We start from the raw sequence: 56810 nt of genomic DNA on the forward strand, positions 1-56810 counted from the left end.
GGAGCAACGCCGCCACCGCCAGCAACAGCGCCGCCTGGCGCGCCCATCCCTGCATGCTCCGTCCGGCCCCTGGCTGCCCGGCGCGAGAGCTTGGGGCGGGGATGGTCGGGTGCAAGGCTGGCGGGGGCGCGATGTCGCAGAGCCGTAACATGTCTTTGACGGTGGTTGGTGGGACCGCCAAAGAGGAGAGCAAGAAAAAACAAGATCGGGGGCGCTGCCCCCGAACCCCCGCCGGGGACCGGACCGGTCCCCGGACCCCGGTCCGAGTTTCAGAGCCGTGGGTTCAACCTGCCGACTCACACCGGGGTCCGGGGAGGAGTATCCTCCCCGGCGGGGGTTTGGGGGTAGCGCCCCCAATCTTCTTCCCGTGACTTTGGCCTCGGGCGGGAAGACACGACGCATCCGGCGGCGCCGCGCCTTCCCGCTTGCACTTCCTTACCGAGCCGACATTTTTCGCATCACCAGCCGCGATAGCCGCGCGGCGGGCCATAGCCGCGCCCGCCTCGGCCATAGCCGGAGGCGTAGTGGTGCCGCGGGCGGTCATTCGCCGCGCCGGCGATGAGGCCGGCGGCCGCGCCGACGCCGGCGCCCAGCAGCAGGGTGTTGCCCCAATTGGTCGAGCCATCGGGGTTCTGGCAGCCCCCCAGCACCAGGCTGAGGGAGAGGGTCAGGGCGGCCAGGATACGGGTCATCGTGAGTCCTCCTCGAGGACGCAGCCTGGCGCAGGGTGAAGGCGGGCCAAGGGCGCTGCCGTGGCGGCGCCGGGCAAAGGTGGTGGCAGGGATGGCGGGATCGTGCCGGAATCGTGGCGAAGCCCCCCGGACCAAGAAAGGCGGGCCGGCGGACTCAGACCGGGGTCCGGGGACCGGTCCGGTCCCCGGCGGGAGTGCAGAGGGCAGCGCCCTCTGCTGGGGTTTGGGGGCAGAGCCCCCAACTCACCCCTGAAATCTCAGGCCCTGCCGGGCGAGAAGGCGTTGAAGGTCTGCAGCGTATAGGTGTCCTTCACCCCCGCCACGGTCTGCAGCCGCTCCACCACGAACAGGCCGATATCCTGCTCCGGCTCCAGGTAGAATTTCCCCATGAGGTCATACTGGCCGGAGATGGAGTGCATTTCCGAGAGTTCCGGGATGGTGTCCGCCATTTCCCGCGCCACGCGGTAGGCCTGGCCCATCTCGCACTTGATCATGACGAAGATCGCCCGCATCGGCTCCTCCTCGGGCCCGGCCGTCGGGCCGTGCCGCTTGCCTGCCATTGGGGGCGGCCAACCGGCCCGGTCAAGCCCGGCATGGCCGCACACCGCCGGGGCTTCCAGCGCGGCCGGCGAGCCCCCGCCTCCCGCTGCTGCCGCGGCAGGCCGTGCGACCCCTCCGGAGCACGGCGCCCTCGGGGTCCCCGTGAAGACGCGCAGCGTCTTCACGGGGACTCTAGAAGTGCAGCAGTTCCGGCGAGAAATAGCCGACGCCGGTCAGCGCCACGCCAACCAGCCCGACGGCGCCGCCAAGCACCGCCAGCACCGGCACGCCGGTGACGATGGAGGAGGAGGCCATGACGATCGCCACCTGGAAGGCGGCGGAGGCGTATTCGTAATTGTGGTAGGCGGCCATGGAATGGTCGCGGTGATGCTCCGCGGCGCGCGCCCGGTCCATCAGCTCGCGCCTGCCCTCGCCGGTCTCCGGATCGCTCTCCCAGCGCTGCGCGGTCTCGCGCCAGGCGCGCTGCTGCTGCTCGATGCTGCCGCGCAGCACCTCATCGGCCGCGGCCAGCCGGGCCAGCTCCGCCTCCTCCGCCGCCGTCCGCACGGTGGTCTGGCGGATGGTGCGGGCCTGGAAGAAGGCCCAGAGATTGGCGGCTTCCACATTGCGCGAAATCGCCTCGGTCTGCGCGCTCTTCGCCCCGGTCTCGGCCAGGGCGAGGAACAGCGCCAGGATGGAAATCAGCAGGGCGATCCGCTTGTCCCCGCTATGGTCGCCATGGTCCGCATGCCCGTGTCCCGCCATGTTCTCCCCCACCCCCAGGCCGCCGGGCGCCGCCTGGGGCGCGCCGGCCGCCGGAATGCCATTGGGGCACGCAAATGAAAAGCGTGCCACCGCCGCCCGGAGCGGCCTCGGGCGGCCGGAACGGGAGCCGTTCCGGCCGGCCGGGACAGGCCGCGCCGAACATTATGCTTGCTGATCATTGCCGCTATGCGAACCGGAATCGGCCGGCGCGGACGCGCGCCGGCCGCCGCCCATGGCCGCCACCCATCGCAGGAAAGTGATAAGCCCGGCCCCCGCGTTCAATCGCTTCCCGGCGAGCGAACGGAACGGTATCGTTGCCGGGTTGAGTCGCAACCTTTCGGTTCGGGTGGGGGGCCCGCGTCAGGCGTGAGAGCGAGAGATCCCGTCGGCGCAGCCCCGTCCGAACCGGCCGCCAGATGCCGTTCCTGATCACGGCGCGTGGCGCGACCCATGTCGGCACCGTCCGCAAGCGGAACGAGGATGCCTTCATCGACCGCTCGGATATCGGCATCTGGGCCGTGGCCGATGGCGCCGGCGGGCATGGGGCGGGGGATGTCGCCTCCGCCACCGTGGTCGCGGCGCTGGCCGCCCTGCCGGTGGATCTCGCCCCGGGAGAGAAGCTGGCGGAGATCCGCCGCCGCCTCGCCGAGGTGCATGCCGGGCTGCAGCGCCAGGCCGCCGGGACGGAAAGCGGCGTCATCGCCACCACCATCGTCGTCATGCTGGCGCATGGCGACCATTTCGCCTGCCTCTGGGCCGGGGATTCCCGCGCCTACCTGCTGCGCCACGGCGTGCTGACCCGCATCACCCGCGACCATTCCCTGGTGCAGGAGCTGGTGGACCAGGGAACGCTGGCCGCCGAGGATGCCGAGCGCCACCCCCAGGCCAATGTCATCACCCGGGCGATCGGCGGGGCGGGGGAGCTGGAGCTCGACAAGGTCTCCGGCCGCTTCGAGGATGACGATCTGGTGCTGCTCTGCACGGACGGGTTGTTCAAGGCGCTGCCGGAGGAGCAGATCGGCATCCTGCTGATGGCCGGCGCCTCGCCCGAGCAATTGCTGGCGGCAGCCAACGAGGCGCGGGCACGGGACAATGTGACCGCGGTGATGGTGCGGGCGCGGGAGAAGGTGGCGGCCTGAGCGGCGGCGTTCAGGCCAGCGGCTCCACGGGTCCGAGGCCGGCCCCGGCATCGAGCATCCGGGCGAATTCCCAGCCATCCGGCAGGCCCGGCAGCACCAGCACGCCGGCCGGCACCAGGGGCGATCCCTCGGTCCACCACACCGTCTCGCCGCGGCTGACGGCGGCGCATTCCAGCGGCGTCGCCGGCACCACCGCGGGCGCCGGCCCGGCCAGCTGCGCGGCCAGCTCGGCCGGGCCGAATTCCGCCTCCAGCGCCGCCAGCCCGGCGGCCTCCGCCAGGGCCAGCCAGCCGGCCTGCTGCGCCGCGAAGCCGGCCGGCGCCCCCTCCGCCGGCCGGGCGAAGGTCAGCGGGAAGAGCCGCCCGGCGCGGTCGACGCTCGGCATCCAGAGGCCGAGCATGGCGGCAGGGCCGCAGGCGCCGGCCGGCAGCAGGAAGCGCCAGATCGGCGCCTCCATCCAGGCCGCCTCCCAGCGCGCGCCGAGGGCGTTGCGGCTGCCGGCGATCGCCTGCTGCCACCACGCATCCCAGGGGCGAGTGAAGCTGGCGGCCAGGCCCTGGCCGACGAAATCGCCGCGGCCGGGCAGCTTGCCGTAGAAGCCGCCGGCCAAGCGCGCCGGTGTGACTCCGGACACTGCTCATCTCCTCATGGTTGATAGCGGGCTGGACATTGTCGCATTCTTCCGACACGATCCAGGACCGGGAACAGATCACTTCAACAACGGATCTTCCGGCGGGAGCGCGGCGCGGCCCATGAGTGCGATGACGCAGCTACAAGGGGCGGCGACTCGTGTCCTGCGCGCCTTCCGGCACCGGGAGGCGGCGGATGGCGGAGTTTGACGCCTTCCTGGAGACTGCCGAGACCGGGCCGGATCTGGAGTTCGATCCGGATTTCCTGGCGCTGACGGCGGCCGCGGCGGGCAAGCCGGAACAGCAATTCGGCAGCACCATCATCCCGGCCGAGGACCCGGATTGGCGCGAGGTGGAGCAGCTCGCCGCCGCGCTGCTGGAGCGCTCGCGCGACATCCGCATCATCGCCCACCTGGCCGTGGCGCGGCTGCATACCGGCGGCATCGTCGCCTATACGGCGGCGGTCGGGCTGATCGCCAGGCTGCTCGACACGCATTGGGACGCGGTGCATCCGACGCTCGACCCGGATGACGACAACGACCCGACCATGCGCGCCAATGCGGTGCTCGGCATCGCCCATGTCGGGCGGGTGATCCGGGTGCTGCGCGAAGTGCCGCTGACGCGCTCGCAGCGCGCCGGCAGCCTCGGCTGGTCCCAGATCGCGCTCGGCCTCGGCCTGATAGAGGCCGACCCGGAGGCGACGCCGCCGACCGAGCAGGCGATCAGCGCCGCCTTCAACGACACCGATCCGGGCTGGAGCCAGGCGGTGCGGGAGGCGGTCGCAAGGCTGGCAGGCGACCTGAAGACCATCGTCGCCGCCTTCGAGGACAAGGCCGGGGCCGGGACAAGCCCCGATCTCAGCCGGCTGGAGAAGCAGGTCTTCGACATCCGCAAGGTGCTGGACCGGTTCCCGCCCGTCATGGCGGCGGAGGAGCTGCCGGCGGAAGAAGAAGCCCCGGCGGCGGAGGCTGTCATGGTAGCGGCGCCGCGGCGCGGCGGCGCCGGCTTCGCCTCCGTGCTCGCGCTGCGCGAGGTGCAGACGCGCCAGGAAGCGGTGCATCTGATGGATGTGGTGGTCCGCTACTTCGAGACGCATGAGCCCTCGAGCCCGCTGCCCCTGCTGATCCGGCGCGCCCTGCGGCTGTCCGACAAGAACTTCCTCGACGTGCTGCGGGACCTGGCGCCGGACGGCGTTAACCAGGCGCAACTCATTGTCGGGGTAAGTGACTAGCGTTCTGCCCGCAACTTTGGCCGGCCCCGGCGAAGGGCGCGGAGAGGCAGGCCACGAAGGATGAAGGCGGCTGCCCTGATGCCGAAACCCGCCGGGCTTCGGCATCAGGGCAGCAGGAAGCGGACCCGTCGGAGGCCTCGGCTGCCGACCCTTGCGACAACCCTAGAAGACCAGAGCGAGGACAACAGTGGCCAAACCGAGCAGCCAGAAATTCATCGCCCGGAACCGCGCCCCGCGGGTCCAGATCGAATACGACGTCGAGACCTACGGCGCCTCGAAGCGGGTGCAGCTCCCCTTCGTCGCGGGCGTGATGGCCGATCTCACGGGCAACCCGTCGGACCCGCTGCCGCCGGTCGCGGACCGCAAGATGCTGGAGATCGATGTCGACAACTTCGACAGCCGGCTGAAGGCGATGAAGCCGCGCGTCGCCTTCATGGTGCCGAACACCCTGACGGGCGAGGGCAGCATGGCGGTCGATATCACCTTCGAGAGCATGGAGGATTTCTCCCCCGCCGCGGTCGCGCGGAAGGTGGATGCGCTGAACCAGCTCCTCACCGCGCGCACCGAGCTCTCCAACCTACTGACCTACATGGACGGCAAGAGCGGCGCCGAGGAGCTGATCAGCAAGGTGCTGCAGGACCCCACGCTGCTGCAGGCGCTCGCCTCCGCGCCCAAGGCGGATGGCGGCAACGAATCGTCGGAGGGCTGATCGATGTCCGAGCAACTCCAGTCCTCCTCCGCCTTCGCGGGGGTCACTTTCCAGGAGAACGACTTCGCCTCCCTGCTCAGTAAGGAGTTCCGGCCGAAATCCGACGCGGCGAGGGATGCGGTGGCGGGGGCGGTGCAGACCCTGGCGCAGCAGGCGCTGGCGAACACCACGCTGATCGGCGCCGAGGCGCTGAAGACGATCGAGGGCATCATCGCCGCGATCGACGCCAAGCTGACCGAGCAGGTGAACCAGATCATCCACCATGAGGATTTCCAGCAGCTCGAGTCCGCCTGGCGCGGCCTGCACTACCTGGTCAACAACACCGAGACGGATGAGTTCCTGAAGATCAAGGTGCTCAACATCTCGAAGAAGGAGCTGACCCGGACGCTGAAGAAATTCCGCGGCACCGCCTGGGACCAGAGCCCGCTGTTCAAGAAGCTGTACGAGGAGGAATTCGGCCAGTTCGGCGGCGAACCCTTCGGCTGCCTGGTGGGCGATTACTACTTCGACCACAGCCCGCAGGACGTGGCGCTGCTGGGCGACATCGCGGCCATCGCCTCGGCCATGCATGCCCCCTTCATTTCTGCGGCGGCGCCGACCGTGATGCAGATGGATGGCTGGAACGAGCTGGCCAATCCGCGCGACTTGACGAAGATCTTCCAGACGCCGGAATACGCCGCCTGGCGCAGCCTGCGGGAGAGCGAGGACGCCCGCTATATCGGCCTGACCATGCCGCGCTTCCTGGCGCGCCTGCCCTATGGCGCGAAGACCGAGCCGGTGGAGGAATTCGCCTTCGAGGAAGAGGTCGAGGGCGCCGACAGCAGCAAGTATACATGGGCCAATTCGGCCTATGCGATGGCAACGAACATTACCCGCGCCTTCAAGATGTATGGCTGGTGCACGCGGATTCGCGGCATTGAAAGTGGCGGCGCAGTCGAAGGCCTGCCCTCGCACACTTTCCCGACCGATGATGGCGGCGTCGATCAGAAATGTCCGACCGAAATCGCGATCAGCGACCGGCGCGAGGCGGAGCTGGCGAAGAATGGCTTCATGCCGCTGATCCACAAGAAGAATTCGGATTTCGCGGCCTTCATCGGCGCCCAGTCGCTGCAGAAGCCGCAGGAATATGACGACCCCGCGGCGACCGCCAATGCCAATCTCTCCGCGCGGTTGCCTTACCTTTTCGCGAGTTGTCGTTTCGCCCACTACCTGAAATGCATGGTTCGGGACAAGATCGGTTCTACCATGACGCAACAGCAGCTCACCGAGTGGCTGGAGCGCTGGCTCGGCCAGTATGTGGATGGCTCGCCGGATTCCTCGACGGAGGAATACAAGGCGACGCACCCGCTGGCCGAAGGCAAGGTGGTGGTGGAGGCCAATCCGGAAAATCCCGGCTACTACAGCGCCAAATTCTTTCTCAAGCCGCACTATCAGCTTGAGGGGCTGACGGTCTCGCTGCGCCTCGTCTCCCGCCTACCGGCGTGAGCGGGGCAAGGCGCGCCGATACGCAAGAAGAGACGAACCAGAACGCGGATCGAGACTAGGAGAGAAACATGGCTTTCGATGCTTTCATGCTGTTCACCCCGGCGGATACGGGCACCCCGCTGCAGGGCGAGACCCAGACCGACTTCACCGTCGGCGGCGACCCCTTCATCGCCGATTTCAAGAGCACGACGCCCTTCGAAATCGACGATTTCTCCTTCGACATCGAGAACGTGCTGAACATCGGCTCGTCCTCCTCGGGCGTCGGCGCCGGCAAGCCCACCTTCAACCCCTTCCAGTTCAGCCGGAAGATCGACATCGCCTCCCCGGACTTCTTCCGCATGTGCTGCGCCGGCAAGCACTTCAAGGATGTCTGCCTGGCGCTGCGCAAATCCACCGGCGGCCAGACCTCGGGCGAGGTCTTCCTGCGCTTCAACTTCAAGCTGGTCGGCATCAAGACGGTTTCCTGGTCCGGCGCCGATGGCGATGAGGCGGTGAAGGAGGAAGTGACCTTCGAATACGGCTCGGTACAGATCCAGTACAAGAAGCAGAAGCCGGATGGCGCCCTCGAATCCACCTCGAAGGATGCCGGCTGGGATCGTATTCGTAACGTCCAGATCTGATCCGACCGGCGGCCGCCGCGAACCCTCGCGGCGGCCGTCTGTTACTTATAAGTCGTATTGACGGATCGTGGTCACCGCGGCGCCGAACGTTCCGACGGCCTGTCTGCTTCAGGGCTCGGGATTGCAGGCGGGTTGGTTGCGGGCGGTACGGCCAAGGGCGGCACGGTCGTGGGCGGTCCCGTCGCGCCGGTCGGCCGGAACGGCCAGGCGGGGGAAGGGGGAGAGGGGTAGGGGCATGGCCTCGGAGATGGCGACACTCGATGCCCGTGGCGTGCTTCGCAGCGGCGATCCTCGCGCCGCGCTCGAGAAGCTGAAGCAGGACGTCCGCAAGGCGCCGCGCGACCCGAAGCTGCGCACCTTCCTCTTCCAGCTCTTCTGCATCACCGGCGAATGGGACAGGGCGATCAACCAGCTCTCGGTCATCAGCGAGATCGACAAGCTCGCCATGCCCATGGTCGCCACCTACCGCGCCGCCATACGCTGCGAGATCCTGCGCGAGCGGGTCTTCGCCGGCACCCGCCAGCCGGATTTCTTCGGCGAGCCGGAGCCCTGGATGTCCCTACTGGTGGAGGCCAATCGCCGCCTCGCCGCCGGCGCCTTCGGCCACGCGGCCGAGCTGCGCGACCAGGCCTTCGAGGCGGCGCCGAGCAGCAGCGGCACGGCGGACGGGACGGCGTTCGAGTGGATCGCCGATGCCGATCCGCGGCTCGGCCCGGTGCTGGAGGCGGTGATCGACGGCAAGTATTACTGGCTGCCGGTGCACCGGCTGGCGAAGCTGGAGATCGACCCGCCGGAGGATCTGCGCGACCAGGTCTGGCTGCCGGCGCAGCTCACCTTCGCCAATGGCGGCGGCTCGGTGGCGCTGCTGCCGGCCCGCTACCCGGGCACCCAGGACGCGGCGGACCCCGCTCTGCTGCTCGGCCGGCGCACCGAATGGGTGGAGCAGGGGGAGGGCTGGTTCCTCGGCCTCGGCCAGCGCATGCTGACCATCGGCGCGGAGGAAGACCTGCCGCTGCTTGACCTCCGCCGCCTCGAGATCGCCGCGCCGCCGGCCGCTGAGGCCGAGGCTCGCCCGGCAGCCGGCTGAACCCATGGTGGAGTTCAGCAGCCGCGAGCATCTGCAGCCCTCCCTGCTGGACCGGCTGACCGACAACGCGCCGGACACTCTGCGCGATCCGCCGGACCAGTCCATGCTGACCCTCGCACAGCTTCGCAACAGCGTGCTGCGGGATCTGGCCTGGCTGTTCGCGACCATCAGGCTCGAGGTGCTGGAGGAGCTCGACGGGCTGAACGAGGTGCGGCGCTCCGTGCTGAATTACGGGTTGCCCGCCTTCACCGGCCTGACCAGCGGCGGCAACCGCATCGCCCAGTTGGAGAACGCCATCGCCGAGGCGATCCGCTTCTTCGAGCCGCGCATCCTGCGCGACACGCTGAAGGTGAAATTGCGCGGGCTGCAGAATGCCAGCGCCGATGGCGCCCTGGTCTTCGAGATCCAGGGCGAGCTCTGGGCCCAGCCCGTGCCGCTGCGCATCCTGCTGGAGACCGCCATCGAGCCGGAGAGCAACACCGTCTCCGTCGTCGAAGCCCGGGCGCGCGGCTGATGGACCCGCGCCTGCTGCGGCACTACGAATCGGAACTGCGCTTCGTGCGGGAGATGGGCGCGGAATTCGCCCGGGAATACCCGAAGATCGCCGGCCGCCTGGCGCTGGCCAATACCGAGGTGGCGGACCCCTATGTGGAGCGGCTGCTGGAAGGCTTCGCCTTCCTCACCGCCCGCATCCAGCTCAAGCTGGAAGCGGAATTCCCCACCTTCACGCAATCCCTGCTGCAGATGGTCTATCCCCACTACCTGGCCCCGACCCCGGCCATGGCGGTGGTGCAATTCAACCCCGACCAGGCGGTCCGTGGCATGTCCGCCGGCATGGAGCTGCCGCGCGGCACGGTGCTGCGCAGCATCCTCGGCGCGGATGACGACACCAATTGCGAGTTCCGCACCGCCCAGCCGGTGCAGCTCCTGCCCATCGAGATCGCGGAGGCGGAATACCTGCCCGCCGCCGCCGCCGTCTCCGCGCTGAACTTGCCGGAGGCGGTGCGCAGCCGCGGCGCCAAGGCGGCCATCCGGCTGCGGCTGAAGGCGATGGGCAGCGCGCCCTTCGCGGAAATCGCGCTCTCCCGCCTGCCGCTCTTCCTCGCCGGCGCGGAAAGCACGCGCTTCCGCCTGCATGAGCAGCTTGTCGCCGACCTGCAGGGGATCGTGGTGCGCCCCACTCAGCGGCCGCTGCCCTGGCAGGAGGTGCTGCCGAAATCCGCCCTCGAGGCCCAGGGCTTCGAGGACGATGAATCCCTGCTGCCGCCGACGCCGCTGACCTTCCAGGGCTACCGGCTGCTGCAGGAATATTTCGCGATGCCGGAGCGCTTCCTCTCCGTCCGGCTGAACGGCCTCGACAGCGCCGTCTCCCGCTGCGCCGGGCAGGAGCTGGACATCATCTTCCTGCTCTCGCGCAGCGACATGCTGCTGGCCAATGGCTTCGGCGCCGACCAATTCCGCCTGTTCTGCACGCCGGCCATCAACCTCTTCCCCAAGCGCGGCGACCGGCTGAACCTCAGCGAGCGGGAGGTGGAGCACCAGATCGTGCCGGACCGCATGCGGCCGGTGGATTTCGAGGTGTTCAGCGTGCAGGGGGTGGAGGGCTTCGCCGCGGATGGCGGGGAGCCGCAGGATTTCCTGCCCTTCTATGCCGCCAATGACCTGACCAGCTACCCGGAGATGCGGCGCTACTACAGCCTCCGCCGGCGGCCGCGGCAGCTTTCCGCCCGCTCCCGCCAGCGCGGCCCGCGCAGCTCCTATATCGGGCATGAGGTCTATATCTCCCTGGTCGATGCCGAGCAGGCGCCCTTCAAGGGCGAGATGCGGCAGCTCGGCTTCGACCTGCTCTGCACCAACCGCGACCTGCCGCTTTTCATGCCGGTGGGGAAGGGGCGGACGGATTTTACCCTGGAGGCCAGCGCGCCGGTCGCCTCCATCCGCTGCCTGGTGGGGCCGACGGCGCCGCGCCCCTGCCGCTCGGATGGCGAATATGCCTGGCGCTTCATCAGCCATCTCGGGCTGAACTACCTCAGCCTGGTGGACAGCGATTCGCTGCATGGCGCGGTGGCGCTGCGCGAGCTGCTCGGCCTCTACGTGCCCTCCGCCAGCTCCCACCAGGCGCGGCAGCTCGAAGGGCTGCTTTCCACCTCGACGCGCCCGGTGGTGCGGCGCATCCCGGGGGCGGGGCCGCTGACGGCGGGTCGGGGGCTGGAGATCACGCTGAAGATGGATGAGGTCGCCTTCGGCGGCGCCGGGGCAGTGGTGCTGGCCGCGGTGCTGGACCGCTTCTTCGCCAAATACGTCTCCATCAACGCCTTTACCGAAACCGTGCTGACCACCGCGGAACGCGGCGAGGTGGCGAGATGGCCGATCCGGATCGGGCGGCAGCCGGCGCTCTAGCCGAGATGCCGGAGGGCGAGGCGCCGGCGGCGCTGCCCGAGCACCCGGCGTCGGAGGCGGCGCCGGCCCCGCCGCCGCTGCATGCGGCGCTGGCGGCGGGGCCCTGGCGCTTCGGCTTCTACCAGGCGATGCGGCGGCTGGAATCGGTGCACCGGGACCGCCCGCGCTTTGGCCGCTCCAACCGGCCGATGCAGGATGCGGTGCGGTTGGGCCAGGACCCGTCCGTCACCTTCGCCCCCTCCACCCTGGCGGCGTTCGAGCTGGGGGACGAGGACCACGCGGCGCGGCTCATCGTGCATTTCCTCGGCCTGTTCGGGCCGAACGGCCCGCTGCCGCTGCACCTGACCGAATATGCCCGCGACCGGCAGCGCAATGCGAAGGACGAGACCTTCCGCCGCTTCGCCGACATCTTCCACCACCGCGCCCTTTCGCTGTTCTACCGCGCCTGGGCGGAGGCGCAGCCGACCGTCAGCTTCGACCGGCCGGAGGATGACCATTACGGCCGCTTCGTTGCCTCCCTCATCGGCATCGGCATGCCCGGGCTGCGCCAGCGGGACGCCATGCCGGACCTGGCGAAGCAGCATTATGCCGGCCACCTCGTCGCCCGCACCCGGCATGCCGAGGGGCTGGCCGCCATCCTCTCCGATTTCTTCAGGATGCCGGCGCGGATCGACACCTTCGTCGGCGACTGGCTGGTGCTGCCGGAGGATGGGCTGACGCGGCTGGGCGGCGGCGCCACCGTGGCGGCGCTGGGCCAGTCCGCGGCCATCGGCCGCAGGGTTTGGACCCGGCAGCACAAATTCCGCATCGTCTTCGGGCCGCTGAGCCTGCAGGACTACACCCGCATGCTGCCGGGCGGTGCCAGCTTCCGCCGCCTGGTGCCGATCGTCCGCAACTATGTCGGCGACACGCTGGCCTTCGACGTCAACCTCATCCTCCGACGCGCCGAGGTGCCGCGCATCCAGCTCGGCCGCCAGGGCCAGCTCGGCTGGACCACCTGGCTGACGCCGCGCCGCGGCCTGACCGATGCCGGCGACCTCTTCCTGCAGGCCGGCGCCGATGGCTCCGCGCGGGAGGCGGATTCGCGCATGACGGCGCGCGAGGATTCGGCATAGAAACAACAATCCCCAGTGGAAACAGCCGCATGTCTGAAATCAGCCGTTCCGCCCTTTTCGGCAAGCTCAACCCGGTGGGATACCGGGCCGTGGAAGCCGCCACCGTCTTCTGCAAGCTGCGCGGCAACCCTTATGTGGAGCTGGTCCACTGGATCCATCAGCTCCTGCAGCTCCAGGACAGCGACCTGCACCGCGTCATCCGGCATTACGGGCTGGACCCGGCGCGGCTGGCGGCGGACATCACCTTCACGCTGGACAAGCTGCCGCGCGGCGCGACGGCGATCTCCGACTTCTCCCCGCTGATCGAGGAGGCGGTGGAGCGCGGCTGGGTCTATGGCACGCTGCTCTTCGGCGAGAACCAGGTACGGACCGGGCACCTCGTCGTCGGCATGCTGAAGACCAAGGCGCTGACCAATGCGCTGCACGGCATCAGCCGGGAATTCGCCAGGCTGCGGGCGGACTCCCTGGCGGACGACTTCCGCAAGCTGCTGGACGGTTCCCCGGAGGCGGCGCTGGCGGCGGCGGATGGTTCCAAGGTTGGCTCCCCGGGGGAGGCCAGCGGCGCCGTGGCGCCGGCGCAGATGGGCAAGCAGGAAGCCCTGGCGCAGTTCAGCGTCGACCTGACGGAGAAGGCGCGGAAGGGCGAGATCGACCCGATCGTCGGCCGCGACCAGGAAATCCGCCAGGTGGTGGACGTGCTGATGCGCCGCCGGCAGAACAACCCGATCCTCATCGGCGAGGCCGGCGTCGGCAAGACCGCGGTGGTGGAAGGCTTCGCGCTGCGCATCGTCGCCGGCGACGTGCCGCCGCAACTCAAAGATGTCTCGCTGCGGACGCTGGATGTGGGGCTGCTGCAGGCCGGCGCCAGCATGAAGGGCGAGTTCGAGCAGCGGCTGCGCCAGGTGATCGAGGAGGTGCAGGCCTCGCCCAAGCCGATCATCCTGTTCATCGATGAGGCGCATACGCTGGTCGGCGCCGGCGGCGCGGCGGGTACGGGCGATGCCGCCAACCTGCTGAAGCCGGCTTTGGCGCGCGGCACGCTGCGCACGGTGGGCGCCACCACCTTCGCCGAGTACAAGAAGTACTTCGAGAAGGACCCGGCGCTGACCCGCCGCTTCCAGCCGGTGCAGGTGGATGAGCCTTCGGAGGAGAAGGCCATCCTGATGATGCGCGGCATCACCTCCTCGCTGGAGAAGCACCACCGGGTGCAGATCCTGGACGAGGCGATCGACGCCGCCGTGCGCCTCTCCCACCGCTACATCCCGGCGCGGCAATTGCCGGACAAGTCGGTCTCGCTGCTCGATACCGCCTCGGCCCGCGTCGCCGTCTCCCAGCATGCGGTGCCGGCGGAGGTGGATGATTGCCGCCGCCGCATCCAGGCGCTGGAGACGGAGCTGGAGATCATCGGCCGCGAGGCGGCGGTGGGCATCGAGACGGCGGACCGCCAGGCCTCCGCCGCCGCGGCGCTGGCGGTGGAGCAGGGCAAGCTGGTCGGGCTGGAGGCCCGCTGGCAGCAGGAAAAGACGCTGGTGGACCAGGTGCTGGCGCTGCGCGCCACCTTGCGCGAGGGCGCGGCAGCGGTGGACGGCCCGGCGGCGGCGGATTCGCCGGAACGCGCGGCCATGGTGGAGGAGCTGCGGAAGCTCCAGGCGGAGCTGGCCGAGCACCAGGGCGAATCCCCGCTCATCATGCCGGCGGTGGATGCCCAGGCGGTGGCGAGCGTGATCGGCGACTGGACCGGCATTCCGGTGGGGCGGATGGTGAAGAACGAGGTGCAGGCGGTGCTGCAGCTCGCCACCACCCTCTCCCAGCGGGTGATCGGCCAGGACCACGCCATGGAGATGATCGCCAAGCGGGTGCAGACCAGCCGCGCCAAGCTGGACAATCCGAACAAGCCGATCGGCGTCTTCATGCTCTGCGGCCCCTCCGGCGTCGGCAAGACGGAGACGGCGCTGGCCCTGGCCGAGGCGCTGTATGGCGGCGAGCAGAACCTCATCACCATCAACATGAGCGAGTTCCAGGAGGCGCATACCGTCTCCACCCTGAAGGGCGCGCCCCCGGGCTATGTCGGCTATGGCGAGGGCGGCATCCTGACGGAAGCCGTGCGCCGCAAGCCCTACTCCGTCGTCCTGCTGGACGAGGTGGAGAAGGCCCATACCGACGTGCACGAGATCTTCTTCCAGGTCTTCGACAAGGGGATCATGGAAGACGGCGAGGGAAGGCTGATCGACTTCAAGAACACGCTGATCCTGCTGACCTCCAACGCCGGCACGGACCTCATCATGTCCATGTGCGCCGACCCGGAACTCATCCCCGAATCCGAGGAGATTGCGAAGGCGCTGAAGGAGCCACTCCTGAAAATCTTCCCGCCGGCGCTGCTGGGGCGGCTCATCACCATCCCCTACTACCCGCTGAGCGAGACGATGCTGGGCAGGATCATCCAGCTGCAGCTCGGCCGCATCACCAGGCGGCTGCGGGAACAGCACAAGGTGCCCTTCACCTATACGGATGAGGTGGTCTCGCTGATCACCGGCCGCTGCAACGAGCCGGAAAGCGGCGGGCGCATGATCGACGCCATCCTGACCAACACCATGCTGCCTTCCATCTCCGCAGCCTTCCTGAACCGGATGCTGGAAGGGCAGCCGGTGCAGTCGGTGCATGTGGCGGTGGAGAACGGGGACTTCGCCTATACGATCATCTGAAGTGTCGAGAGGGGCTCTGCCCCTCTCGAGCTCACCCCGCCAAAGGCCGAAGGGCCTTTGGAAACCATGAGTCTTGGACCCTTCGGCCGAAGCGCAAAACTCAAGGGTTCAAATGGGGTTGGACGCACTGCGTCCAACGGCCCTTTGCGGGTGGGGGTTTGGGGGGGCTGCGGCACTGCCGCGCAACCAGCGCCCTCCCTCAACCCTCAAGCCGCCACCAGCACCACCCGCCCGGTGATCTGCCCGTTCTTCAACCGGTTCAGCACCGCATCGGCATTCTTCTGCGGCGTCGTCTCCACCGGAATCGCCGGGATCTTGCCCTGCTTGGCGATGTCGATCAGCGAGCGCAGCTCCTTCACATTGCCCACATAGCTGCCCTGGATGGTCAGCGCCCGGATCGGCATCAGCGGCAGCGGGATGTTCATCTCCCCGCCGAACAGCCCCACCTGCACCAGCTTGCCGCCCTTGCGCAGCGCCTCGAAGGCGAAGCGGCTGGTCTGGGTGCCGTTCACCAGATCCACCACGCCGGCCACCGGGCCGCCGCAGGCCTCGAGGATGCGCTGCGTCGTGCCCTCGGCGCTCGCCAGCACGGTGTCCGTGGCACCCTGGGCCTTCGCCGCTTCCAGCTTCTTCGCATCCACATCCACGGCGCAGATGCGCTTGTGGCCAAGGGCCTTCAGGATGGCGATGGCGTTCAGCCCCAGCCCGCCGGCACCGACGAGGACGATCGGCTCGTCAGGGTCCAGCGGCAGCAGCTTGTTCACCGCGGAATAGACGGTGACGCCGGAGCAGGCATAGGTCGCGGCCAGCGCCGGATCGACGCCCTCGATATCGATCAGGTGCTTCACATGGCTGGCCAGCACATGCGTCGCGTAGCCGCCATTCTGGTAGACGCCGAGGGAGCGCGGCGAGAGGCACATATTCTCCTCGTCGCGGGCGCAGATGGCGCATTTGCCGCAGCCGACCCAGGGATAGACAACGCGCAGATCGCCCACCTTGGTGCCCTGGCCCGCGGCCTCCGGCCCCAATTTCACCACCCGGCCGACGATCTCATGCCCCATGGCCAGCGGCAGCACCACGCCGCGATCGGTCAGCCGCATCTTGCCGCGGGAGCCGAGATCGTACTCGCCCTCCCAGATATGCAGGTCCGAATGGCAGACGCCGGCATGGGTCACTTCCAGCAGCACCTGGGCGCCGGTCGGCTCCGGCGTCGGCAATTCGATTTCCTGCAGCGGCTTGCCGGTTTCGACGACGGCCCAGGCGCGCATGGTTTCCTCCTTCGGAAAACGTGGGCAGGCATGGGACCGCGCCCGGCGGCGCGGGTCAAGGCGCGGCCGCGCCCTGCCGCTCAGTCCAGCGTGATATGGCGGTCGCGGACCACCTTGCTCCATTCCGCCGCCTGCGCCGTCAGGAAGCTGCCCAGCTCGGCGGGGGAGGAGGCGACGATGTCCACCCCCTGGCCCTCCACCAGGCGCTGGCGGACGGCCGGCTCGGCCAGCGCTTTGGCCAGGGCGGCATGGAACCGCTCCAGGACCGGCGCCGGGATGCCGGCCGGCCCCAGCATGGCCCAGAAGGCCAGGGCGGCGACGCCGGGGAAGCCCGATTCGACGAAGGTGGGCAGGGCGGACAGGGCCGGGGAACGCGCCGGGCCGCTCTGCGCCAGCGGCCGCAGCTTCTGCCCCACCTGGCCGCCCAGCCCGCCGCGGGAGGCGATGGCGAGGTCGATCTCCCCCGCCACCGCGCCGGCCACCATGGGCCCGCCGCCGCGATAGGGCACATGGGTCAGGCGGAAGCCGCCCTGTTGCTGCCACAGCTCCATCAGCAGATGCGCCAGGCTGCCGGCGCCGACCGTGCCGTAGGAGATGGTCTCCGGCCTCGCCCTGGCGGCGGCGGCGAGCGCCGCCAGGTCCGGCCAGTCCCGCCCCGGCGAAGCGGTCAGCAGCATGGGGGAGGTGGCCATCAGCATCACCGGGGTGAAGTCGCGCTGCACGTCGAAGCCGGCATTCGGGTTCAGCGCGTTCATCGTCGCGTGGCTGTCGAAGACGATCGCCCAGCTCTGGCCGTCCGGCGCGGCGCGGGCCAGTTCCCGCGTGCCGATGGCGCCGGCGGCGCCGCTGCGGTTCTCGATCACCACCGGCACGCCGAGGCTGGCCTGCAGCGAGGGCTGCACCAGCCGCGCCGTGGTGTCCACGCTGCCGCCCGGGGCGAAGGGGACGATGAGGCGGATGGGCCCGTTCGGCCAGGATTGGGCCCGGGCCAGGGCGGGCGCGGCGAGGCCGGCAAGCAAGGCGAGGCGGCGGGAAAGCTGGGGCAAGGCGGCCTCCTGGTCTCTGGGCGGCGCAAGGTGCGCCGGTCGGCGACGCTTCTCAATCCGGGGGTGGTTGCCGGGATGGGCCGCTCCGCTTCTGGCCTCCCCTGCCAGCGGGACCTCGCCTCCCTCTCGCGCTGGCAGGGGAGGGCTGGGGGGCCGGTCGCCGCACCATGGCCGTTGCATGCAAGGCCTCGAACGAGGCGCGGAGGCAGGGCTCCTGGCGGCGGCATGCGGACGCGGCCCCATTCTGCGCCATGATGATCCCTTCGCAGAGACGGAGCCGGACCCATGCCGGAAACCCCCGCCCCCGCAGCCCCGCCGGCCGTAATCCGCATCCTGGGGCCGGAGGATGCCGCCGCCTTCCGCGCCCTGCGCATCGAGGCGCTGCGGCGCCATCCGGAGGCTTTCGGCGCCTCGGCCGAGGATGCCGAGACGCTGGATGCGGCCGCCTTCGCCCGGATGCTGCCACGGCAGCCGCCGGATGCGATCTTCGGCGGCTTCCTCGGCGGGGCGCTGGCGGGGATGGCGGGGTTCTTCATCCACCGGCCACCCAAGGTGCGGCACAAGGGCGCCATCTGGGGCGTCTATGTGCGGGCGGAGGCGCGCGGCCAGGGCATGGCGCTGCGGCTGATGCAGGCCGCCATCGCCCAGGCCCGCGCCGCCGGGGTGCAACGGCTGCTGCTGACGGTCGGCCATGCCAATGCCCCGGCGCGGCGGCTGTATGACCGGCTGGGCTTCCTGCCCTATGGCGTGGAGCGGGACGCGCTGCGCTTGCCCGATGGGAGGTCGCTGGATGAGGAGCTGCGCGCGCTCGATCTTGCCGGCTGAGGCGTGGCGGCGGCGCGGGGCAGTGCCTCGCCCGGGCAGGGCATGGCGATGGCGCCGGGGGGGCAGCGAACCCGGGTGCCGAGGAACCGTGCCTGGGGCCGCGGCTTCGCCCATGCCGGGACCGGCCGGCGCATTATCGCGCCCCGGAGGCCGTCATGCTCCCGTGGTGGCACAGAGGGCCGGCCGAACATCCATGCAGCGCAGCACCAACCGGGCGCCCAAGGTCATGCTCCCGTGGTGGCACGCAGGGCCGGCCGAACACCCTCCCGCGACCGCCCCCCGCCCGAAGCCGCCCGGCGCCTTGCCCGCGCCCCCGCAGGCCGCATGCCGCCGCGGTCGTGCCGAGGACTGGCAGGCCGCCCCGCGGCGCCCCCCTATCCGCGCACCAGCGGGCAGCCGCCCTCGGAGAGCGGCCGGAAGGCCTCCTCAGCGCCCACCGTGCTGACCGGCTTGTAGTAATCCCACGGCCCGCGGCTCTCGGCCGGCGACTTCACCTGGAAGAGGTAGGCGGCATGGATCTTCCGCCCGTCCTCCCGCACCCGCCCGGCGCCGAGGCAGTCATCATCGGTCGGCATCGCCTTCATCCGGTTCACCACGGCGAGCCCGCTGGCCTTCGCCGCCGGCACGCCGAGATCGGCCACCGCCTTCAGGTAGTGCAGCACCGCCGAATAGGTGCCGGCATGTTCCTGGTTGGGCCAATTCGTCCCCACCTTCGGCTTCACCCGGTTGAGGAAGGCCCGCGTGCGGTCGTTCAGGTCCCAGTAGAACACCTCGCACAGCGTCAGCCCCTGTGCTGCCTCCAGCCCGATGGCGTGGATGTCGGTGATGAACATGTTGAGGCAGGCCAGCTTCTGGCCCCGCCGCATGATGCCGAATTCATGCGCCTGCTTGATGCAATTCACCTGCTTGATGCAATTCACCGTATCCGCCGCCGCCGAGGCGAGGCCGATGATCTTCGCCCGGCTCGCCTGGGCCTGCAGCAGGTAGGAGGAGAAATCCGTGGTGCCGGGGAAGGGGTAGCGCGCCTGACCCAGCACGCGGCCGCCGGCCTGCTGGATGAAGCGCGTCGTGTCGCGCTCCACCTGGTGGCCGAAGGCGTAGTCGGCGCTGATGAAGAACCAGGAATCGCCGCCATTGCGCACCGTCGCCTGGCCGACGACATTCGCGAACATCCAGGTGTCGTAGCTCCAATGGATGGTGTGGCTGCTGCACTGCTCGCCGGTGATGACGGAGGAGCCGGCGCCGGAGGTGAGCTGCACCTTGTCCTTCTCCCGCGCCAGCCCGGCGACGGCCAGCGCGATGGCGGAATTGTTCACCTCGCAGACCATGTCCACGCCGTCCTGGTCGAACCAGCGGCGGGCGAGGGCGAGGGCGGCGTCGGGGCGGTTCTGGTGGTCGGCCTGGATCACTTCCACGTTGATCCCGCGGGCGGCGAGGCCGAGATCCTCCACCGCCTGCTGTGCGCAGGCGGTGGAGGTGGGGCCGGAGGTGTCGCGATAGGGGCCGGAGAAATCCGCCAGCACGCCGATCCGGATGGTGGTCCGCGCCGCGTTGCCCTGCGCGCGGGAGGGCGCGGGCGACGCGGCCAGCCCCGTGCCGGCCAGCCCCGCGAGAAGGGGGCGGCGTCCGATCATCTGCATGCCTGAACTCTCCTCCATGGCCAGGATCATGGCCTTGAGGGCGAGGCTGCGGCGGGCGCGGGGAGGGCGCAAGGCCCGGCGCCATGCCGGAACGGCAGGGCAGGGGCCAGGGCGGTGGCAAGCCAGCCGGCCCGGCCGGTACCTGGCCTGCGCTGCGTCCCTGACGCGCGAAAGGCGCCGGCGTGCCCGTTCCCGCCTCACCCTTTCGTCAGGCGGTGCGGGGCCTGCGCCGGTCGGCACCGCCCGAGGCGTCCCCGCGCGGGCCGGGCCTCAGCGCGGCGCGGTGCCGGCGCCCGGTCACATCGCCGCGGCCACCGCCCGCACCAGGTCATGCGGGTTGTCGTGCAGCGCCGCGACGCCTACCTCGGCCAGCCGCGCCCGCGCTTCCTCCAGGGAATAGCCGCGCAGCGCCGCATGCCCCGCGGCGATCCCGCAGAAGAAGGGCTTGGTCGGTGGAGTCGCCGCCAGCGCCGCGGCCAGCGCCTCGACGCGCGCCTTCAGCCCGCGGGAGGCGAGGGTGGTGAAGAACATCACCGCCTTCACCTCCGGCCGCTGCGCGATCTCGAAGGCCAGGGCCAGGCGGTCCGGCATGGTCTCGGCCGGGCCGCCATTGGCATTGTCCATGAAGCAGGCGGAGGGGCAGCCGGCATCCGCCAGCAGATCCAGCATCAGCATGCCGAGCCCCGCCCCAGCGGTGATCTGCGCCACCGTGCCGCCCGGCAGCTCGACGAGCTGGAAGCCGAGATCGCGGGCGCGGCGCTCGAGCGGCGTCAGCGCGGCGTCCTCCAGCGCCGCGGAGAGCGCCGGCGCGGCATGGCGGAAATAGGCTGCGTCGTCGCGCACCGCCTTGGCGTCGCAGGCCACCAGCGCGCCCTCCGGCGTCACCGCCAGCGGGTTGATCTCCAGCAGGTCGAGATCCTCGGCGCGCATGATGCGGGCGAGGCGCAGCGCGAAGCGGGCCAGCCGCGCCGCGAGGTCCGGCGGGAAGCCAGGGCGCAATATGGCGAAGGCATCCTCCAGCACGCCCGGCGCCTCGGGCTCGACCGGGCCGCGCAGCAGCGCGCCGGCTTCCTCCACCTCTACCCCGCCTTCCGGCGCGCAGAGCAGCTCGATGCTCTGCGCTGTGCCGTCGATGCGCAGCGCGAGGTAGATTTCCCGCGCCATCGCGACGCTCTCTTCCAGCAGCAACGGCGCCGCCGGGTCGCCGAGCGCGGCGCGGATCTCCGCCGCATCCCGCGCCGCGTCCTTTGTGCGGCGCACAAGCCCGCGCTTGCCGCGGCCGCCTTCCAGGATCTGCGCCTTCAGCACGCCTTCGCCGCTCAGCGCGCCGTGCTGCGGCGCACCCAGTCCGCCCGGGTGCGGCGCACCCGATCCGCCCAGTTGCGCCGCGTCTGATCCGCCCGGCTGCAACGCACCTGATTCGCCGGTGTGCAGTGCACCCAATCCGCCAGTGTGCAGTGCACCACGCGGCACCGCCACGCCATGGGCGCGCAGCAGCGTCTTGCCATCATGCTCCGCCAGTCGCACGCTCGCCTCCCGATGACCGCACCCTTCCTTGCCAGCTTCCCCCGTCGCGTCGTGGTGTTCAACCCGACAGGCCGCTATGCCCAGGCGCAGGTCGCCGCCATGCGGGAGGCGGGGACCAATCTGGTTGCCGGCATCGCGCTGGGGCGGGGCGGCGGCACGCTGGACGGGCTGCCCCTCTACGACGATATCCGCGAACTGCCGGAGCCGGCCGATGCCGCGGTGATCTACACCCCGCCGGAGGGCGTGCTGGATGCGGTGCGCGCCGCCGCCGGCATTCCCTCCCTCGTCGTCGCGGCGGAATACGTTCCGGTGCATGACAGCCTGCGCGCGGCCCGGGCGGCGCGGGAGGCCGGCTCCTGGCTGGTGGGGCCGAATACCCTCGGCCTCTGCATCCCGGGGGAGGGGCTGCTGGGCTCCATCGCGCCCTCCTTCTGCATCCCCGGCCGCGTCGCCGTGCTGTGCCGCAGCGGCACGCTCACCCTCACCATGGCGCGGCTGCTGACGGCCGCCGGCATCGGCCAGCGCGCGGTGATGCATATCGGCGGCGACGCCATCGCGGGCCGCAACCCGCATGAATATGTCGAGGCCCTTGTCCAGGATCCGCGCACCGCGGCCGTCCTCTATTGCGGCGAGATCGGCGGCGACAAGGAATACGCGCTGGCCGAGGCGATCCCGGCCTGCCCCAAACCCGTTATCGCCATGCTGGTCGGCCGCCACGCCCCGGCGGAGAAGCGCATGGGCCATGCCGGCGCGCTGGTGGGCGGCGCGCGGGAATCCGCCGCGGCGAAGCTGGCCGCGCTTTCCGCCGCCGGCGCCCGCACGGCGCGGGACCCGGAACAGGCGATCGCCCTGCTGAAGGAGGTGCTGGCATGAGCGACGTCCCGACCGAGGAGGAAATGGCCGAGATCGCCGGCACCGCCGGGGAGGGCGCGCCGCGGATCATCCTCTGCGAATGCTTCGCCCGGGACGGGTTGCAGCATGAGGAGCGGACCGTCCCGGCCGAGGCGAAGATCGCGATGATCGAGCGCATCGCCACCTGCGGCTTCCGCCGGATCGAGATCACCAGCTTCTCCCACCCCACCCATGTGCCGCAATTCGCCGATGCGGAGCAGGTGCTGCGCGGCGTGCGGCGCCGGCCCGGCGTGCTGTTCAAGGCCACCTGCCCCAACCCGCAGGCGGTGAAGCGGGCGCTGGCGGCGCGGGAAGGCGGCTGGGGGCCGGAGGAGATCTCGCTTCTTGTCTCCGCCAGCGAAGGCCATACGCGGCAGAACCTGCGTCGCTCCCGTGCCGAGCAATGGGCCAATGTGGCGGAGATGGCGGCGCTGGCGCGCGATGCCTTCGTCATGGTTGGCACCATTTCCGTCGCCTTCGACTGCCCCTTCGATGGCCCCACCGCGCCGGAGCGGGTGCTGGAGGATGCGCAGCGCTTCGCCGAGCTCGGCGTGACGCGGATCGCGATCGGCGACACCATCGGCAGCGCCACGCCGCCGCGGGTGCGCGACCTGATCGGCTGGCTGCACGGGGCGCTGCCGACCGCGACCTTCATCGCGCATTTCCACGACAGCCGCGGCACCGGCCTGGCCAATACCCTGGCCGCCATCGAGGCCGGGCTGACCCATGCCGATACCTCGCTCGGCGGCACTGGCGGGCATCCGGCGAAGATCGCCTATGGCGAGGGTTTTACGGGCAATACCTGCACCGAGGACCTGGCCATGGCCCTGGCCGCCATGGGCTACGAGACCGGGCTGGACCTGGCCGCGCTGCGGGAGGCCGGGCTGGCGGCGGAAAAGCTGCTGGGCCGGTCCCTCGGCAGCCGGACGCTGCGGATGGCGGCGGGGTAGGGGGCTCCGCCCTCGGGCCCCGGCAGGAGGCGCTGCCCCCGCCGGGGAGGGGACCTCTCCGGGACGCCGGTGCGAGTCGGCAGGTGCCCTACGGGCCCAAAACACCTACCGGGGGCCGCCAGGGAGCCCCGCTTCAGGCCTCCGCGCGGCGGCGGGGCGGGGCCTGTCCCGGCTGCGCCCGCAGCAGGGTCAGCGCGGCATCCCCGTCCGCCACCAGCCGCGGCAGCAGCCTGGACAGGCGGCGGAAGGCAGGGCCGGTCAGCCCGGCGAAGAAGGTATCGTTCACCAGAAGCTGCACCGGCACCTGCTCGGCCAGCGCGGCGCGGCCCCGCGCGCTGAGCGACAGCACCACCCGCCTGCCATCCCCCGGATGTCTGCCCTTTTCCACCAGACCCAGCCGGTGCAGCCGGTCCACCTCCATGGTGGCGAAGGCGGGGGAGACGTGCAGATGGGCGGCCAGGGCGGAAATGCCGGGGGCGACGTCCTCCGCCTCCAGATGGGCGATGGCGATCAGCACCGTATAGGCCGCGCCGGGCAGGCCGAGCCGGGCGGCGAAGCCGCTGCGGATGGCCTCCAGCCGGGCGGCGAAGGCCAGCAGCGCGTGGATGAAGACGCGGAATTCGCGGTCCGACCCGCCCGGGCGGAGGGCGGGGCGGCTGATATGGGTGGGCATGGACCGTTCCGTGGGCAGTCGTTCAGGAGCTTAAATATTTACGGTCGCGGATGGCAAGGGGCCAGGCCCGCCTCTGCCCCGGCGGAGCACGGCACGCGGATTGCTTTCCCCGATCAGCTTCAGGGGATCGGGCGATGGTCCGGCATCGGCGGAATATGATGAAGGCCCTGGCGGGCATCGCCCCGCCCGCCGCCCGGGCTATGGCCCCCGGCCCGGCCAGCTGCGGCCCGGCCGGGCCGCACGCAGGGCGGGAGCCGCAGCCGATGCGCCCCGGGGCGATGCCTGCACCGAGCCCATGGGCATCGCGGCCGCGCCTGGGGGGCTTTACCCGGGCGCAAAGCTGGTCCCAGGATCAGGCCCCCGTCCATTTCGGGTAATCACGATTTGTCATCTTTTCCCTACCCGGTCCGGCTGCTGCTCGGCACCGGCATCGGCGCCCTGGGCGGCGCCCTTTTCGCCTGGCTGCACCTGCCGCTGCCCTGGCTGGTCGGCGCGCTGGTGGCGGTAGCGGTGGCGCGGATGGCGGGGCTGCCGGCCGAGGCCTCCCGCCTCGCCCGGAATTACGCCATGGGCGTGGTCGGGCTGGCCCTCGGGCTGTACTTCACCCCGGCGACGGCGGCGGTGATGCTGGCCAACCTGCCGCTGCTGGTGGTGGCGGCGCTGGCTACGCTGATGGTGGGCGGGGCGCTGGCCCTGGTGCTGGCGCGACTCGGGCGGGTGGACATGGCCACCGCCTGGTTCGCCTCCATCCCCGGCGGTGCCGCGGATATGGCGATGCTGGCGGAGGGCTATGGCGGGCGGCCGGTGCCGGTCGCCGTGGCGCAGCTCTTCCGGGTCTGCGGCGTCGTCATCCTGATGCCGAACATCATGGCGGCGCTCGGCCTGCATGGCGACCATCCGGCCATCGCCGCCAGCCTGCCCTTCAGCCTGCCGGGCTTTATCCTCTTCTACGCCGCCGGCGCGCTGGCTGGGCTGGGGCTGACGCGGCTGGGGCTGAAGGCGGGGTGGCTGCTGGGGCCGCTGGCCTTCGGCGCCCTGCTCACCGCCTCCGGCCATGTGCTCTCCGGCGTTCCCACCTGGCTGTCCGCCGGGGCGCAGGTCTTCCTCGGCGCCCAGCTCGGCAGCGCCTTCACCCGCGGGGTGTTCGGCCGGGTGCGGCATTTCCTGCCGGCGGCGCTGCTGCATGTGGTGCTGCTGATGGCAGGCTGCGCGCTGGTGGCGCTGCTGCTGGCGGCGATGCTGGGCAAGCCGCCGGGGGCGCTGCTGCTGGGCACCGCGCCGGGCGGCGTGGCGGAGATGAGCCTGACGGCCAAGACGCTGGGGCTGGATGTGGCGCTGGTGGTCAGCCTGCATGTGGTGCGGATTTTCCTGGTGGCGCTGCTGACGCCGCCGGTCTTCCGCCTGCTGCATCACCGCCCTGGGGATGCGGCGGCGCCCGGGGAGTGACTCTCTCCCCATGACGTTGCTGCGCAACGCCATGGGGGCGCCGGATTCGCTGGGGGCCTGAGGTGTCGCACAGCCTGCCGCGGCAGGGCAGCGGAAGGCGTGGGTCGGCGCGGGAGGCTGCAGGCCCGGCGATGGGCGCGGTGACGGCCGTACGGATGCTGGTTCCGCCCGCCGGCCCGCGCGTCCCGCAGGGCCTTCGCCCTTCCGCGGGGCGGCGGACAGGCCGCACCCGGCAAGGCCCGCCCATGGCACGACCCGCGAAGGATTGACCGCAGCGCAGCGCCCCCGCATGCCAGAGCTGGCGCCGCCGCGGCCAGGCCGCGCGTCGCCGATGGAGTCGAGGAACCCGCCACCCGGGCCTGGGTGCGCGGCTGAGGAGCGATCGTGGATGGAACCTTGGCAACTCACCGCCTCGGCGGCGCGCGCGAAGCTGCGGGAGGGCAGCCTGACGGCGGAGGCCCTGCTGCGCTCCTGCCTGGAGCGCATCGCCGCGCGCGAGCCCGTGGTGAAGGCCTGGACCTTCCTGGACCCGGTCGCCGCGGTCGCGAAGGCGCGGGAGGCGGACAAGGCGGATCTCCGCGGCGTGCTGCACGGGCTGCCGATCGGCGTGAAGGACATGATCGAGACCGCCGACATGCCCACCACCTACAACTCGCCGATCTACCAGGGGCTGCGGCAGGGGCGGGACGCCGCCTGCGTCGGCATCGCGCGCGGCGAGGGGGCGGTGATCCTCGGCAAGACCGATACGGTGGAATTCGCCGCCGCCGGCCGCCGGGCGATGACGCGCAACCCGCATGATCCGGCGCGGACGCCGGGCGGCTCCTCCTCCGGCTCCGCCGCCGCCGTGGCGGATGGCATGGTGCCGCTGGCCTTCGGCACCCAGACCGGCGGCAGCACCATCCGCCCCGGCAGCTTCTGCGGCGTCTATGCGATGAAGCCGACCCACGGCGTGGTGAACACGGAAGGCGCCAAGCGCTATTCCCACACGCTGGACACCATCGGCTGGTATGGCCGCTGCCCGGCCGATCTGCGGCTGCTGGCCGAGGCCTTCCGGCTGTTCGACCTGGACCGGAATCTGGGCAAGGGGGTGAAGCAGCTCCGCATCGCCCTCTGCCGCGGCCCGAATTGGCATCTGGCGGCGCCGGAATCCCAGGCGGCGCTGCTGCTGGCCGGGCAGCGGCTGGAGCAGGCGGGGGCGGCGGTGGAGGAGCTGCAATTGCCGCAGCCCTTCGAGGGGGTGACGGAAGCCCAGCGCGTGGTGCTGCTGGGCGAGGGGCGCGGCGCCTTCCTGCAGGAATATCTGGCGGATCACGCCCGGCTGCATGCGGATTTCCGCGACCGCGTCGAGAATTTCGCCGGCATCACCGCGGCGCGCCAGGCCGCCGCCTATGACCTGGCGGCGGAATGCCGGAAGCTGTTCGACGCGCTCTTCCCCGGCTTCGATGCGGTGCTGACGCCGGCGGCGGTGGGCGAGGCGCCGCTCGGCCGGCAGGATACCGGGAACCCGGTGTTCAACAGCATGTGGACGCTGCTGCATGTGCCTTGCGTGGGCATCCCCTGCACCACCGGGCCGAACGGGCTGCCGGTGGGGGTGCAGATCGTCGGCCCGCGCTTCGGCGACGCGGCGCTGCTGGATGTGGCGGCGCTGGCGGCGCCGGTGATCGATCCGGACTTCGCCGGCTAGTGTCCTGCCCGCGAAGTTCGGGCCGCTAGAAGCGGGTGGCGTTGGTGCCGAGAGGGGGCGCCGCCCCCTCTCGGGCTCTCCCCCGCCAAAGGCCGAAGGGCCTTTGGAAACCATGAGTTTTGCGCTTCGACCGACGGGTCCGGACTCAAGGGTTCAAAGGGCCCTTCGGCCCTTTGCGGGTGGGAGCTCGAGGGAGGGCAGCGCCCTCCCTCGACACCCTCTCAACTCTCGTGCAGCGTTCCGCACATGCAAGCAGGCGAACCTTCGCTGGTGACGCTCTCCGGCGTCGCCAAGCGCTACCTCACCGGCACGCTGGCCCTGCGCGACGTCTCCCTCGCCATCGGCGCGGGGGAGTTCCTGGCCCTGCTCGGCCCTTCCGGCTGCGGCAAATCCACCCTGCTGCGCATGATCGCCGGCCTCACCGTCCCCAGCCAGGGCCGCATCGCCTGGCCCGGCGGCCCGCCCGGCGCCCGCGACATCGGCTTCGTCTTCCAGGAGCCCACGCTGATGCCCTGGGCCACCGCCCTGGCCAATGTCGCCCTGCCCCTGGAACTCGCCGGCATTCCGCGCCGCGAGGCCGAGGCCCGCGCCGCCGAGATGCTCGCCCGCGTCGAGCTGAAGAGCTTCGAGCGCGCCTATCCCCGCGCCCTTTCAGGCGGCATGCGCATGCGCGTCTCCATCGCCCGCGCCCTGGTGACGAAGCCACGCCTGCTGCTGATGGACGAACCCTTCGCCGCCCTCGATGAGATCACCCGCTTCCGCCTGAACAACGACCTGCTGGACCTCTGGCAGGCGGCGCGCTTCACCGTGGTCTTCGTCACCCATTCGGTGTTCGAGAGCGTCTACCTGGCCCGCCGCATCGCGGTGATGGCGGCGCGTCCCGGCCGCATCACCGCCGATCTCGCCATCGAGGAACCCTACCCCCGCGGCGAGGTCTTCCGCACCTCCGCCGCCTATGCCGCGCATTGCCGGGAGGTGTCCCTGGCGCTGGAAGCCGCGATGGCGGCGCGCGCGGCATGACGGAGGAAGGGCCGCCGCGCCTCGGCCTGACGGCGGAGGGCTGGACCCGGCTGCTGGCGCCGCTCGCCATCGGGCTGGCGGTGCTCGGCCTGTGGGAGGGCATCACCCGCTGGAAGGGCATCCCGCCCTATGTCCTGCCCGGCCCGGTGCTGATCGCCGAGACGCTGGTGCGGGACTGGGCGCCGCTCAGCGCCTCGCTCCTCGTCACGCTGAAGATCACCGCCCTCGCCTTGCTGGTCGCCGCCGCGCTGGGCCTGATGCTGGCGGTGCTCTTCGCCCAGTCGCGGGTGGTGGAGCTGTCGCTGTTTCCCTATGCCGTCATCCTGCAGGTGACGCCGATCGTCGCCATCGCGCCGCTCATCATCATCTGGGTGGACGACATCACGCTCTCCCTGCTGATCTGCGCCTGGATCGTCGCCTTCTTCCCCATCCTCTCCAACACCACGGTCGGGCTGAACAGCACGGACCACAACCTGCTGGATCTGTTCCGGCTGTATCGCGCCAGCCGCTGGCAGGTGTTGTGGCGGCTCAGGCTGCCGACGGCGATGCCTTTTTTCCTCGCCGGGCTGCGCATCTCCGGCGGGCTGGCGCTGATCGGCGCCATCGTCGCGGAATTCGTGGCGGGGACGGGGGGGAATGCCTCGGGCCTCGCCTACCGCATCCTGGAGGCGGGATTTCAATTGCAGATCCCCCGCATGTTCGCGGCGCTGGTGCTGGTCTCGGCGACGGGCATCGCGATCTTCCTGATGCTCAGCCTGATCTCCCATCTGCTGTTGCGGCGCTGGCATGAAAGCGCGCTGGGCAGGGGGGAAAGGCGATAGGCGCCTGCGCGGGTGCCGGCGCGGGCGGGGAGCGGCCAGCGGCAACGGGATGCGGGGTTGCGCCGGGGCCACACCTGTCAGGCCGTTGGCGCCAGGCGGGACGGGGCTTGCCCCGGCGGGGCGCCGCGGCGCAGGCTGGCCCGCATGGATGCCGCCGCCCTGCGCCGAAGCGCCGAAACCGATGCCGCGCCGCCCCCGGGCCTTACCCCGGCCCTGCGGGCGCTGTGGTGGGACGCCAGGGGCGACTGGCACGCGGCGCATGAAGCCGCGCAAGCCGGCGAGGATGCCGACAGCGCCTGGGTCCATGCGCTGCTGCACCGGCGGGAGGGCGATCTGGCGAATGCCGATTACTGGTACCGCCGCGCCGGGCGCCGCCGCCCGGCCGGGCCGCTGGAGGCGGAATGGGCCGCCATCGCCAGCGCCCTGCTGGGCGGTTAGAGCGTGATCGGTTGAGGTCGAATCGACCGAAACCGTGAATCACGCGACCCAACAATGGAGCCCGAGCGGGATGGGTGAGCGCAGCTCAACCAATCCCGCTCCAGGGAGCCGCGGCCGGACGACGGATATCGGCGGCTGCATCTGGCGCCGCCGGAACCGCGGCGCGCCGATACGCCCACGCCAGATGAACGCCCGGCACGGCACTGCCGCCGGCCGGCCGCCGGCTGGCGGCCACCGGCCGTCGCCCGGCCCGACGCCACTACCCCCGCCCGCAGCCCCCCGGCAGCCGCTTTCCACCCCGTTCCGGCGAACCCGCGGCGTCCTGCGGCGCTGCTCTTTCCGGTCCCGCCGGCCGGCGGCGGGGCGCGGCCTGGCGCCGGCCTTTCCGGCCGAGGGCCATGCCCTTCTCCCGGCGCAATGGCGGAAGGAACCCCCGAGGCATGACGGAGACGGCAGCGGCGACCGGGCAGCGACAGCAGGATCTCGCACCGCCACGCCCGGCCCGGCCGCTGCCCCTGGCAGTGGATCTGGACGGCACGCTGCTGGCGACCGATACGCTGCATGAGGGGTTGGTGGCGGCGCTGTTCCGCCAGTTCTGGGCCCTGCCGGGCGTGCTGGCCGCCCTGCCGCGCGGCCGCGCCGTCTTCAAGCGGGAGGTGAGCCGCATCTCCCCCTGCCAGCCCGGCGCGCTGCCCTTGCGCTGGGGGTTCGTCGAATGGCTGCGGGCGCAGCGGGCGGCGGGGCGGGAGCTGCATCTCGTCACCGCCGCTGATCAAAGCGTGGCGGATGCCGTGGCGCGGCAGCTCGGCCTGTTCGAAAGCGCAACGGGAAGCGATGGCGGGCGCAATCTCGGCGGCCGGAACAAGGCGGATTTCCTCTGCCGGCGCTTTCCCGAGGGCTTCGCCTATGCCGGGGACAGCCGGCTCGACATGCCGGTCTTCGCCGCGGCGCAGGAGATCGTGCTGGTGGCGGCGCCTGCGGATGTCGCCGATGCGGCGCGGCGCCTGCACCCGTCCCCCCTGGCGGAATTCCCGGCCGAGCCGACCCGCCTCGCGGATTGGCTGCGGGCGATGCGGCTGCATCAGTGGACGAAGAACGCGCTGCTGCTGGTGCCGCTGCTGCTGGCGCACCGCTTCGACGACATAGCCGCGCTGCTGGCCTGCCTCGGCGGCATCATGGCGCTCGGGCTGATCGCCTCCGGCACCTATCTGCTGAACGATTTGGCGGATCTGCCCTCGGACCGGGCGCACCGGGCGAAGCGGGCGCGGCCGATCGCCGCCGGGCGCATCCGGCCGCTGCATGCCCTGGCCGGGGCGGGGCTGCTGCTGCTGCTCGGCCTGGGCGGGGCAGCGCTGCTGGGCCTGCCGATGCTGCTGGGGGGGCTGGCCTATATCGCCGTCTCGCTGGCCTATTCGGCGCGGCTGAAGCGGGTGCCGCTGCTGGACACGCTGGTCATCGCCGGGCTGTTCACCCTGCGCCTGGCCCTCGGGGTGGAGCTGGCGGAGGTGCCCTATTCGCCCTGGCTGATGGGGTTTGCCGGCTTCTTCTTTCTCTCCCTGGCCCTGGCCAAGCGCCATGGCGAGCTGATGGAGGCGCGGGACGGGCCGCCCGGCGCCCTCAGCCGGCGCGGCTGGGAGGCGGATGACTGGCCGCTGAGCCTGGCCTTCGGCGCCGCCTCGGCCATGGCCGCCTTGCAGATCATGCTGCTCTATGTGGCGGATGAGGTGCAGCCTTCGCGGCTTTATGGGCGGCCGGGGTTGCTCTATGTGGCGCCGCCGCTGCTGGCGGTGTGGCTGGCGCGCATCTGGCTGCTGGCGCATCGGAAGAAGCTGCGGGAGGACCCGGTGGTGTTCGCGCTGCGCGACCGCTGGAGCTGGCTGCTGGGGGCGGGCATCGCGGCGGCGCTGCTGCTGGCGCTGTAGCTCCTCGCCGGGGCGGCCACCGGTCGGGCGGGGCTTCGCGCGACAGCATCCCCCCTCCATCGAGGGGCCGGCGGGGAATGCTGCAGGTCTTTGTTTGGGCGTGTAAATTGCTCCGGTCAGGTGATTCCACCTGATCGGCGTTTGCTCTAGCTTCGGCACCGTCACATGGCCGGGGCTGCCGCTGATGAACCCGTTCTGGAGCCGCCTCGCGCGCGGGCTCTCGCCCTATGTGCCCGGCGAGCAGCCGCGCCGCGGCGAGCTGGTGAAGCTCAACACCAACGAAAGCCCGTTCGGCCCGTCGCCGCTCGCCCTGGACGCGATGTGTGCCGCCGCGGCCGACAGCCTGCGGCTCTACCCCGATCCGGAGGCGACGGAGCTGCGCGAGGCGCTCGCCGCCCATCATGGCGTGAGGCCGGAACAGGTATTCGTCGGCAACGGGTCGGACGAGGTGCTCGCCCACGCCTTCGCCGCACTCCTGCAGCAGCCGGCGCCATTGCTGTTCCCGGACGTCACCTATGGCTTCTACCCCGTATGGGCGGGCATGTTCGGCCTCGCCTGGGAAACCGTGCCGCTGGACGGTGCGATGCGCATCAGGATCGAGGACTATCGCCGCCCGGCGGGATCGATCGTGATCGCCAACCCCAACGCACCCACCGGAATCGCGCTGCCGCGGCAGGAGATCGCCCGGCTGCTCGCGGAGCATCCCGGCATCCCGGTGCTGATCGACGAGGCCTATGTCGATTTCGGCGGCGAGAGCGCGGTTCCGCTGATCGCCGACCATCCGAACCTGCTGGTCGTGCAGACGATGTCGAAGTCGCGCGCCCTGGCCGGCCTGCGCGTCGGCTATGCGCTCGGCGATGCCGGGCTGATCGAAGCGCTGCGCCGCGTCAAGGACAGCTTCAATTCCTACCCGCTCGGCCGCATCGCCCAGGCAGGCGCGACGGCGTCGGTGCGCGACGAGGCCTATTTCCGCGCAAGCTGCGCCAAGGTCGTCGCGGGCCGGGAGGCAATGACGCAAGCGCTGGTCGGGCTCGGCTTCGCCGTGCTGCCATCGAGCGCGAATTTCATCTTCGCCCGGCATCCGGCGCTTGGCGGGCCGGAATTCGCGGCGGCGCTGCGGGATCGCGCGGTCCTGGTCCGGCATTTCGGTGCGCAGCGCGCGGCACCCTATCTTCGTATTACCGTCGGCACGGCAGACGAGGTCCGGCGGCTGGTCGCGGCGGCGGCGGATATCCTGCGGATCCGGAGCGGGGGCGGTTGAGCGTCGTGCACCCGGTCCCGCTCCTTGTCCGGTTGCACGATCACGGTTCCGGTCGATCCGACCTCAGCCGATCACCCTCGAGCAGCAGGCGCGGCATGCCGGTCGCGCAAGGCTCCGGGCCAGGGGCGAGCCCGCGCGACCCCGCCGGCAAGGCACCGTTCCCGCCCGGCTGGCCGAAAGCGCCTTCGCCTTTCGTTCGCTCGGCACCGCCGGGCGCATGATTTGCGCGCCGGGACGGAACGTCTTTCGCCGGTCGGCGTCTTTGGCGCTGGAAATGGGTGGGGGTTGTGCATGCCGGGGGATGAGACGCGCCGGGACCGACCGATGGGGCGGGACGCGGCTTGAGCGTGGCCGTCGAACCGCCGAAACCCGGCCCGGCCCCCCGGCCGGAGCTGTGGAAGCCGCTCGCCCTGCAAAGCTGGGGGCGGATGGCGGCGGCACCCTGCCTCGCCGCCCGCCCGGAAAGGCTGCGCGAATTGCAGGCCGCCCTGGCCGCGCCGGGCGGCCGCGCCCTGCTGCCGCGCGGCGCCGGCCGTTCCTATGGCGATGCCTGCCTCAACCCCGGCGGTGCGGTGGTGCTGACGGAGCGGCTGAACCGGCTGCTGGCCTTCGACCCCGCCAGCGGGTTGCTGCTGGCCGAGCCCGGCGTCACCTTCGCCGATCTGCTGCGCATCTTCCTGCCGCGCGGCTTCCTGGCGCCGGCCTCGCCCGGCACCGCCTTCGTCACCCTGGGCGGCGCCGTGGCGCATGACGTGCACGGCAAGAACCAGCATCTCGCTGGCAGCATCGGCGAGCACATCGCCTGGTTCGACCTGCTGCTGGCGGATGGCAGCACCAGCCGGGTCACGCCGGAGAGCGACCCCGCCTTGTTCCGCGCCACCATCGGCGGGCTCGGCCTCACCGGCATCCTGACCGCCATCTGCCTGCGGCTGGAGCCGGTGCCCTCCAACGCCCTGCTGGTGCGGCGCCAGCGCGTGCCCGACCTCGACGCCTTCCTGGCCGGCTTCGAGGCGAATGCCGCCGCCCCCTATGCGGTGGGCTGGATCGACGCCCTGGCCCAGGGCGCCGAGCTCGGCCGCGGCGTGCTGGAAGTGGCCGGGCCGAGCCCGGAGGGCCTGCCGGACCGCCCGGCGAAACCCCGCCGCCTGCCCTTCGACCTGCCGGGCTTCGCGCTGAACCGCCTCAGCATCGCCGCCTTCAACGAGCTGTACTGGCGCCGCGCCCCCGCCCTGGCCGGGGAGGAGCGCGTCGCCTATGAGCGCTTCCTCTACCCGCTGGATGCCATCCTGGACTGGAACCGGCTCTACGGCCGCGGCGGCTTCCACCAATTCCAATGCGTGCTGCCCTTCAGGGAGGGCGAGCCGGCGCTGCGCCGCCTGCTGGAGACCATCGCGGCAGGGGGCAATGCCTCCTTCCTCGCCGTGCTGAAGGCGATGGGGCGGGAGGGGGTGGGCATGCTTTCCTTCGCCCGGCCGGGCTATTCCCTGGCGCTCGACATCCCCGCCCGCCCCGGCAGCGCCGCGCTTTTCGCCGCGCTGGAGCGCATCACGGTGGAGGCGGGGGGGCGGGTCTATCTGGCGAAGGATGCCTGGCTCTCGCCCCAGGGTTTCGCCGCCATGTACCCTGAGGCGCCGGAATTCCAGGCGGTGCGCGCGCGGGTGGACCCGGATGGCGCCTTCTCCTCCGGCCTGTCGCGCCGGCTCGGCCTCGGGTGAGCGGCATGGCGGCAGAGACCTGGCTGATCCTCGGCGCCTCCTCGGCCATTGCCCGCGCCTTCGCGCAGGAGGCTGCATCCCATGGCGCCGCGCTGCTGCTGGCGGGGCGGGACATGCCGGATCTGGAAGCCCTGGCCGCCGATCTGCGGCTGCGCCACGGCGTGGCGGCGACGCCCCTGGCCTGGGATGCGGCGGAGCTGGCCGCCCAGCCCGGCTTCGCCGCCGCCTGCGCCGAGCGGGCGCCGGGGGTGCTGAACCTCTTCCTCGCTGCCGGCGCCATGCCGGACCAGGCGGCGGCGGAGGCCGACCCCCGCCTGGCCGCCGCGATGTGGGCGGTGAACGTGACCGGGCCGGCGGCGCTGCTCGGCGCCTTCGCGCCCATCCTGGCGGCGCGGAAGGCGGGGCGGGTGGTGGCGCTGGGCTCGGTCGCCGGCGACCGGGGGCGGAAGCGCAACCATCTCTACGGCGCCAGCAAGGCGGCGCTGGCCACCTTCCTGCAGGGCTATGCGGCGCGGCTGGCGGGGGAGGGGGTGGAGGTGCTGTGCGTGAAGGCCGGTCCGGCGGATACCGCCATGACCTGGGCCCTGCCGAAGCTGCCCTTCATGGCCCAGCCCGCCGCCATGGCGCGGGCCATCTGGCGCCGGGCGGCAAAGGGGGGCGGGGAGGCCTATGTGCCGCCGATCTGGTGGCCGGTGATGACCATCATCCGCCTGCTGCCGCGCCGCATCTTCAACCGGCTGGATTTTTGATTCTTTCCCCACGGCGCCGTGGGCCCCCGGAGAGTCGCCCGTGACGCCTGGCCTCGCACAGGCTGCCACGGCAAAGCCGCGGCAGCGCAACGGCGGCGCCGGCTTCGGCATGGCGCCTGACGGCGGCAGGTGCGAGGCTCGGCCGGCACAGCGAGGAGAGACCCGCATGGCCCGTGTCCGCGACATTCCGCCCGAGGAGCTGCCGCCCGATCTCGCCGCCATCTATCGCCGCTTCGCCGGCGAATACGGACCTTTCGCCAACCAGGTGGCGGTCATCGCCCATGTGCCCGCGGCGCTGCACCATCTGATGCCCATGCTGATGGAGCTGCGCGAGGCGAAGACCCTGCCCAAGCGCTACCTGGAATTGGCGATCGTCACCGTCTCCCTGCTCAATGCCTGCCATTACTGCGTGGCCCATCACGCCCCCTTCCTGGAAGTGGAGGGGGTCAGCCGCGAGGGCGCCGAGCGGCTGCTGGACTACGCCGCCCACCCGGAGCTGGATGCGGTGGACAGGCTGGTGGTGGAATACGCCATCGCCGCCTGGGAACATTCCAACCGCATCCCGGAGGCGCTCTTCGCCCGGCTGCGGGCGCAATTCTCCGAGGCGCAGATCGTCGAGCTGACGCTGCGCATCACCCTGTGCGGCTTCTTCAACCGCTTCAACGACGCGCTGCGGATCGAGGAGGAGGCGCTCGCCACCGGCTGAGCGCGGCCGGCGCCGCCCTGCGCTGCATCAAGGAAGCGGGGCGGCGGGTGGGGTAGGGGTGTCGCCAGGCCGGTTCAGGCGCCGGGGAACTTCTGCGTATCCCCAGGCCCTTATCCGGCGGCAGCCTGAAGGAGGTTCCATGTCGTCCACCGGCTATTCCCCGTTCCCCGAGCATCTGGAGGAGGCGCTGGCGCATCGCTGGTGGGCGGTGGCGCTGCGCGGCGTCTGCGCCATTCTCTTCGGCATCCTGGCGCTGCTGGCGCCGGGGGCGGTGCTGCTGTCCCTGGCCCTGCTGTTCGGCGCCTGGCTGGTGGTGGATGGCGTGCTGGGGCTGGTGGCCGCGGCGCGCAGCCCGGGCCGGCGCGGGCTGCTGATGGCGGAGGGCGTGCTGACCATCGCCATGGGTGTGCTGGCCCTGGCCTTCCCGGTGGGCGCCGTGCTGGGTTTCGTGCTGGTGACGGCGGCCTGGGCGCTGGCGACCGGCGGGCTGATGGTCGCCGCCGCCTGGAGGATGCGGCAACGGCCCGGGCGGGGCTGGCTGGCGCTGGGCGGCGTGGTGTCCGTGGTCTGGGGCGTGCTGCTGGCCCTGGCGCCGGTGATGGGTGCGGTGGTGCTGACCTGGTGGGCCGCCGGCTATGCCATCGCCTTCGGCGCCCTGCTGCTGGTCGCCGCCTTCCGCCTGCGCGGGGCGAAGGGCTAGAGCAGATCGCCGGAGGGCGGCATCGCCCGGAGGCGTGACTCTGCTCTACAATCCATAAGCCAGAGCGGTTTCGCCCTGCACAGTCAGCGTGAAACCGCTCTAGCTGGTTGCGTCGTCGGTTCTGAAACTCAGACCGGGGTCCGGGGCCAGGTCCTGGCCCCGGCGGAGTGCAGAGGGCGGCGCCCTCTGATGGGGGCATGGGGGCAAAGCCCCCATTATTCAGCCCGGAACCGCGCCTTGGTCAGCGGGTCCAGTGCCAGCGCCGCGCGCACCGCGGCTTGCGCGGCTTCGTCGGGCGCCCAGGCCACCACATGGTCGAACCAGCCCACCCGGCCGCGCACCCGGGCCTGGAACAGCCGGTCCAGCGCCACCGCGGCGGGGGAGCGCCCCTGGCAACAGGCGCAGCCGGGGCTATGAGGCTCGGCCGCCGCGAAGCCCTCCACCGCCACGGCCGCGCTGCCGGGGCAGGGGGTGGCGGCCAGCAGCGCGGCCCGGCCGCCCGCCAGCGCCTCTGCCAGCGCCGCCGGCGCCGCCACGGTGACGACCGGGATGCGCGCATCCAGGGCCCAGGCCATGCATTTACCCCTCGGGAAGGACTTCATCCTAGACATAAGGATGTCTTTATGTGATAGCCAGCCCCATGGATGAATTGCTGGCGCAACTCCGCGCCGCCGCCGAACCGACCCGGTTGCGCCTGCTGGCCCTCTGCGCCCGCGGCGCCTTCTGCGTGTCCGATCTCTGTACGGTGCTGGGGCAGTCCCAGCCCCGCCTCTCCCGCCACCTGAAGCTGCTGGTGGAGGCGGGGTTGCTGGAGCGCGTGCCGGAAGGTGCCAATGCCTATTTCCAGCTTCCCCCCGGCCCAGGGGCGGAGCTGGTGCGGCTGGTCCTCGCCCGGCTGCCGGAGGATGATCCGCTGCTGGCCGCCGATCGCCGCGCCGCGGTGCGGCTGGCCGCCGAGCGCGCCCGTGTCGCTTCGGAGGCCTTCCGCCGCGACGGCGCCGATTGGGATGAGATCCGCGCCCTCGGCCTGCCGGCCGAGGCGATCGAGCAGGCTTTCCTGGCGCTGCTGCCGGCCGCCATTCCGCGCTTCCTCGATATCGGCACCGGCACCGGCCGGCTGCTGGAGCTGGTGGCGGACCGGGCACGGCAGGCGGTGGGCGTCGATGCCAGCCGGGACATGCTGGCCCTGGCCCGGGCGCGGCTGGCGGAGCGGGGCCTGGCCGGCCATTGCACGGTGCGCCAGGCCGATATGTACCGGCTGCCCCTGCCGGATGGCGGCTTCGACGTGGTGGCCCTGCAGATGGTGCTGCATTACGCCGAGGACCCGGCCGCGGCGCTGGCCGAGGCGGCGCGGGTGCTGCGGCCGGAGGGGCTGCTGATCGTCACCGACCTCGCCGCCCATGAGCGGGCGGAGCTGCTGACCGCCCAGGCGCATCGCTGGCCGGGCTTCGACGATGCGGCGCTGGCCGGCTGGTTCGGCGGCGCCGGCTGCGCCGCGCTGGCGCCCGTCACGCTTGCTGGCCCGCTCGCCGTCCGGCTCTGGCCGGCGCGGCGGCTGCCCGGGCTGGTCGCCGCGCCCGCGGCGCTGACCTTCTGATGCGCGCCCGCGGCGCTGACCTTCTGATGCCGCGCCCGCGGCGTTCACCCTGTTGATTCGGAAGATTCTGCCAGATGCCCCGTCCCCCTTTGCTGGATGCCCTGCGTGACCGCGTGCTGCTCTGCGATGGCGGCATGGGCAGCCGGGTGCAGGCGCTGACCCTCGACATCGACAAGGACTATTGGGGCAAGGAGAATTGCACCGAGGTGCTGAACCTCTCCCGCCCCGACCTCGTGCGGGAAATCCATCGCGGCTATTACGCGGCCGGCGCCGATATGGTGCTGACCAACAGCTTTGGCGGTTCCCCGGTCACGCTGGGCGAGTTCGAGCTGGAAAGCCGCGCCTTCGAGATCAACAAGCTGGCGGGGGAGCTGGCGCGGGAGGCGGCGGAGAGTTTCGCCGATGGCCGCGACCGCTGGGTGATCGGCGATATCGGGCCGGGGACGAAGCTGCCGAGCCTCGGGCACATCGCCTATGACGCGCTGCAGGCGGCGCTCGAAGAACAATGCCGCGGGCTGATCGCCGGCGGCGTGGATGCGCTGCTGACCGAGACCAACCAGGACACGCTGTTCATCAAGGCGGCCGTGAATGCCGCCAAGGCGGCGCTGCGGCAGACCGGCAAGCAATTGCCGATCCTGGTGCAGGTGACGGTGGAGACCACCGGCACGCTGCTGGTCGGGCCGGACATTGCCGCGGCCGCCACGGTGACGCATGCGCTGGACGTGCCGCTGATGGGGCTGAATTGCGCCACCGGCCCGCAGGAGATGGCAGAGCATGTGCGCTGGCTGAGCCAGAACTGGCCGGGCTTCATCAGCGTGCAGCCCAATGCCGGCCTGCCGGAGCTGGTGGATGGCAGGACGCATTACCCGCTCCGCCCGGAGGAGATGGCGAGCTGGATGGAACGCTTCGTCCGCGAGGATGGGGTGAACCTGATCGGCGGCTGCTGCGGCACCTCCACGCCCCACATCGCGGCGCTGGACGCCATGTTGCGGAAATTCGATCCCTGGCGGCCGGCGCCGGTGGCGCGGAAATATCATTGGGTGCCCTCGGTCGCCTCGCTCTACGGCGCCGTGTCGCTGCGGCAGGAGAATGCCTATTTCTCCATCGGCGAGCGCTGCAACGCCAATGGCAGCAAGGCCTGGCGGGAGCGCCAGGCGGCGCATGACTGGGATGGCTGCGTCGCCATGGGCCGCGAGCAGGTGGGGGAGGGGTCGAACAGCCTCGACATCTGCACCGCCTTCGTCGGCCGCGACGAGATGGCCGAAATGAACGAGGTGGTGAAGCGCTTCACCAGCAGCGTCAACGCGCCGCTGGTGATCGACAGCACCGAGACGCCGGTGATCGAGGCCGCGCTGAAGCTGCATGGCGGCAAGCCGATCATCAACTCGATCAATTTCGAGGATGGCGAGGGCCATGCGACGGACCGCATGGTGCTGGCGAAGAAATTCGGCGCCGCCGTCATCGCCCTGACCATCGACGAGGTCGGCATGGCGAAGACCGCGGAGGACAAGCTCCGCATCGCGAAGCGGCTGGTGGAATTCGCCTGCGACAAGCACGGCCTGCCGCAGAGCGATCTGATGATTGACCCGCTGACCTTCACCATCGCCACCGGCAATGAGGACGACCGGAAGCTCGGCCTCTGGACGCTGGAGGGCATCCGCATGATCCGGGAGGCATTCCCGGACATCCAGATCATCCTTGGCCTCTCCAACATCTCCTTCGGATTGAACCCCGCCGCGCGGCACGTGCTGAACAGCGTCTTCCTCGATCACGCCGTGAAGGCCGGCATGACCGGCGCCATCGTGCATGTCTCCAAGATCAAGCCGCTGCACCTGATCCCGGAGGAGGAGGTGAAAGTCGCCGAAGACCTGATCTTCGACCGCCGCGCCGAGGGCTACGACCCGCTCCAGCGCATGCTGGAGCTCTTCGCCGGCCGCAAGGCCGCCGATGCCGCCGCCAAGCAGAAGGCCGAGACGGTGGAGGAGCGCCTGCGCGACCGCATCGTCGATGGCGACCGCAAGGGGCTGAACGAGGAATTGCAGGCGGCCCTCGACAAGGGCATCACACCGCTCTCGATCATCAACGACATCCTGCTGGATGGAATGAAGGTGGTGGGCGAACTGTTCGGCGCCGGCAAGATGCAGCTTCCCTTCGTGCTGCAATCCGCCGAGACGATGAAATCCGCCGTCGCCTATCTGGAACCCTTCATGGAGAAGGTGGAGGGGCAGGAGAAGGGCACCATCGTCCTCGCCACGGTGAAGGGCGATGTGCATGACATCGGCAAGAACCTGGTCGATATCATCCTGACGAACAACGGCTATCGCGTGGTCAATCTCGGCATCAAGGTGCCGGTGGCCGAGATGATCGCGGCGGCGAAGGAGCACCGGGCGCATGCCATCGGCATGAGCGGATTGCTGGTGAAATCCACCGTGGTCATGCGCGAGAATCTGGAGGAGATGAGCCGCATCGGCCTGGAAGTGCCGGTGCTGCTGGGCGGCGCGGCGCTGACGCGCAACTACGTGGAAGATGATTGCGTCCGCGCCTATGCCAGCGGACGGGTCGCCTATGCGCGGGACGCCTTCGACGGGCTGCACCTGATGGACAAGGTGACCGGCAACGGCTTCGACGACTACCTCGCCGCCGTGCAGTCGAAGCGCCAGGGCAAGTCCCGCAACGAAGGCCGCACCCTGGGCCAGGCCGATCCGCGCGGCTTCGCGCCGGTGGAGCTGGGCTATGCCGCGGAGCGCCGCCGGCGCCTGACCGCCGCCGAGCCGATCCCTGACCCGCCCTTCTGGGGGCCGCGCGTCATCGAGGCAGCGCCGAAGGCCATCATCCCCTTCATCAACGAGCGCAGCCTCTACCAATTCCAATGGGGCTTCCGGAAGCAGGGCCGCTCGCTGGAGGATTTCCTCGGCTGGGCGAAGCAGGAGCTGCGGCCGGTGCTGAAGCGCATGCTGGCGCTGACGGAGGCGCAGGACATCCTCAAGCCGCAGGCGATCTACGGCTACTGGAAGTGCGCCGGCCAGGGGAACGACCTGATCCTGTTCGAGGCAGACGGCGAGACCGAGGCCTGCCGCTTCACCCTGCCGCGCCAGCCGAAGCAGGATGGCGAGTGCATCGCCGATTTCGTCCGCGACATCGGCGACGGCCCGCAGGCGCGCGACGTGATCGGGCTGCAGGTCGTCACCGTCGGCCAGAAGGCCAGCGACGTGGCGCGGGAATGGTTCGAGGGCAATCGCTACCAGGATTACCTCTACCTCCACGGCCTTTCCGTGGAGATGGCCGAGGCCATGGCGGAATATGTGCACAAGCGCATCCGTGCCGAGTGGGGCTTCGCCGCGGAGGATGACCGCGACATGGACCGCATGTTGCAGCAGGGCTATCGCGGCGGCCGCTACTCCTTCGGCTATCCCGCCTGCCCGCGGCTGGAGGATCAGGTGCCCTTGCTGAAGCTGCTCGGCGCCGAACGGATCGGCGTTTCCATCAGCGACGAATGGCAGCTCCACCCGGAGCAATCCACCAGCGCCATCGTGTTGCACCACCCGCGCGCGAAATACTTCTCCGTCTAGCGGGCGGCCGTCGGACGGCAGCCAAACTCAGGTTCCAAAGGCCCTTCGGCCTTACGGGGACCCATTGACGATGCTTTGCATCGTCAATGGGAGCCCTTCTTGGGGGGAGTGCGAGGGCGGGCAAAGCCCCCCTTGCCCCCACCCCGTGCCCCGGGGCATGAACCCCCAGCCGTCGCCCGGAGCCGCAGCCCTGCCGCCCGCCTCCCTGTCCCGCACCATGCGCATCGCCACCGGCAGCCTCGGAATTGCCCTGGCCGTGCTGGGGCTGAAGCTGGGCGCCTGGTGGCTCACCGGCAGCGTCGCCCTCTTCGCCGATGCGCTGGAGAGCGTGGTGAACGTCGCCGCTGCCCTCGCCGCGCTGCTGGCGGTGCGGCTGGCCGCAGTGCCGCCCGATGCCAACCATCCCTATGGCCACACCAAGGCCGAGTACATCTCCGCCGTGCTGGAGGGGGCGCTGATCGTCGTCGCCGCTCTGGTCATCCTGCACGAGGCCTGGATGGTCTTCCTCGCGCCGCGCGCGCCGGAGCATGCGCCGCTGGGCCTGGCCGTCTCCGCCGTGGCCACGCTGTGCAATTTCCTCTGGGCCAGGCTGTTGTTCCGCGAGGGACGGCAGGCGCGCTCCCCCGCCCTGCTGGCGGATGGCAAGCATCTGATGGCGGATGTCGTCACCTCGCTCGGCGTGCTGCTGGGCGTCGCCGGGGTGGCGCTCACCGGGCTGCTCTGGCTGGACCCGCTGCTGGCGGCGCTGACAGCGCTGAACATCCTGTGGTCCGGCGGGCGGCTGGTGCGGGAATCCGTCAGCGGGCTGATGGATGAGGCGGTGGACGCGGAATTGCTCGGCCGCATCCGCGCCGCCGTCTCCGCGCATGCGGCGGGCGCGCTGGAGGCGCATGATCTGCGCACCCGCCATGCCGGGCGGCTGGTCTTCATCCAATTCCACCTGGTGGTGCCGGGCGGCATGACGGTGGATGCCGCGCATGACATCTGCGACCGGATCGAGGCCGCGCTGAAGGCGGAGATCGAGGGCGCGATCATCACCATCCATGTGGAGCCGGAGGGCAAGGCCAAGCATCACGGGGTGCCGGTGCTGTGAGCGGGCTGGCGGCGCCCGGCCCGCGCCCCGCGCCGCCCCGGCGGCGCCGCTTCGTTCCCTGGGCGCCGGCGCTCTCCGCCAGCCTGCATGCCGGGGCGCTGGCGGCGGTGCTGCTCTGGCTGGACCGGGCGGCGCCGCCAGCGCCGGCGGAGACGCAGGCGCTCGCCATGGTGTTCGAGCCGGCGGCGGAGGAGTCCCTGGCGGCGCCGGAGGAGGCGATGGCGCCGGAGACCCCGCCGCCCCCCGCGGAGGTCGCCGCCCCGCCCGCCCCGCCGGAGGCCGCGCCGCCGCCGCCACCGCCCCGCCAGGCCGCGCTGCCGCCGCCCCAGCTTCCGCCGCCGCCCAGCCCGGCCGTGCCGCCGCCCCGGATGGCGGAGCTGCCGCCGCCGCTCGCCTCGCCCCCGCCCTCGCCGGAGGTGCCGCCACCCCGCCTCGCCGCCCGGCCGCCGCCCGCGCCGCTGCCGCCCGCCACCGCGCCGGACCAGGCGAGCCTGCCGCCACCCCCGCCCGAAGCGCGCGCCGAGACGCCGCCACCGGAGGCCGCACCGCCGCCGCCGCCGGCCGAGGCCTCGCCGCCTGACGCCGCGCCCGAGCCGCCGCCCCTGATGGCCGAAGCGCCGCCCGCCGAACCACCGCCCCCGCAACAGGCGGAGGCGGCCGAGGATCCGCTGCCCCCGCCGCCACCCCCGCCGCCGCGCCCTGCGCCGCCGCGCCAGCAAGTGGCCAGGGCGACCCCGCCCCCCGCCACCCGGCCCCCCGCCCCGCCGCTCGGCACGCTGCAGACCCTGCCCGGCAGCCCCCTGATCCTCGGCGCCACCACCGGCGCCACGCCGCTCTCCCGCCCGCCGGAGCCGCGCTATCCGGAAGGCGCGCGCAGCCGCAACGAGACCGGCACCACCCGGGTGCGGGTGCATGTCGATGCGCAGGGCGGGGTGACGGAGGTGGAGCTGCTCACCAGCTCCGGCTCGGCGGAGCTGGACCGCGCGGCGCGGGAGTATTTCCGGCAATGGCGCTGGGCCCCGGCCCGGCGCAATGGCGTGCCGGTGGCCAGCAACGTCACCACCGCCGTCACCTTCCGCCTCAGCCGATAGGATCGCACGCATGGTGAAGCTGGATGTCATCACGACCCGTGGCGGGGATGACGGGGAGACCTCGCTCGGCGACGGCACCAGGGTACGAAAGGATGCGCTGCGCATCGCCGCCATCGGCGCGGTGGATGAGGCGAATGCGGCGCTCGGCCTGCTGCGGGTGCAGATGGCGGGGCTGCCGGAGGATGCCATGCTGGCCCGGCTGCAGAACGACCTGTTCGATCTCGGCGCCGATCTCTGCCGGCCGGGGGAGGGGGGGCTGCGCATCACCACCGCCCATTGCGCCCGGCTGGAGCAGGAGCTGGCGGCGATGAACGCCGAGCTGCCGCCGCTCCGCAGCTTCGTCCTGCCCGGTGGCACTCCGGCGGCCGCGGCGGCGCACCTGGCCCGTACCCTGGCGCGACGGGCGGAGCGCGAGGTGGTGGCGCTGGCGGCGGCGGAGTCCGTGACGCCGGAAGCGGTGCGCTATCTGAACCGGCTTTCGGATCATTTGTTCGTCATGTCGCGGTGGTTGAACGGCAAGGGGGCGGGTGACGTGGTCTGGGTGCCAGGCGCCGGCGGCTGACTCCCTGCCGCCGGATGGCGGCGCCGTAACCGATCCGCGTAAAAAATGTTGCGCCCAGGTGGCAGTTCGCGAGAAATCCCTCCGCCATCGAGGGGGGAGGGGCGAGACATGCCCGCAAACACCACGCAGACGGAATGGGTTCGACGCGTGCTGGGCATAGGCCCGGCCGGCGGGGCGTCGGCGCAGCCCAACGCCCCGACGGGGCCCGCCAGCCCCGCCCTGCCGGTGTGGCGGGAGGCGAAGGAGGCGGTGGATGCCCAGATCGACGCCCTGGCGAAGGCGCTGCGCGGCTACGGCCATCCCGATCTCGACCGCATCGCCGATCTCGGCCTCTACGGCATCGGCGCGCGGGAAGGCGTCGGCATCATGCGGGCGCTGCTGCAATTCGACGCCGCCTCGGCGGAGGGCAGGGCCCAGGCCGCCAAGGCGGTGCGCAGCGCCACCGCCGCCTGGCGGGCGCTGCTCGCCGGCAACAAGGTCGTCGCGCTGATCGACCGCAACCCGGAAGTGCCGGTGACCATGCAGGCGACGCTCGGCCGCGCCCTCGACGACATCGACAGCATCCTCGACCGCGCCGCCTGAGCCGCGCCGGAGCCCGCCGATCATGAGCCAGACCGTCAACGCCCCGCCCCGTCCGCAGCGGCCCACGCCCAACCTGAACCGCCGCCAGATGCTGCAGCAGAACCATCGCCAGCGCCTGCTGCCGGCGCAGCTCGACGCCTGGCGGGTGGAGATGTTCCGCGAGCTCGGCTGGTCCTCCAAGCAGGAGGCGCAGACCGGGATGTTCGAGGAGATGCAGGGCTATTGCGAGGGCGTCGAGGCGACCGTCCTGCCCAACGACCCGGCGAACAACCCCTATGTGTCGGCCAACCTCGACGAGAAGAAGCTGAAGGCGGGCAAGGAGTTCAAGGCCTATATCGCCGCGCTGAAGGCGTTCGAGGATGCCGGGATCCCGCGCGACATGGCGCTGGTGCAGGCGCTGCGGGAGGCGGCGCAGGGCTATCTCGACCACTTCGCCAAGCATTCCAGGCTGCAGCAGCGTGACAAGATCAACCGCCACAAGCGCGACGTCTGCCTGAACACCCTGGCGGAGCTGAAGAAATACGAGGTGCGGGAGCAGCTCGACGCGCTCGGCCCGCCGCCCTGGCAGAGCGCCAAGGCGATGGAGGCGGCCTCGCTGAAGGCGACGCTCGACCTGGAAAGCCTGCCGCGCGACAAGAAGGCGCAGAATCTCAGCGGCACCCACGCCTTTCCTGCCTTCTGGATCACCCAGGACGTCGAGGGTCAGGACGAGCCGGTCAAGACCTTCCTGTTCAAGCCGGCGACGACGGAGAAGGCCTCCGGCATCCCCTCCGGCGGCACGGCGCCGCGCGAGGCGGCGGCCAACCGCGCCGCGGATCTGTTCGGCGCGATGACCGGCCTTTCCTTCGACATGCCGGAGACGAACATCATCGCGATGAGCAAGGCCCGGCTGCCGGAAGGCGGGCTGGAGGGCGTCATCGGCGGCGATGACGAATCCCGGCCCGATGTCGTCGGCTCGCTGCAGAAGGTGGCGGAGAACCAGGGCGGGCTGCGCGGCCAGAGCCTTTCGGCGCGGGAGGAGATTCCGCCCGAGGAGGTGCAGAAGGTCATCCTGCTCGACATGGCGGTGCTGAACCTCGACCGCCATGCCGACAACATGCTGGCGCAGCGGCAGCAGGACGGCAGCACCAGGCTGATCCCGATCGACCACGGGCTGAGCCTGCCGGGCTTTGCCGCGGCGAAGGACGGCACCATCGCCGACAAGCTGGGCAATCCCAACTTCACCGCCACCCTGTCCCTGCCCGGCGCCCATCAACCCTTCTCGCAGGAGATGCTGGCCGCGATCGCCAAGCTGCAGCCGGATACCTTCGCCAAGGCGATGAAGGCGGAGATCGGCGCCATCGGCGACGCCCACCCTTCCACCAGGGGGCAGATCAGCGACGAGGCGGTGGAGATGAGCCGCCGCTCGCTGATGTTCCTGAAGCTCGGCGCGCCCCAGCTCACCGCCGCGGCGCTGCAGACCGCCTTCGGCCAGAACGCCGCGCTGCTGCTGGATCCCGCGATCGACGACCGGGAATTCGCCAGGCGGGCGCTGCAGGTCATCAACCAGGCCGCGGCGCAGCAGGACGGGCTGCGGGAGCTGATGCAGATGTCGCCCGAGGAGCGGGCGAAGGTCGGCGACGCGCTGAAGGCGAATGGCTGGGATTTCTACAAGGACGAATTCGTCCTGAAGCAGCCGAAGACGGCGCTGGCCTATTACCACGGCAATGTCCTCAACCCGGCGAAGCTCGCCGCCTGCGAGCAGGCGCTGGGCAAGGCCGAGGTGACGGCGTGGCTGAAGGCGATCTCCCTGCAGTCGCTCTTCGCCGACCGCAACGCCATCGCCGCCGGCAGCAAGGCGCGAATGGACCAGGCCGGCCAGTCGGATTACCAGCTCGTGCTGGCGGATTTCCCCAATTTCAAGCCGGTCCCGGGCAAGGAGGGCGACGGGCTCGCCGCCTGGCGGGCGCTGCAGCCGCTGGGCGGGCTGAATGCGATGGAGGCGGCGATCCAGACGCTGCAGCTTTCCGATCGCGATGCCGGCTATACCCGCGACGCGCCGACCCTGGCGCTGGAGCGGGTGAGGCTGGCGGCGGGCTTCACCGGCCTCGGCGACCAGGAGAAGCAGGAGCTGGCCCTGGCCAAGCAGGCCTTCCCGCAGCCCCCGCTGCGCGACGGGGATGTGCTGGGCGCGGCGGAGGAGCTGCCGAGATGGCGCCGCTTCCTCCAGCTCGGTGGCGAGCAGGCCTACCAGACGGCGATGGACGGGCTGAAGCGCCCGCGCGCCACCGGCCTCACCGACGCGATCGACACCATCGAATCCTTCGCCCGGCTGCCGCAGCCGAGCCAGCAGGATCTGGCGGACATCGACGCCATGCGCCAGGCCTTCCCGAATGAGAAGACCTTCGACCAGGCGCCGCTGACCGCCCTGGCCTCGCTCGCCGCCTGGCGGGAGCTGGAGCAGCTTGGCGGCCTGCAGAAGCTGGACCAGGTGCTGGCGGCCGTCATCGGCGGCGCGCCGCGGCCGGACTCGGTGCGGAAGGCGCTGGAGATCGTGCAGGGCGCCAAGGCGCATGAGGATGCGACGGCGGGGCTGGGCCAGATGGATCTGCACCTGCCGGCGCTGCAGGCGGAGCTGGCCTATGTGAAGTCGCTGCTGCCTCGGCTGGCGAATGGCAGCCAGATGCCGGGGAAGGTGACGCTATTCGAGCAGGCGATCCCGCAGGACCGCGCCGCGGCCAGGAAGGCGCTGCACGCGCTGAAGCTCGAGGTGATGGACGAGCTGCTGCTGGCCTTCAAGGCGCTGATCAAGGCGATCGAGGACCGGCTCGACCGCTACAAGATCATCGCCATGGGCACGGATGACCCGGAGGTCGGCTATATCGAGGAGGATTTCGCCGAGCCGCGCGCCAATATCCTGGCCGGCGTCTTCACCAATGCCGAGGCGCTGCTGCGGCAGTTCGAGGACCGGCTGGACAATTGGGCCGCCCAGCAGGACCCCAATCCGGGGTAAGGCGACGGGCGGGGCGGCGGCGCCGCCGCCCCGGCCTGTTCCGCTACAGCGCGAAGCGGGTGCCGACCAGCAGGCTGCGCCCGGGCGTGACGAAGCCGTTCACCGGCTCCCACCGGCTGTTCGTCAGGTTGCGGCCTTCGAGGAAGAGCGCGATTTCCGGCCGCCACTGCCAGGTGGCGGTCAGGTGGAAGACCGCGCCGGCCTTGTTGCTGCGCGGCGAGGTGAAGGCCATGCCGGTATTGTCGTAGCTGGCGAAGGGGCCTTCCGGGCTGCGGCCGGTGAACAGGATGGTGGGCGCCAGCACCACATCCGGCAGCGGCCGCACCATGCCGGTCAGCGTCACCGCATGTTCCGGGCGGCGCGGCAGGCGACGGTCGGTGGCGGCGTCGAAGGCCTCGGTGATGGTCCAGGCGGCGCTGGCTTCCAGCCAGGCGGCGGGGCGCAAGGTCAGGGAGAGTTCCGCGCCATGGATGCGGGCGCGGTCGATGTTGACATAGGTGCTGCTGCTGCCGTCGAAGACATTGACGATCTGGTCCCGCACCCGGCTCTGGAAGAAGGTCCAGCTTGCCGTGGCGAAGCGGGGCTGGCCGAACAGGGTGAGGTCGGTGTCGCTGCCGATTTCCCAGCCCAGGCTGCGTTCCGGCTTCAGGTTCGGGTTGCCGGTGGAGGTGACGAAGCCGTCGAAGCGGCCGATGCCGAAGCGTTCAAACAGCGAGGCGGCGCGGAAGCCGCTGCCGCCGGCGATGCGCAGCCGGGTGGCGAGTTCCGGCAGCGCATAGGCGGCGCCAAGGCGCCAGGTGGTCTCGCTGGTGGCGCCCGTCACCGCGTCGTGGCGGAAGCCGGCGGTGAGGTCGAGCCGCTCGCCGAGGCGGTATTGCAGCGTGGCATAGCCGGCGGTGGTGTGCTGGCTGCCGCGCAGCGTGCTGGTGAAATCCCCGAAGCCGCTGGGGAAATCCTGGCGGGAGCGGGCTTCCTCCAGCGTGTGCAGCACGCCGAAGCCGAGGGCGCCGTCGCGGAAGGCGCCGGCATCCGGCAGGCGCAGGGTGTTGGTCCATTCGAGGCCGGTGCGGGTGCTGCGGTAGCGGCTGTCCTCCCGCGTCGCATCCAGGCTGTCCGGGAAGTTGGAATAGCGGCGATGCTGCTCGCTGCTGAAGATGCGCAGCCCGGTGGTCCAGGGGCCCTGAAAGGGGCGCGTCTCGGCGTGGACCTGGCCGTACCAGCGGCGGTCGAGGCCGCTGTAATTCGGGTCATCATTGGGGATGTTGTCGAGGCCGAAGCGGGTCTCCCGCCAGCGCAGCAGCCCTTCGATGCGGGTGCCGGCTTCCGGGGTCCAGCCCAGCCGTGCCGTGGTGTAACCGCCGCGGAAGCCGTCGCGTTCGCCCATGGAGGAGTTGAAGCGCGGCGCCACGGCGTTGCTGCCGCGGGTGGAGAGGGTCTGGCCGGAGAGCAGGTAGTCGAAGGCGCCGACCGTGCCGCCGGCCCCCAGCCCCGCGCGCAGCGTGTTGTTGCTGCCCGCCGCCAGCTCGCCATAGGGGGCGAAGGCGCGGTCCGGCGGGGCGCGGCGGGTGATGAGGTTGATGACGCCCTGGCCGGCCGCACTGCCATACATCACGGACATCGGACCGCGGATCACCTCGATCCGCTCGACATCCATCAGCAATTCCTGGCCGAAATCGAAGGCGCCGGAGGGGGCGGCGGCGTCGTTGATCGGCACGCCATCCTGCAGCACCAGCAGCCCGGCGGAGCCGGCGCCGCGCAGGAAGCCGGAGGTGAGCTGGCCGAGCCCGCCGGACGGCGCCAGGTGCAGGCCGGGCACGGTCGCCAGCGCCTCGGCCAGGCTCTGCGCGCCGCGTTGCTCGATCTCCTGCCGGGTGATGATGGTGAGGGCGGCTGGGATGCGCTCCTGCGGCGTCGGCGGGCGGGTGGTGGTGACGATGGTCTCGGGCAGGGTCTGCTGCGCCTGGGCCGGCGGGGCCAGGGCCAAGGGAAGGGGCAGCAGGCCGGCGGCCAGCAGGCCGGCCAATGGTAGGCGTCGCATCGGGTCCTCCGTCGCGGCGTGGACGAACGAGTCCCGGCCCGGAAGGGGCCGGAACGGTGTACGTCGTTCCCGCAGACGGAGGCGGCCGCGGGCCGCCCGTGATCCGGTGCGCCGGTGCACCCCGCCCGGCACGCGCGAGACAACTCTGCGCCGGCCGGTCTCCTGGCTCGCGGTGCGGACCCGATGGGGCCCGGGCCCTGCCGCCTTCTCGCCCGCTGGGGCAATGGCGTCTGGCAGGGCGACACCGCCTACAGTTGCGGGGGCAGCGACGGACTGGCGGGGGTGGCCCCCGCGCCGCGTCTTCCCGTTTCAGCCCTTGCGGGCCACCGGCGCATGAGGGGGGTTTAGACGGGTTCGGCAATGGACGTCGAGGGGGACGTCGCGCGGCGAGGCGCGCCTTACGGCGCGCCCGCCTTCGGGCTTCCGCTGCAAAGGCCGGAGGGCCTTTCGGCAACCATCAGTTTTCCGCTTCGACCGGCGGGTCCGGACTCAAGGGTTCAAAGGCCCTTCGGCCCTCTGCGGGTGGAGTTTGACGGAGGGCAGCCCCCTTCCTCAATCACGGCTCCACGTTCAGGAACCTCGCCGCCTCCGGCGCTTCCTCCCCGCGGTGCAGCCCGGCCGCCCGCGCCAGCGCCTCCCGGTCCGCATCCGTCAGCCGGGCTTCCTCCCGCAGATGCTCTGTCCAGCTTCCCACCATCCACAGCTCCACCCAGCGCTCCGGATGCGCCACATCCTCGTAGAGCCGCCACTCCCCGCCGCCGGCGCGCAGCCGGACCCGCCGCACCTCCTGCATCGCCGCCAGGAACAGCGCCCGCTCCGCCGGGTCGATCCGGTATCGCACCACCTCCAGCACCCGGCCGGAGCGTTCGCCGAGCATGCCGCGCAGCTCCTCCGCCGGGGCTTCCGGCACCGGCATGGCCGGGCCCTCGGCCGGGCTGGCGGCGGCGGCGGTGGCGACGGAATCGATCCGCCAGCGCCGCACCGCGAAGGCCGCCACCGCGCCGCCCGCCGCCGCCGCCCCCAGCGCCAGCGGCACGCCGAAGCTGCCGCCGATCCAGCCTGCCAGCGCCGAGCCCAGCGCCATCACCCCGAAGAAGCTGAGCTGGTAGATCGCGATGGCCCGCGCTCGCACCCAGCCCGGCGCCGCGAGCTGCGCCGCCGCCCCCAGCGTGCTGCCCGCGGCGATCCAGGAGGCGCCGTAGAGCAGCATGCCGAGCGAGGCCAGCGCCCAATGGTGCGAGACCGCCAGCAGCGCCATGGAGAGCGCCCCGAGCAGCGAGGCCCAGAACACCGTGGCGCTGCGGTCCAGCCGGGTGCGGAGCGAGGGCAGGGCGAAGCCCGCCGCGACGGCGGCGCCGCCCATGCAGCCCAGCATCATGCCGAAGGCCTCCGGCCCCAGGCCGAGCTGCTGCCGCACCAGCAGCGGCAGCAAGCCCCAGACCGCGGCGGAGAACAGGAAGAAGGTGCAGGCCCGGATGATGGCCGCCCGCATGGCCGGGCTGGCGGAGACGAAGCGCAGCCCCGCCCGCATGGCGGAAACCAGATGCTCCTTCGGCCCGCGCCGCGGCGCCTCCCGCGGCTTCCAGGCCAGCAGGGCAAGGATGAGGATGAGGAAGGCGACGGCGTTCAGGGCGAAGGCCGCCTCCGGCCCCGCCCAGGCGATGGCGAAGCCGCCCAGCGCGGGGCCCAAGGCGCGGGCCAGGTTGAAGCCGATGCCGTTCAGCGCGATGGCGCCGACCAGATCCTCCCGCGGGACCAATTCATTGGTGGTGGCGGCCCAGGCGGGGAAGTTCATCGCGCCGCCGGCGCCGATCGCGAAGGTCAGCGCCAGCAGCCCCCAGGGGCCGATGGCGTCGGAGAAGGTCAGCGCCGCCAGGATCAGCGCCATCACCAGGATCCAGGCCTGGGCCAGCAGCAGGAAGAGGCGGCGGTCGATGATGTCGGCCAGCGCCCCGGCCGGCAGGGCCAGCAGGAAGACCGGCAGCATGGTGGCGGCCTGCACCAGGCTGACCAGCATGGGGCTGGGGTCCAGGCTGGTCATGAGCCAGCCGGCGCCGGTGTTCTGCATCCAGCCGCCGATATTGCTGGCCAGGGTCGCCAGCCAGAGGGTGCGGAAGACGGAATGGCGCAGCGGCAGGAAGGCGCGGGGCATGGGGAGGGAAAGGGCCATGGCGCGCCTTCTGCCCGGCCCGGCGCGGCGCGCCAAGCGAAAGCCGCGCGACATTGCCATGCCCGGGCCGCGCCCCTGGCGCCACCTTTCCGGGGCCGGCGTCCTGCGGCGCCGGGCGCGTTTTCCACTGCCCGGTGAATGCGGCTCATGCCACGGTTCCGGTTGCGCCGGATTTCTCTCCTGGCGCGGGGCAGTGCCGGCCGCACGGCCCTTGTTCCCTGTGCCATCAGCAAGGGTGCGAGCGGGAGGGGGCGGCCCATGCCTGCGGCCGCCCGGCAGTTGGCCCTGCCTGGATGGCGGCCTGTCATCGCGATGCGGGGAAGCCGCCCCGGCTTGCGGGCCATCGGCCCGTCAGACGCTCGCTCCGGCCGGCGGGTTTTCCCGTCGCGGATTTCGGTTCCGCGCTGTCGGCCTGCGTCGCCGGCAGCCGCCTGTGCAGCCCCTTCGCCGGCAATCCGCGGACGGCGCGGGCAGGACGTCAGCGCAGCAGGGGCAAGGCGAGCAGCAGGACCGCAAAGCCGCCGATGGCCGCCGCCCCCAGCCGCGGCACCGCCCCGCCCCAGCCCCGCCGGCCCGCGGCGCTGCCGAGCACGGTGCCCACGATGATCCAGGCCATTGCCACCGTGGCCAGCAGCGGCAGGAAGCCGAGCATGTAGAGCGGCCAGACGGCGGGTCCCGCGCCGAAGGGCAGGATCCCGAGCGCGAAGACGATCGCCTTCGGGTTCAGCAGCGTCGTCACGAAGACCTGGCGCGGCATCACCACCGCCCCGGTCGCCAGCACGGCGCCGCCATGGCGCCAGAGGCGCAGGGCAAGGAGCAGCAGGTAAAGCCCCACCGCCACCCGCAGCGCCGCGGCCAGCAGGGGCGCCGCCGCCATCGCCGGGCCGAGCAGCAGCCCGAGGGTGAGGATGGAGATGGTATAGCCGGCCGCCTCGCCCAGCATCAGGGGCAGGGAGCGCCGCAGGCCCACCGTGGCCCCGGAGGTCGCCAGCAGCGTGTTGGTGGGGCCCGGCGTGCCGAGGACGGTCAGTACGGCCAGGGTGAAGAGGATGGGATCTTCCATGCGCTCGGAACACCTTTCAGCGGAACGGCCAGCCCATCCTGCGCGCCGGGCGACGGCCAGACGCCGTTCCGCTGCCGGCCAGGGCGATATGCCTGCGGCGGGCGCATCGGCCAGGGCGCCGGCCTAGTGTCCTGCTTGCGAAATTCGCTGGATCTCCCGCCGACGCAGCGGACAAGCAGGCCACTGGAAACAAAAGCTGGTAGCCCGGGAACGAAGCCGCAGGACTGCGGAATCGGGACACTAGAATTCGGCATCGAGGTCGAGCTCGGCAATGGCCGGCTCCGGCTCGCGGCGGGCGGCCTCGATCCATTCCTGCACCGGCGCCCAGGCGAGGATGGTCTGCGCATAAGCCTCGCACACCGGGTCCAGCGCCACGTCATAGGTGCGGAAGCGGCACACCACGGGGGCGAACATCGCATCGGCGACACTTGGCGCCGTGCCGAACAGCCAGGGCCCGCCCCATTCGCCCAGGGCATCCCGCCACAGCTTCAAGATGCGCTCGATATCCGCCCGCGCGGCGGACCAGATGGTGAAGCCCGGCACATGCGCCCGCAGATTCAGCGGCAGGGTGGAGCGCAGGGCGGCGAAGCCGGCATGCATCTCGCCGCTGATGGCGCGGCAGCGGGCGCGGGCCAGCCGCTCCGCCGGCAGCATCTGCTTCTCCGGGTAGCGCTCGTTCAGGTATTCGGCGATGGCGAGCGTATCCCACAGCTCCGCGCCCTCGTCGCTGAGGCAGGGCAGCAGGATGGAGGAGGATTGCAGCAGCAGCTCCGCCCGCGCCCCGGGATCCTCCGGATCCACCGTGTGGACGGTGAAGCCGATGCCGGCCATGCGGCACAGCAGGAAGCCGCGCATGGACCAGGAGGAGTAATTGCGGCTGCTGATATGCAGCACGGCAGGGGCTGAAGGCACGGCCTCCGCCGGGGCCCGGGCTGGCGCGGGAGCCGCCGAGGCTGCGGTCCTGCGACGCTTCGGCTCGGCCACCATGCCCTCTCTCCCCCGGAATCGGCCCCCCCGGAATCGGCATGGGCGGCAGGCTAGAGCGGTTTCACGCTGACTGTGCAGCGCGAAACCGCTCTGGCTTATAGATTATAGAGCAGATTCACGCCTTCGGGCGATGCCGCCCTCCGGCGATCTGCTCTAGCAGCGCCTTCGCTGTTGCGAAATGGTGCATCGCTGGCACCATTGCGGGGCAGCGCCGTGCCGGGCGGTGCCGATGGAGTCCCTGGCCTTCGATGATCTACACCCTCTTCCAGCTCCGGCAGGATGCGCTGACGCCGATGCGGCGCCTGGCCCGTGGCTGGGGCGGCATCCTCTCCACCTTCCACGGCACCCACCCGGCCTTCTTCCCCCTGCGCGCCGGCCGCGCGGCGATGGAGGTCTTCGCCGATTTCGCCCTGACGCATCGCCGCCCCGCCTTCGGCATCGGCAGCATCCGCCAGGGCAATGTGGAGGTGGCGGTGGAGGAGGTGGTGGCAGAGGCCACGCCCTTCGCCAGCCTGACGCATTTCCGCACGGTGAACAGCGGCCGCCTGCCGCGGGTGCTGGTGGTGGCGCCGATGTCCGGGCATTTCGCCACCCTGCTGCGCAACACCGTGCAGGTGCTGCTGCAGGATCACGACGTCTACATCACCGACTGGCACAATGCGCGGGACATCCCGCTCGCCGAGGGCCGCTTCGGCTTCGACGAATATACCGAGCATGTGATGCAATTCCTCCGCGCCATCGGCCCGGGCGCGCATGTGCTGGCGGTGTGCCAGCCGGTGGTCGCGGTGCTCTCGGCCGTGGCGCTGATGGCGGAGGACCGCGACCGCGCCACGCCACGCAGCATGACGCTGATGGCCGGGCCGATCGACGCGCGCGTCAAGCCGACCAAGGTCAACGACCTGGCCAACAGCAAGCCCATCCAATGGTTCGAGCGCAACCTGATCGCCACCGTGCCCTGGCGGCACCGCGGCGGCGGCAGGCGGGTCTATCCCGGCGCGGTGCAGCTCACCGCCTTCATGGCGATGAATCTCGGCCGGCATACCAGGGCGCATCAGGAGCAATTCCTCAACATCCTGGATGGCGAGACGGCGAAGGCGGAACAGCATCGCCGCTTCTACGAGGAATACTTCGCCGTCATGGACCTGCCGGCGGAATTCTACCTGGAGACCGTGGCGACCGTGTTCCAGCGCCACGACCTGCCGCTCGGCAGGCTGGAATGGCGCGGCCGGCGCGTGCGGCCGGAGGCGATCCGCCGCACCGCCATCATGACGGTCGAGGGCGAGAAGGACGATATCTGCGCCATCGGCCAGACCATGGCGGCGCTCGACCTCTGCCGCGGCGTGCCGGTGACGATGAAGCGCCACCACCTGCAGACCGGCGTCGGGCATTACGGCGTCTTCAGCGGCAGGCGCTGGGCGCAGGAGATCTATCCGCGCGTCAGGGAGATGATCCAGGCCTATTCCGACGCGGCCTAGGCCCCTGAGTCCGGCTCCGCCGGGCTGCGGAACCGCGATGCCGGCCGGCGTTGCCAGCGGCCTGCCTGGCCGCCCCCTCCGGTGGCAATCCGGCGGACGGGGCGGGCGGAACAGCGGGGATTCCGGCGCCGGGCTTTCCGGCCCCGGCGCAGCGGGCTGCGCGGCGATGGCTTGCCGCTTCCAGCCGTTCCTGGGCTAAACCCGGAAGGTTCAGGGATGCGACATCGGAAGGGGGGACAATGGAGCGCTTCTTCGGCCTGGCCGAGCGGGGGACGAGCATCAGGACCGAGGTGCTGGCGGGGGCGACCACCTTCCTCACCATGGTCTATATCGTCGTCGTCAATCCGGGGATCATGGCGGCGGCCGGAATCGACCATGGCGCGGCCTTCGTCGCCACCTGCCTGGCGGCGGCGATCGGCTCGGTGCTGATGGGGCTGCTGGCGAACCTGCCCATCGCCCTGGCGCCGGGGATGGGGCTGAATGCCTATTTCGCCTTCGCCGTGGTGCTGGGGATGGGGATTTCCTGGCAGGTGGCGCTGGGCGCGGTGTTCCTCTCCGGCCTGCTCTTCCTCGCCGTCTCCCTGCTGCGGATCCGGGAATGGCTGATCGGCGGCATCCCGCTGTCCCTCAAGCTCGGCATCGCCGCCGGCATCGGCTTCTTCCTCGGGCTGATCGGGCTGAAATCCATGGGGCTGGTGGTGGCGCATCCGGCGACGCTGGTCGGCCTCGGCAAGGTGACCGAGCCGGCGACCCTGCTCGGCGTCTTCGGCTTCCTGCTGATCGCGGTGCTGACGGCGCGGCGGGTGCCGGGGGCGATCGTGCTCGGCATCCTCGTCACCGCCGCGCTCGGCCTGCCTTTCGGGCTGACGAAGTTCGAGGGGGTGGTCAGCCTGCCGCCCTCGCTGGCGCCGACCTTCCTGCAATTGGATATCGCCGGGGCGCTGGCGCTGGGTGTCGGGGCGGTGGTGTTCACCTTCTTCCTGGTGGATCTGCTGGACAATACCGGCACGCTGATCGCCACCACCCATCGCGCCGGGCTGATGCGGCCGGATGGCAGCGTGCCGCGGCTGGGCCGGGCGCTGATCGCCGATAGCGGCGGGGCGGTGATCGGGGCGGCGCTCGGCACCTCCACCACGGTCAGCTATATCGAGAGCGCGGCGGGCATCCAGGCGGGCGGGCGCACCGGGCTGACGGC

The 56810-nt window shown here is 71.2% G+C and carries 48 protein-coding genes and 1 riboswitch (2 of these 49 cut by a window edge); of the genes, 33 read left to right on the forward strand and 15 right to left on the reverse strand.

From position 1 onward, the window contains the following. The 4 genes from E5N76_RS14190 to E5N76_RS14205 all read right to left on the reverse strand — a co-directional run. Window positions 1–55, reverse strand: partial view of a penicillin acylase family protein gene (locus E5N76_RS14190; RefSeq protein WP_149537969.1) — the start only. 2192 nt of this gene lie to the left of the window's left edge; 55 of the gene's 2247 nt are visible here — the first part of the coding sequence; it begins with the start codon at window positions 53–55; its stop codon lies beyond the left edge, outside the window. Window positions 56–458: 403 nt separating this feature from the next. Further along, window positions 459–692, reverse strand: a complete 234-nt coding sequence (locus tag E5N76_RS14195; protein ID WP_149537970.1) for a hypothetical protein — start codon at window positions 690–692, stop codon at window positions 459–461. Between the two features lie 257 nt (window positions 693–949). Continuing rightward, entirely contained in the window at window positions 950–1204 is a 255-nt protein-coding gene (locus tag E5N76_RS14200; protein WP_149537971.1) for an Lrp/AsnC ligand binding domain-containing protein, read from the reverse strand. A gap of 220 nt (window positions 1205–1424) precedes the next feature. Beyond that, window positions 1425–1997: a DUF4337 domain-containing protein gene (locus E5N76_RS14205; RefSeq protein ID WP_149537972.1), complete on the reverse strand. Its 573-nt coding sequence runs from the start codon at window positions 1995–1997 to the stop codon at window positions 1425–1427. Between the two features lie 416 nt (window positions 1998–2413). On the opposite strand from E5N76_RS14205, the gene E5N76_RS14210 reads away from it, so the two are divergent. Beyond that, window positions 2414–3136, forward strand: a complete 723-nt coding sequence (locus E5N76_RS14210; protein WP_149537973.1) for a PP2C family protein-serine/threonine phosphatase — start codon at window positions 2414–2416, stop codon at window positions 3134–3136. A 10-nt stretch (window positions 3137–3146) separates the two neighbouring features. On the opposite strand, the gene tagF is transcribed toward E5N76_RS14210, so the two are convergent. After that, window positions 3147–3770 (reverse strand): type VI secretion system-associated protein TagF, encoded by a 624-nt coding sequence (gene tagF / locus E5N76_RS14215; RefSeq protein ID WP_149537974.1) that lies wholly within the window; start codon window positions 3768–3770, stop codon window positions 3147–3149. Window positions 3771–3961: 191 nt separating this feature from the next. On the opposite strand from tagF, the gene tssA reads away from it, so the two are divergent. The 9 genes from tssA to tssH all read left to right on the forward strand — a co-directional run bounded on the left by tssA (window position 3962) and on the right by tssH (window position 15114). Beyond that, the gene (tssA, locus tag E5N76_RS14220) at window positions 3962–4996 is read left to right on the forward strand and encodes a type VI secretion system protein TssA (RefSeq protein ID WP_149537975.1); all 1035 of its coding nucleotides are present in this window, start codon (window positions 3962–3964) and stop codon (window positions 4994–4996) included. A gap of 187 nt (window positions 4997–5183) precedes the next feature. Beyond that, window positions 5184–5705 carry a type VI secretion system contractile sheath small subunit gene (gene tssB, locus E5N76_RS14225; protein WP_149537976.1) on the forward strand — a complete coding sequence of 174 codons (522 nt, stop codon included), beginning with the start codon at window positions 5184–5186 and terminating at the stop codon, window positions 5703–5705. 3 nt (window positions 5706–5708) lie between these two features. Beyond that, window positions 5709–7190 carry a type VI secretion system contractile sheath large subunit gene (gene tssC / locus E5N76_RS14230; RefSeq protein ID WP_149537977.1) on the forward strand — a complete coding sequence of 494 codons (1482 nt, stop codon included), beginning with the start codon at window positions 5709–5711 and terminating at the stop codon, window positions 7188–7190. 68 nt (window positions 7191–7258) lie between these two features. Beyond that, the gene (locus E5N76_RS14235; protein ID WP_149537978.1) at window positions 7259–7810 is read left to right on the forward strand and encodes a type VI secretion system tube protein Hcp; all 552 of its coding nucleotides are present in this window, start codon (window positions 7259–7261) and stop codon (window positions 7808–7810) included. A gap of 247 nt (window positions 7811–8057) precedes the next feature. Continuing rightward, window positions 8058–8897 carry a type VI secretion system accessory protein TagJ gene (locus E5N76_RS14240; RefSeq protein ID WP_149537979.1) on the forward strand — a complete coding sequence of 280 codons (840 nt, stop codon included), beginning with the start codon at window positions 8058–8060 and terminating at the stop codon, window positions 8895–8897. A gap of 4 nt (window positions 8898–8901) precedes the next feature. Then, window positions 8902–9411 carry a type VI secretion system baseplate subunit TssE gene (gene tssE, locus E5N76_RS14245; RefSeq protein WP_149537980.1) on the forward strand — a complete coding sequence of 170 codons (510 nt, stop codon included), beginning with the start codon at window positions 8902–8904 and terminating at the stop codon, window positions 9409–9411. Continuing rightward, window positions 9411–11297: a type VI secretion system baseplate subunit TssF gene (gene tssF, locus E5N76_RS14250; RefSeq protein WP_149537981.1), complete on the forward strand. Its 1887-nt coding sequence runs from the start codon at window positions 9411–9413 to the stop codon at window positions 11295–11297. The genes tssE and tssF overlap by 1 nt, the downstream gene beginning before the upstream one ends. Continuing rightward, entirely contained in the window at window positions 11261–12412 is a 1152-nt protein-coding gene (tssG, locus tag E5N76_RS14255; RefSeq protein ID WP_207791979.1) for a type VI secretion system baseplate subunit TssG, read from the forward strand. The genes tssF and tssG overlap by 37 nt, the downstream gene beginning before the upstream one ends. A 29-nt stretch (window positions 12413–12441) precedes the next feature. Beyond that, complete coding sequence (gene tssH, locus E5N76_RS14260; protein ID WP_149537982.1) at window positions 12442–15114, forward strand: type VI secretion system ATPase TssH; 2673 nt, start codon at window positions 12442–12444, stop codon at window positions 15112–15114. 206 nt (window positions 15115–15320) lie between these two features. Here tssH and E5N76_RS14265 read toward each other — a convergent pair whose 3' ends face one another. Beyond that, window positions 15321–16382: an alcohol dehydrogenase gene (locus tag E5N76_RS14265; protein WP_149537983.1), complete on the reverse strand. Its 1062-nt coding sequence runs from the start codon at window positions 16380–16382 to the stop codon at window positions 15321–15323. 80 nt (window positions 16383–16462) lie between these two features. Next, complete coding sequence (locus E5N76_RS14270) at window positions 16463–17428, reverse strand: tripartite tricarboxylate transporter substrate-binding protein (protein ID WP_187830168.1); 966 nt, start codon at window positions 17426–17428, stop codon at window positions 16463–16465. A 285-nt stretch (window positions 17429–17713) separates the two neighbouring features. On the opposite strand from E5N76_RS14270, the gene E5N76_RS14275 reads away from it, so the two are divergent. Beyond that, window positions 17714–18253, forward strand: coding sequence for a GNAT family N-acetyltransferase (locus tag E5N76_RS14275; RefSeq protein ID WP_149537985.1), 540 nt, complete (start codon window positions 17714–17716; stop codon window positions 18251–18253). Window positions 18254–18627: 374 nt separating this feature from the next. Here the strand turns inward: E5N76_RS14275 and E5N76_RS14280 are convergent, their stop codons facing one another. Beyond that, complete coding sequence (locus tag E5N76_RS14280; protein WP_149537986.1) at window positions 18628–19893, reverse strand: ABC transporter substrate-binding protein; 1266 nt, start codon at window positions 19891–19893, stop codon at window positions 18628–18630. Window positions 19894–20190: 297 nt separating this feature from the next. Beyond that, window positions 20191–21420 carry an ATP-grasp domain-containing protein gene (locus E5N76_RS14285; RefSeq protein WP_149537987.1) on the reverse strand — a complete coding sequence of 410 codons (1230 nt, stop codon included), beginning with the start codon at window positions 21418–21420 and terminating at the stop codon, window positions 20191–20193. Window positions 21421–21432: 12 nt separating this feature from the next. On the opposite strand from E5N76_RS14285, the gene E5N76_RS14290 reads away from it, so the two are divergent. Both E5N76_RS14290 and E5N76_RS14295 read left to right on the forward strand, forming a co-directional pair. Then, window positions 21433–22293, forward strand: coding sequence for a CoA-binding protein (locus tag E5N76_RS14290; RefSeq protein WP_187830169.1), 861 nt, complete (start codon window positions 21433–21435; stop codon window positions 22291–22293). After that, on the forward strand, window positions 22290–23261 hold the full coding sequence (locus E5N76_RS14295; protein ID WP_235907709.1) for a hydroxymethylglutaryl-CoA lyase: 972 nt from the start codon (window positions 22290–22292) through the stop codon (window positions 23259–23261). Before E5N76_RS14290 ends, E5N76_RS14295 begins: the two co-directional genes overlap by 4 nt. 133 nt (window positions 23262–23394) lie before the next feature. Here the strand turns inward: E5N76_RS14295 and E5N76_RS14300 are convergent, their stop codons facing one another. Further along, window positions 23395–23934, reverse strand: a complete 540-nt coding sequence (locus E5N76_RS14300) for a MarR family winged helix-turn-helix transcriptional regulator (protein WP_149537989.1) — start codon at window positions 23932–23934, stop codon at window positions 23395–23397. A 384-nt stretch (window positions 23935–24318) separates the two neighbouring features. Here E5N76_RS14300 and E5N76_RS14305 point away from each other — a divergent pair, with 384 nt between their 5' ends. The 11 genes from E5N76_RS14305 to E5N76_RS14355 all read left to right on the forward strand — a co-directional run bounded on the left by E5N76_RS14305 (window position 24319) and on the right by E5N76_RS14355 (window position 36396). Next, window positions 24319–25380: an AbrB family transcriptional regulator gene (locus E5N76_RS14305; RefSeq protein WP_187830170.1), complete on the forward strand. Its 1062-nt coding sequence runs from the start codon at window positions 24319–24321 to the stop codon at window positions 25378–25380. A gap of 388 nt (window positions 25381–25768) precedes the next feature. After that, on the forward strand, window positions 25769–27064 hold the full coding sequence (locus tag E5N76_RS14310) for an amidase (RefSeq protein WP_149537991.1): 1296 nt from the start codon (window positions 25769–25771) through the stop codon (window positions 27062–27064). A gap of 246 nt (window positions 27065–27310) precedes the next feature. Next, window positions 27311–28084: an ABC transporter ATP-binding protein gene (locus E5N76_RS14315; protein WP_149537992.1), complete on the forward strand. Its 774-nt coding sequence runs from the start codon at window positions 27311–27313 to the stop codon at window positions 28082–28084. After that, the gene (locus E5N76_RS14320; protein WP_149537993.1) at window positions 28081–28905 is read left to right on the forward strand and encodes an ABC transporter permease; all 825 of its coding nucleotides are present in this window, start codon (window positions 28081–28083) and stop codon (window positions 28903–28905) included. The genes E5N76_RS14315 and E5N76_RS14320 overlap by 4 nt, the downstream gene beginning before the upstream one ends. 144 nt (window positions 28906–29049) lie before the next feature. Next, entirely contained in the window at window positions 29050–29343 is a 294-nt protein-coding gene (locus E5N76_RS14325) for a hypothetical protein (RefSeq protein WP_149537994.1), read from the forward strand. 440 nt (window positions 29344–29783) lie between these two features. Further along, window positions 29784–31265: a UbiA family prenyltransferase gene (locus E5N76_RS14330; RefSeq protein WP_187830171.1), complete on the forward strand. Its 1482-nt coding sequence runs from the start codon at window positions 29784–29786 to the stop codon at window positions 31263–31265. 184 nt (window positions 31266–31449) lie between these two features. Continuing rightward, window positions 31450–32526 carry a histidinol-phosphate transaminase gene (gene hisC, locus E5N76_RS14335; RefSeq protein ID WP_149537996.1) on the forward strand — a complete coding sequence of 359 codons (1077 nt, stop codon included), beginning with the start codon at window positions 31450–31452 and terminating at the stop codon, window positions 32524–32526. Window positions 32527–32873: 347 nt separating this feature from the next. After that, window positions 32874–34241, forward strand: a complete 1368-nt coding sequence (locus E5N76_RS14340; protein WP_207791980.1) for an FAD-binding oxidoreductase — start codon at window positions 32874–32876, stop codon at window positions 34239–34241. A 5-nt stretch (window positions 34242–34246) separates the two neighbouring features. Then, window positions 34247–34990: an SDR family NAD(P)-dependent oxidoreductase gene (locus tag E5N76_RS14345; protein WP_149537997.1), complete on the forward strand. Its 744-nt coding sequence runs from the start codon at window positions 34247–34249 to the stop codon at window positions 34988–34990. 166 nt (window positions 34991–35156) lie between these two features. Then, a complete protein-coding gene (locus tag E5N76_RS14350; RefSeq protein ID WP_149537998.1) occupies window positions 35157–35696 on the forward strand; it encodes a carboxymuconolactone decarboxylase family protein in 540 nt (179 codons plus the stop codon). A 139-nt stretch (window positions 35697–35835) separates the two neighbouring features. Then, window positions 35836–36396, forward strand: coding sequence for an HdeD family acid-resistance protein (locus tag E5N76_RS14355; protein WP_149537999.1), 561 nt, complete (start codon window positions 35836–35838; stop codon window positions 36394–36396). 215 nt (window positions 36397–36611) lie between these two features. On the opposite strand, the gene E5N76_RS14360 is transcribed toward E5N76_RS14355, so the two are convergent. Beyond that, on the reverse strand, window positions 36612–36971 hold the full coding sequence (locus E5N76_RS14360; protein ID WP_149538000.1) for a hypothetical protein: 360 nt from the start codon (window positions 36969–36971) through the stop codon (window positions 36612–36614). A gap of 65 nt (window positions 36972–37036) precedes the next feature. Here E5N76_RS14360 and E5N76_RS14365 point away from each other — a divergent pair, with 65 nt between their 5' ends. The 7 genes from E5N76_RS14365 (at window position 37037) to E5N76_RS31045 (ending at window position 47882) form a co-directional block, all read left to right on the forward strand. Next, the gene (locus E5N76_RS14365; protein ID WP_149538130.1) at window positions 37037–37993 is read left to right on the forward strand and encodes an ArsR/SmtB family transcription factor; all 957 of its coding nucleotides are present in this window, start codon (window positions 37037–37039) and stop codon (window positions 37991–37993) included. Between the two features lie 74 nt (window positions 37994–38067). After that, the gene (gene metH, locus E5N76_RS14370; RefSeq protein ID WP_149538001.1) at window positions 38068–41562 is read left to right on the forward strand and encodes a methionine synthase; all 3495 of its coding nucleotides are present in this window, start codon (window positions 38068–38070) and stop codon (window positions 41560–41562) included. 157 nt (window positions 41563–41719) lie between these two features. Then, the gene (locus E5N76_RS14375) at window positions 41720–42655 is read left to right on the forward strand and encodes a cation diffusion facilitator family transporter (protein WP_149538002.1); all 936 of its coding nucleotides are present in this window, start codon (window positions 41720–41722) and stop codon (window positions 42653–42655) included. After that, window positions 42652–43746, forward strand: coding sequence for an energy transducer TonB (locus E5N76_RS14380; RefSeq protein ID WP_149538003.1), 1095 nt, complete (start codon window positions 42652–42654; stop codon window positions 43744–43746). The genes E5N76_RS14375 and E5N76_RS14380 overlap by 4 nt, the downstream gene beginning before the upstream one ends. A gap of 10 nt (window positions 43747–43756) precedes the next feature. Further along, window positions 43757–44308, forward strand: coding sequence for a cob(I)yrinic acid a,c-diamide adenosyltransferase (locus E5N76_RS14385; RefSeq protein WP_149538004.1), 552 nt, complete (start codon window positions 43757–43759; stop codon window positions 44306–44308). A 108-nt stretch (window positions 44309–44416) separates the two neighbouring features. Continuing rightward, complete coding sequence (locus E5N76_RS14390) at window positions 44417–44890, forward strand: hypothetical protein (RefSeq protein WP_149538005.1); 474 nt, start codon at window positions 44417–44419, stop codon at window positions 44888–44890. Between the two features lie 22 nt (window positions 44891–44912). Beyond that, window positions 44913–47882, forward strand: coding sequence for a protein kinase family protein (locus E5N76_RS31045; protein ID WP_149538006.1), 2970 nt, complete (start codon window positions 44913–44915; stop codon window positions 47880–47882). A gap of 43 nt (window positions 47883–47925) precedes the next feature. Here E5N76_RS31045 and E5N76_RS14400 read toward each other — a convergent pair whose 3' ends face one another. From E5N76_RS14400 to E5N76_RS14415, 4 genes are all read right to left on the reverse strand, one after another. Then, complete coding sequence (locus E5N76_RS14400; RefSeq protein ID WP_149538007.1) at window positions 47926–49920, reverse strand: TonB-dependent receptor plug domain-containing protein; 1995 nt, start codon at window positions 49918–49920, stop codon at window positions 47926–47928. A 136-nt stretch (window positions 49921–50056) separates the two neighbouring features. Further along, window positions 50057–50266, reverse strand: a riboswitch (cobalamin riboswitch). A 210-nt stretch (window positions 50267–50476) separates the two neighbouring features. Beyond that, complete coding sequence (locus tag E5N76_RS14405; RefSeq protein WP_149538008.1) at window positions 50477–52090, reverse strand: MFS transporter; 1614 nt, start codon at window positions 52088–52090, stop codon at window positions 50477–50479. Between the two features lie 478 nt (window positions 52091–52568). Beyond that, a complete protein-coding gene (locus tag E5N76_RS14410) occupies window positions 52569–53153 on the reverse strand; it encodes a LysE family translocator (RefSeq protein ID WP_149538009.1) in 585 nt (194 codons plus the stop codon). A 240-nt stretch (window positions 53154–53393) separates the two neighbouring features. Continuing rightward, window positions 53394–54047, reverse strand: a complete 654-nt coding sequence (locus tag E5N76_RS14415) for a glutathione S-transferase (protein ID WP_235907710.1) — start codon at window positions 54045–54047, stop codon at window positions 53394–53396. A 341-nt stretch (window positions 54048–54388) separates the two neighbouring features. Between E5N76_RS14415 and E5N76_RS14420 the strand changes: the two genes are divergently transcribed. After that, window positions 54389–55615, forward strand: a complete 1227-nt coding sequence (locus tag E5N76_RS14420) for a polyhydroxyalkanoate depolymerase (RefSeq protein WP_149538011.1) — start codon at window positions 54389–54391, stop codon at window positions 55613–55615. A 239-nt stretch (window positions 55616–55854) separates the two neighbouring features. Beyond that, on the forward strand, window positions 55855–56810 hold the 5' portion of the coding sequence (locus E5N76_RS14425; protein WP_149538012.1) for an NCS2 family permease. The gene runs 331 nt beyond the window's last position; only the first 956 of its 1287 coding nucleotides appear in the window; its start codon is at window positions 55855–55857; the stop codon falls past the right edge of the window.

Origin of the sequence: Siccirubricoccus phaeus, from assembly GCF_008360935.1 — a bacterium.
Lineage (GTDB): Bacteria > Pseudomonadota > Alphaproteobacteria > Acetobacterales > Acetobacteraceae > Siccirubricoccus > Siccirubricoccus phaeus.

What these genes read in the sequence shown, in the direction of transcription:
- E5N76_RS14195 (WP_149537970.1), bottom strand. Translation starts at nt 692, where the DNA reads ATGACCCGTATCCTGGCCGCCCTGACCCTCTCCCTCAGCCTGGTGCTG.
- E5N76_RS14200 (WP_149537971.1), bottom strand. Translation starts at nt 1,204, where the DNA reads ATGCGGGCGATCTTCGTCATGATCAAGTGCGAGATGGGCCAGGCCTAC.
- E5N76_RS14205 (WP_149537972.1), bottom strand. Translation starts at nt 1,997, where the DNA reads ATGGCGGGACACGGGCATGCGGACCATGGCGACCATAGCGGGGACAAG.
- E5N76_RS14210 (WP_149537973.1), top strand. Translation starts at nt 2,414, where the DNA reads ATGCCGTTCCTGATCACGGCGCGTGGCGCGACCCATGTCGGCACCGTC.
- tssA (WP_149537975.1), top strand. Translation starts at nt 3,962, where the DNA reads ATGGCGGAGTTTGACGCCTTCCTGGAGACTGCCGAGACCGGGCCGGAT.
- tssC (WP_149537977.1), top strand. Translation starts at nt 5,709, where the DNA reads ATGTCCGAGCAACTCCAGTCCTCCTCCGCCTTCGCGGGGGTCACTTTC.
- E5N76_RS14235 (WP_149537978.1), top strand. Translation starts at nt 7,259, where the DNA reads ATGGCTTTCGATGCTTTCATGCTGTTCACCCCGGCGGATACGGGCACC.
- E5N76_RS14240 (WP_149537979.1), top strand. Translation starts at nt 8,058, where the DNA reads ATGGCGACACTCGATGCCCGTGGCGTGCTTCGCAGCGGCGATCCTCGC.
- tssE (WP_149537980.1), top strand. Translation starts at nt 8,902, where the DNA reads ATGGTGGAGTTCAGCAGCCGCGAGCATCTGCAGCCCTCCCTGCTGGAC.
- tssF (WP_149537981.1), top strand. Translation starts at nt 9,411, where the DNA reads ATGGACCCGCGCCTGCTGCGGCACTACGAATCGGAACTGCGCTTCGTG.
- tssG (WP_207791979.1), top strand. Translation starts at nt 11,261, where the DNA reads ATGGCCGATCCGGATCGGGCGGCAGCCGGCGCTCTAGCCGAGATGCCG.
- tssH (WP_149537982.1), top strand. Translation starts at nt 12,442, where the DNA reads ATGTCTGAAATCAGCCGTTCCGCCCTTTTCGGCAAGCTCAACCCGGTG.
- E5N76_RS14265 (WP_149537983.1), bottom strand. Translation starts at nt 16,382, where the DNA reads ATGCGCGCCTGGGCCGTCGTCGAAACCGGCAAGCCGCTGCAGGAAATC.
- E5N76_RS14275 (WP_149537985.1), top strand. Translation starts at nt 17,714, where the DNA reads ATGCCGGAAACCCCCGCCCCCGCAGCCCCGCCGGCCGTAATCCGCATC.
- E5N76_RS14280 (WP_149537986.1), bottom strand. Translation starts at nt 19,893, where the DNA reads ATGCAGATGATCGGACGCCGCCCCCTTCTCGCGGGGCTGGCCGGCACG.
- E5N76_RS14290 (WP_187830169.1), top strand. Translation starts at nt 21,433, where the DNA reads ATGACCGCACCCTTCCTTGCCAGCTTCCCCCGTCGCGTCGTGGTGTTC.
- E5N76_RS14295 (WP_235907709.1), top strand. Translation starts at nt 22,290, where the DNA reads ATGAGCGACGTCCCGACCGAGGAGGAAATGGCCGAGATCGCCGGCACC.
- E5N76_RS14300 (WP_149537989.1), bottom strand. Translation starts at nt 23,934, where the DNA reads ATGCCCACCCATATCAGCCGCCCCGCCCTCCGCCCGGGCGGGTCGGAC.
- E5N76_RS14310 (WP_149537991.1), top strand. Translation starts at nt 25,769, where the DNA reads ATGGAACCTTGGCAACTCACCGCCTCGGCGGCGCGCGCGAAGCTGCGG.
- E5N76_RS14315 (WP_149537992.1), top strand. Translation starts at nt 27,311, where the DNA reads ATGCAAGCAGGCGAACCTTCGCTGGTGACGCTCTCCGGCGTCGCCAAG.
- E5N76_RS14320 (WP_149537993.1), top strand. Translation starts at nt 28,081, where the DNA reads ATGACGGAGGAAGGGCCGCCGCGCCTCGGCCTGACGGCGGAGGGCTGG.
- E5N76_RS14325 (WP_149537994.1), top strand. Translation starts at nt 29,050, where the DNA reads ATGGATGCCGCCGCCCTGCGCCGAAGCGCCGAAACCGATGCCGCGCCG.
- E5N76_RS14330 (WP_187830171.1), top strand. Translation starts at nt 29,784, where the DNA reads ATGACGGAGACGGCAGCGGCGACCGGGCAGCGACAGCAGGATCTCGCA.
- hisC (WP_149537996.1), top strand. Translation starts at nt 31,450, where the DNA reads ATGAACCCGTTCTGGAGCCGCCTCGCGCGCGGGCTCTCGCCCTATGTG.
- E5N76_RS14345 (WP_149537997.1), top strand. Translation starts at nt 34,247, where the DNA reads ATGGCGGCAGAGACCTGGCTGATCCTCGGCGCCTCCTCGGCCATTGCC.
- E5N76_RS14350 (WP_149537998.1), top strand. Translation starts at nt 35,157, where the DNA reads ATGGCCCGTGTCCGCGACATTCCGCCCGAGGAGCTGCCGCCCGATCTC.
- E5N76_RS14355 (WP_149537999.1), top strand. Translation starts at nt 35,836, where the DNA reads ATGTCGTCCACCGGCTATTCCCCGTTCCCCGAGCATCTGGAGGAGGCG.
- E5N76_RS14360 (WP_149538000.1), bottom strand. Translation starts at nt 36,971, where the DNA reads ATGGCCTGGGCCCTGGATGCGCGCATCCCGGTCGTCACCGTGGCGGCG.
- E5N76_RS14365 (WP_149538130.1), top strand. Translation starts at nt 37,037, where the DNA reads ATGGATGAATTGCTGGCGCAACTCCGCGCCGCCGCCGAACCGACCCGG.
- metH (WP_149538001.1), top strand. Translation starts at nt 38,068, where the DNA reads ATGCCCCGTCCCCCTTTGCTGGATGCCCTGCGTGACCGCGTGCTGCTC.
- E5N76_RS14375 (WP_149538002.1), top strand. Translation starts at nt 41,720, where the DNA reads ATGAACCCCCAGCCGTCGCCCGGAGCCGCAGCCCTGCCGCCCGCCTCC.
- E5N76_RS14385 (WP_149538004.1), top strand. Translation starts at nt 43,757, where the DNA reads ATGGTGAAGCTGGATGTCATCACGACCCGTGGCGGGGATGACGGGGAG.
- E5N76_RS14390 (WP_149538005.1), top strand. Translation starts at nt 44,417, where the DNA reads ATGCCCGCAAACACCACGCAGACGGAATGGGTTCGACGCGTGCTGGGC.
- E5N76_RS31045 (WP_149538006.1), top strand. Translation starts at nt 44,913, where the DNA reads ATGAGCCAGACCGTCAACGCCCCGCCCCGTCCGCAGCGGCCCACGCCC.
- E5N76_RS14400 (WP_149538007.1), bottom strand. Translation starts at nt 49,920, where the DNA reads ATGCGACGCCTACCATTGGCCGGCCTGCTGGCCGCCGGCCTGCTGCCC.
- E5N76_RS14405 (WP_149538008.1), bottom strand. Translation starts at nt 52,090, where the DNA reads ATGGCCCTTTCCCTCCCCATGCCCCGCGCCTTCCTGCCGCTGCGCCAT.
- E5N76_RS14410 (WP_149538009.1), bottom strand. Translation starts at nt 53,153, where the DNA reads ATGGAAGATCCCATCCTCTTCACCCTGGCCGTACTGACCGTCCTCGGC.
- E5N76_RS14420 (WP_149538011.1), top strand. Translation starts at nt 54,389, where the DNA reads ATGATCTACACCCTCTTCCAGCTCCGGCAGGATGCGCTGACGCCGATG.